The organism is Halobellus captivus, assembly GCF_003697845.1.
GTDB lineage: Archaea > Halobacteriota > Halobacteria > Halobacteriales > Haloferacaceae > Halorubrum > Halorubrum glutamatedens.
Map to the genome: position 1 here is coordinate 88509 of NZ_RDQE01000011.1, position 54863 is coordinate 143371.

The 54863-nt window shown below is 65.4% G+C and carries 58 protein-coding genes and 1 CRISPR repeat array (2 of these 59 cut by a window edge); of the genes, 21 read left to right on the forward strand and 37 right to left on the reverse strand.

The features are described from left to right. Nucleotides 1–3487: direct repeats of the CRISPR family, unit length 30 nt; unit sequence GCTTCAACCCCACGAAGGTTCGTCTGAAAC (it extends 40 nt beyond the left edge of the window). A 101-nt stretch (nt 3488–3588) separates the two neighbouring features. The 6 genes from EAO78_RS13420 to EAO78_RS13450 form a co-directional block, all read right to left on the reverse strand. After that, on the reverse strand, nt 3589–6204 hold the full coding sequence (locus EAO78_RS13420) for a CRISPR-associated endonuclease Cas3'' (protein WP_238987699.1): 2616 nt from the start codon (nt 6202–6204) through the stop codon (nt 3589–3591). Further along, nucleotides 6205–6969: a type I-B CRISPR-associated protein Cas5b gene (gene cas5b / locus EAO78_RS13425; RefSeq protein WP_122106347.1), complete on the reverse strand. Its 765-nt coding sequence runs from the start codon at nt 6967–6969 to the stop codon at nt 6205–6207. Further along, complete coding sequence (gene cas7b, locus EAO78_RS13430) at nt 6966–8012, reverse strand: type I-B CRISPR-associated protein Cas7/Csh2 (protein ID WP_122106348.1); 1047 nt, start codon at nt 8010–8012, stop codon at nt 6966–6968. The genes cas5b and cas7b overlap by 4 nt, the downstream gene beginning before the upstream one ends. A 1-nt stretch (nt 8013) precedes the next feature. Further along, nucleotides 8014–10239, reverse strand: a complete 2226-nt coding sequence (locus tag EAO78_RS13435; protein ID WP_122106349.1) for a TM1802 family CRISPR-associated protein — start codon at nt 10237–10239, stop codon at nt 8014–8016. Continuing rightward, a complete protein-coding gene (cas6, locus tag EAO78_RS13440; protein ID WP_122106350.1) occupies nt 10229–11002 on the reverse strand; it encodes a CRISPR-associated endoribonuclease Cas6 in 774 nt (257 codons plus the stop codon). Before cas6 ends, EAO78_RS13435 begins: the two co-directional genes overlap by 11 nt. Before the next feature lie 1159 nt (nt 11003–12161). Continuing rightward, nucleotides 12162–12767 (reverse strand): site-specific integrase, encoded by a 606-nt coding sequence (locus tag EAO78_RS13450; protein ID WP_122106352.1) that lies wholly within the window; start codon nt 12765–12767, stop codon nt 12162–12164. A 192-nt stretch (nt 12768–12959) separates the two neighbouring features. Here EAO78_RS13450 and EAO78_RS18210 point away from each other — a divergent pair, with 192 nt between their 5' ends. Both EAO78_RS18210 and EAO78_RS13455 read left to right on the forward strand, forming a co-directional pair. Beyond that, complete coding sequence (locus EAO78_RS18210; protein WP_172861719.1) at nt 12960–13112, forward strand: hypothetical protein; 153 nt, start codon at nt 12960–12962, stop codon at nt 13110–13112. Beyond that, complete coding sequence (locus tag EAO78_RS13455; RefSeq protein ID WP_122106353.1) at nt 13109–13531, forward strand: type II toxin-antitoxin system VapC family toxin; 423 nt, start codon at nt 13109–13111, stop codon at nt 13529–13531. Before EAO78_RS18210 ends, EAO78_RS13455 begins: the two co-directional genes overlap by 4 nt. Before the next feature lie 7 nt (nt 13532–13538). On the opposite strand, the gene EAO78_RS13460 is transcribed toward EAO78_RS13455, so the two are convergent. Then, nucleotides 13539–14216 (reverse strand): hypothetical protein, encoded by a 678-nt coding sequence (locus EAO78_RS13460; protein ID WP_122106354.1) that lies wholly within the window; start codon nt 14214–14216, stop codon nt 13539–13541. 410 nt (nt 14217–14626) lie between these two features. Here EAO78_RS13460 and EAO78_RS17925 point away from each other — a divergent pair, with 410 nt between their 5' ends. Next, nucleotides 14627–14803 (forward strand): hypothetical protein, encoded by a 177-nt coding sequence (locus EAO78_RS17925; RefSeq protein ID WP_162498076.1) that lies wholly within the window; start codon nt 14627–14629, stop codon nt 14801–14803. A 5-nt stretch (nt 14804–14808) separates the two neighbouring features. Here EAO78_RS17925 and EAO78_RS13465 read toward each other — a convergent pair whose 3' ends face one another. Further along, complete coding sequence (locus EAO78_RS13465) at nt 14809–16086, reverse strand: site-specific integrase (protein WP_122106355.1); 1278 nt, start codon at nt 16084–16086, stop codon at nt 14809–14811. Between the two features lie 655 nt (nt 16087–16741). Between EAO78_RS13465 and EAO78_RS13470 the strand changes: the two genes are divergently transcribed. From EAO78_RS13470 to EAO78_RS13485, 4 genes are read left to right on the forward strand one after another with little or no spacing between them, the layout of a single operon-like run. After that, nucleotides 16742–17869: a tRNA (guanine(26)-N(2))-dimethyltransferase gene (locus EAO78_RS13470; RefSeq protein WP_122106356.1), complete on the forward strand. Its 1128-nt coding sequence runs from the start codon at nt 16742–16744 to the stop codon at nt 17867–17869. A gap of 48 nt (nt 17870–17917) precedes the next feature. After that, nucleotides 17918–19288: a YihY/virulence factor BrkB family protein gene (locus EAO78_RS13475; RefSeq protein ID WP_238987700.1), complete on the forward strand. Its 1371-nt coding sequence runs from the start codon at nt 17918–17920 to the stop codon at nt 19286–19288. Nucleotides 19289–19295: 7 nt separating this feature from the next. Next, on the forward strand, nt 19296–20264 hold the full coding sequence (locus EAO78_RS13480; protein WP_122106358.1) for a phosphatase PAP2 family protein: 969 nt from the start codon (nt 19296–19298) through the stop codon (nt 20262–20264). A 26-nt stretch (nt 20265–20290) separates the two neighbouring features. After that, nucleotides 20291–21268 (forward strand): calcium/sodium antiporter, encoded by a 978-nt coding sequence (locus EAO78_RS13485; RefSeq protein ID WP_122106359.1) that lies wholly within the window; start codon nt 20291–20293, stop codon nt 21266–21268. A gap of 55 nt (nt 21269–21323) precedes the next feature. Here EAO78_RS13485 and glnA read toward each other — a convergent pair whose 3' ends face one another. After that, complete coding sequence (glnA, locus tag EAO78_RS13490) at nt 21324–22691, reverse strand: type I glutamate--ammonia ligase (RefSeq protein ID WP_122106360.1); 1368 nt, start codon at nt 22689–22691, stop codon at nt 21324–21326. Between the two features lie 126 nt (nt 22692–22817). On the opposite strand from glnA, the gene lrp reads away from it, so the two are divergent. Further along, nucleotides 22818–23279 (forward strand): HTH-type transcriptional regulator Lrp, encoded by a 462-nt coding sequence (gene lrp, locus EAO78_RS13495; protein WP_122106361.1) that lies wholly within the window; start codon nt 22818–22820, stop codon nt 23277–23279. Between the two features lie 63 nt (nt 23280–23342). Here lrp and EAO78_RS13500 read toward each other — a convergent pair whose 3' ends face one another. Further along, entirely contained in the window at nt 23343–24617 is a 1275-nt protein-coding gene (locus EAO78_RS13500) for an amidohydrolase (RefSeq protein WP_203227887.1), read from the reverse strand. 140 nt (nt 24618–24757) lie between these two features. On the opposite strand from EAO78_RS13500, the gene EAO78_RS13505 reads away from it, so the two are divergent. After that, on the forward strand, nt 24758–25177 hold the full coding sequence (locus EAO78_RS13505; RefSeq protein ID WP_238987701.1) for a hypothetical protein: 420 nt from the start codon (nt 24758–24760) through the stop codon (nt 25175–25177). Nucleotides 25178–25702: 525 nt separating this feature from the next. Here EAO78_RS13505 and EAO78_RS13510 read toward each other — a convergent pair. Together EAO78_RS13510 and gap are read right to left on the reverse strand one after the other, a co-directional pair. Continuing rightward, nucleotides 25703–26944, reverse strand: coding sequence for a phosphoglycerate kinase (locus EAO78_RS13510; protein ID WP_122106362.1), 1242 nt, complete (start codon nt 26942–26944; stop codon nt 25703–25705). 88 nt (nt 26945–27032) lie between these two features. Next, nucleotides 27033–28085: a type I glyceraldehyde-3-phosphate dehydrogenase gene (gap, locus tag EAO78_RS13515; protein WP_122106363.1), complete on the reverse strand. Its 1053-nt coding sequence runs from the start codon at nt 28083–28085 to the stop codon at nt 27033–27035. 138 nt (nt 28086–28223) lie between these two features. On the opposite strand from gap, the gene EAO78_RS13520 reads away from it, so the two are divergent. Next, on the forward strand, nt 28224–28601 hold the full coding sequence (locus tag EAO78_RS13520; RefSeq protein ID WP_122106364.1) for an Hsp20/alpha crystallin family protein: 378 nt from the start codon (nt 28224–28226) through the stop codon (nt 28599–28601). Nucleotides 28602–28633: 32 nt separating this feature from the next. Here the strand turns inward: EAO78_RS13520 and EAO78_RS13525 are convergent, their stop codons facing one another. Further along, on the reverse strand, nt 28634–29509 hold the full coding sequence (locus tag EAO78_RS13525; protein ID WP_122106414.1) for an ATP-grasp domain-containing protein: 876 nt from the start codon (nt 29507–29509) through the stop codon (nt 28634–28636). Between the two features lie 110 nt (nt 29510–29619). After that, a complete protein-coding gene (eif1A, locus tag EAO78_RS13530) occupies nt 29620–29910 on the reverse strand; it encodes a translation initiation factor eIF-1A (RefSeq protein ID WP_122106365.1) in 291 nt (96 codons plus the stop codon). Between the two features lie 120 nt (nt 29911–30030). Here eif1A and EAO78_RS13535 point away from each other — a divergent pair, with 120 nt between their 5' ends. From EAO78_RS13535 to EAO78_RS13555, 6 genes are all read left to right on the forward strand, one after another. Next, entirely contained in the window at nt 30031–30210 is a 180-nt protein-coding gene (locus EAO78_RS13535; protein ID WP_122106366.1) for a DUF7470 family protein, read from the forward strand. Nucleotides 30211–30283: 73 nt separating this feature from the next. Beyond that, nucleotides 30284–30529, forward strand: coding sequence for a hypothetical protein (locus EAO78_RS13540; RefSeq protein ID WP_122106367.1), 246 nt, complete (start codon nt 30284–30286; stop codon nt 30527–30529). A gap of 54 nt (nt 30530–30583) precedes the next feature. Then, nucleotides 30584–30781 carry a hypothetical protein gene (locus tag EAO78_RS13545; RefSeq protein ID WP_122106368.1) on the forward strand — a complete coding sequence of 66 codons (198 nt, stop codon included), beginning with the start codon at nt 30584–30586 and terminating at the stop codon, nt 30779–30781. 107 nt (nt 30782–30888) lie between these two features. Then, complete coding sequence (locus tag EAO78_RS13550; RefSeq protein ID WP_122106369.1) at nt 30889–31863, forward strand: aldo/keto reductase; 975 nt, start codon at nt 30889–30891, stop codon at nt 31861–31863. A 94-nt stretch (nt 31864–31957) separates the two neighbouring features. Next, nucleotides 31958–32113, forward strand: a complete 156-nt coding sequence (locus tag EAO78_RS18215) for a hypothetical protein (protein WP_203227888.1) — start codon at nt 31958–31960, stop codon at nt 32111–32113. A gap of 80 nt (nt 32114–32193) precedes the next feature. Beyond that, entirely contained in the window at nt 32194–32625 is a 432-nt protein-coding gene (locus tag EAO78_RS13555; protein WP_122106370.1) for a hypothetical protein, read from the forward strand. 83 nt (nt 32626–32708) lie between these two features. On the opposite strand, the gene EAO78_RS13560 is transcribed toward EAO78_RS13555, so the two are convergent. From EAO78_RS13560 to EAO78_RS13570, 3 genes are all read right to left on the reverse strand, one after another. Next, nucleotides 32709–33035 (reverse strand): NifU family protein, encoded by a 327-nt coding sequence (locus EAO78_RS13560; protein WP_066413205.1) that lies wholly within the window; start codon nt 33033–33035, stop codon nt 32709–32711. A 103-nt stretch (nt 33036–33138) separates the two neighbouring features. Further along, nucleotides 33139–33477, reverse strand: coding sequence for a hypothetical protein (locus tag EAO78_RS13565; RefSeq protein ID WP_122106371.1), 339 nt, complete (start codon nt 33475–33477; stop codon nt 33139–33141). Between the two features lie 61 nt (nt 33478–33538). Then, nucleotides 33539–34120: a 2Fe-2S iron-sulfur cluster-binding protein gene (locus EAO78_RS13570; protein WP_122106372.1), complete on the reverse strand. Its 582-nt coding sequence runs from the start codon at nt 34118–34120 to the stop codon at nt 33539–33541. Nucleotides 34121–34321: 201 nt separating this feature from the next. On the opposite strand from EAO78_RS13570, the gene EAO78_RS13580 reads away from it, so the two are divergent. Further along, entirely contained in the window at nt 34322–34804 is a 483-nt protein-coding gene (locus EAO78_RS13580; protein WP_122106374.1) for an RNA-binding protein, read from the forward strand. Here EAO78_RS13580 and EAO78_RS13585 read toward each other — a convergent pair. The 14 genes from EAO78_RS13585 to EAO78_RS13650 all read right to left on the reverse strand — a co-directional run bounded on the left by EAO78_RS13585 (nt 34801) and on the right by EAO78_RS13650 (nt 47157). Further along, a complete protein-coding gene (locus tag EAO78_RS13585) occupies nt 34801–35001 on the reverse strand; it encodes a dodecin (RefSeq protein ID WP_122106375.1) in 201 nt (66 codons plus the stop codon). The two genes, EAO78_RS13580 and EAO78_RS13585, sit on opposite strands and share 4 nt — an antisense overlap. A gap of 82 nt (nt 35002–35083) precedes the next feature. Beyond that, complete coding sequence (locus EAO78_RS13590) at nt 35084–35422, reverse strand: DUF7116 family protein (protein ID WP_122106376.1); 339 nt, start codon at nt 35420–35422, stop codon at nt 35084–35086. A gap of 89 nt (nt 35423–35511) precedes the next feature. Beyond that, nucleotides 35512–35757, reverse strand: coding sequence for a DUF5816 domain-containing protein (locus EAO78_RS13595; RefSeq protein WP_122106377.1), 246 nt, complete (start codon nt 35755–35757; stop codon nt 35512–35514). Between the two features lie 125 nt (nt 35758–35882). Beyond that, on the reverse strand, nt 35883–36251 hold the full coding sequence (locus tag EAO78_RS13600; RefSeq protein ID WP_122106378.1) for a HesB/IscA family protein: 369 nt from the start codon (nt 36249–36251) through the stop codon (nt 35883–35885). 84 nt (nt 36252–36335) lie between these two features. Next, on the reverse strand, nt 36336–37358 hold the full coding sequence (locus EAO78_RS13605) for a phosphate signaling complex PhoU family protein (protein ID WP_122106379.1): 1023 nt from the start codon (nt 37356–37358) through the stop codon (nt 36336–36338). Between the two features lie 223 nt (nt 37359–37581). Beyond that, nucleotides 37582–38289, reverse strand: coding sequence for an HAD family hydrolase (locus tag EAO78_RS13610; protein WP_122106380.1), 708 nt, complete (start codon nt 38287–38289; stop codon nt 37582–37584). Nucleotides 38290–38328: 39 nt separating this feature from the next. Next, nucleotides 38329–39123 carry a phosphonate ABC transporter, permease protein PhnE gene (phnE, locus tag EAO78_RS13615; protein WP_122106381.1) on the reverse strand — a complete coding sequence of 265 codons (795 nt, stop codon included), beginning with the start codon at nt 39121–39123 and terminating at the stop codon, nt 38329–38331. Further along, a complete protein-coding gene (phnE, locus tag EAO78_RS13620; RefSeq protein WP_122106382.1) occupies nt 39123–39941 on the reverse strand; it encodes a phosphonate ABC transporter, permease protein PhnE in 819 nt (272 codons plus the stop codon). Before phnE (EAO78_RS13620) ends, phnE (EAO78_RS13615) begins: the two co-directional genes overlap by 1 nt. Before the next feature lie 3 nt (nt 39942–39944). Then, nucleotides 39945–40781 carry a phosphonate ABC transporter ATP-binding protein gene (gene phnC, locus EAO78_RS13625; RefSeq protein ID WP_122106383.1) on the reverse strand — a complete coding sequence of 279 codons (837 nt, stop codon included), beginning with the start codon at nt 40779–40781 and terminating at the stop codon, nt 39945–39947. 3 nt (nt 40782–40784) lie between these two features. Further along, the gene (gene phnD, locus EAO78_RS13630; protein WP_122106384.1) at nt 40785–42029 is read right to left on the reverse strand and encodes a phosphate/phosphite/phosphonate ABC transporter substrate-binding protein; all 1245 of its coding nucleotides are present in this window, start codon (nt 42027–42029) and stop codon (nt 40785–40787) included. A 369-nt stretch (nt 42030–42398) separates the two neighbouring features. Continuing rightward, entirely contained in the window at nt 42399–43577 is a 1179-nt protein-coding gene (locus EAO78_RS13635; protein ID WP_122106385.1) for an ABC transporter ATP-binding protein, read from the reverse strand. Between the two features lie 4 nt (nt 43578–43581). After that, a complete protein-coding gene (locus EAO78_RS13640) occupies nt 43582–44556 on the reverse strand; it encodes a carbohydrate ABC transporter permease (protein ID WP_122106386.1) in 975 nt (324 codons plus the stop codon). A 1-nt stretch (nt 44557) separates the two neighbouring features. Beyond that, the gene (locus tag EAO78_RS13645; RefSeq protein ID WP_122106415.1) at nt 44558–45490 is read right to left on the reverse strand and encodes a carbohydrate ABC transporter permease; all 933 of its coding nucleotides are present in this window, start codon (nt 45488–45490) and stop codon (nt 44558–44560) included. A 224-nt stretch (nt 45491–45714) separates the two neighbouring features. Next, complete coding sequence (locus EAO78_RS13650; protein WP_122106387.1) at nt 45715–47157, reverse strand: extracellular solute-binding protein; 1443 nt, start codon at nt 47155–47157, stop codon at nt 45715–45717. Between the two features lie 60 nt (nt 47158–47217). Between EAO78_RS13650 and EAO78_RS17930 the strand changes: the two genes are divergently transcribed. Both EAO78_RS17930 and EAO78_RS13655 read left to right on the forward strand, forming a co-directional pair. Further along, entirely contained in the window at nt 47218–47394 is a 177-nt protein-coding gene (locus EAO78_RS17930; RefSeq protein ID WP_162498077.1) for a hypothetical protein, read from the forward strand. Then, nucleotides 47391–48221, forward strand: a complete 831-nt coding sequence (locus EAO78_RS13655) for a hypothetical protein (protein ID WP_122106388.1) — start codon at nt 47391–47393, stop codon at nt 48219–48221. Before EAO78_RS17930 ends, EAO78_RS13655 begins: the two co-directional genes overlap by 4 nt. Nucleotides 48222–48268: 47 nt before the next feature. On the opposite strand, the gene EAO78_RS13660 is transcribed toward EAO78_RS13655, so the two are convergent. Next, nucleotides 48269–49615, reverse strand: a complete 1347-nt coding sequence (locus tag EAO78_RS13660) for an RNA-guided endonuclease InsQ/TnpB family protein (protein ID WP_122106389.1) — start codon at nt 49613–49615, stop codon at nt 48269–48271. Nucleotides 49616–49657: 42 nt separating this feature from the next. On the opposite strand from EAO78_RS13660, the gene EAO78_RS18620 reads away from it, so the two are divergent. Beyond that, a complete protein-coding gene (locus EAO78_RS18620) occupies nt 49658–49789 on the forward strand; it encodes a hypothetical protein (protein ID WP_275263211.1) in 132 nt (43 codons plus the stop codon). Between the two features lie 77 nt (nt 49790–49866). Further along, nucleotides 49867–50163 (forward strand): hypothetical protein, encoded by a 297-nt coding sequence (locus EAO78_RS13665; protein WP_122106390.1) that lies wholly within the window; start codon nt 49867–49869, stop codon nt 50161–50163. Nucleotides 50164–50259: 96 nt separating this feature from the next. Here the strand turns inward: EAO78_RS13665 and EAO78_RS13670 are convergent, their stop codons facing one another. The 5 genes from EAO78_RS13670 to panB form a co-directional block, all read right to left on the reverse strand. Continuing rightward, a complete protein-coding gene (locus EAO78_RS13670; RefSeq protein ID WP_122106416.1) occupies nt 50260–51426 on the reverse strand; it encodes a mechanosensitive ion channel family protein in 1167 nt (388 codons plus the stop codon). Between the two features lie 60 nt (nt 51427–51486). Then, the gene (hisD, locus tag EAO78_RS13675; protein ID WP_122106391.1) at nt 51487–52764 is read right to left on the reverse strand and encodes a histidinol dehydrogenase; all 1278 of its coding nucleotides are present in this window, start codon (nt 52762–52764) and stop codon (nt 51487–51489) included. A gap of 47 nt (nt 52765–52811) precedes the next feature. Continuing rightward, a complete protein-coding gene (locus EAO78_RS13680; RefSeq protein ID WP_122106392.1) occupies nt 52812–53021 on the reverse strand; it encodes a hypothetical protein in 210 nt (69 codons plus the stop codon). A 24-nt stretch (nt 53022–53045) separates the two neighbouring features. Beyond that, the gene (locus tag EAO78_RS13685; RefSeq protein ID WP_122106393.1) at nt 53046–54011 is read right to left on the reverse strand and encodes a phytoene/squalene synthase family protein; all 966 of its coding nucleotides are present in this window, start codon (nt 54009–54011) and stop codon (nt 53046–53048) included. A 196-nt stretch (nt 54012–54207) separates the two neighbouring features. After that, on the reverse strand, nt 54208–54863 hold the 3' portion of the coding sequence (panB, locus tag EAO78_RS13690) for a 3-methyl-2-oxobutanoate hydroxymethyltransferase (protein ID WP_122106394.1). 163 nt of this gene lie beyond the right edge of the window; the window shows 656 of its 819 coding nt (coding positions 164–819); its start codon lies beyond the right edge, outside the window; it ends in the stop codon at nt 54208–54210.

Sequence of the window (54863 nt, forward strand, 5' to 3'; positions counted from 1 at the left end):
GCGCGGGAAGCCGTCGCCGAAGACCTCGGGAAGGTCGCTTCAACCCCACGAAGGTTCGTCTGAAACCCAGCAGCCCGCCCCCGTGTTCGCCGACGACGCGGTGCTTCAACCCCACGAAGGTTCGTCTGAAACACGACTGCGGCTGGGACGTGCGCCATCACATCGAGCTTCAACCCCACGAAGGTTCGTCTGAAACGAGGACGATCTCCGTGACGCCGTCCTCGACAATGTCGCTTCAACCCCACGAAGGTTCGTCTGAAACTACAACGTCGAGACGAAGGCCGACTCGATGCGCGAGCTTCAACCCCACGAAGGTTCGTCTGAAACGAGGGCGTCGAGTACCAACGCGCCGTCGAGTGGCTGGCTTCAACCCCACGAAGGTTCGTCTGAAACACGACTACACCAGCGGCGTCGGCGGTCAGGGCGGCTTCAACCCCACGAAGGTTCGTCTGAAACGAGATCCGTCTCGTCGACGATCGTCTCGAGCGTGTCGCTTCAACCCCACGAAGGTTCGTCTGAAACGTAGCGGGGATTCGTCCCGGAGACCGCATTGTTGTCGCTTCAACCCCACGAAGGTTCGTCTGAAACCAACGTCTCGATCAGCTGCTTCTTCGTCTTCGGCGAGCTTCAACCCCACGAAGGTTCGTCTGAAACGGCACTTCTACGACGTATCCGTGACGACGGACCTCGCTTCAACCCCACGAAGGTTCGTCTGAAACAATGTTGAGTTCCTGTGAGACGGGGACGCCCTCGGTGCTTCAACCCCACGAAGGTTCGTCTGAAACGCGCGCACACAGACAGTCGGCGGCGAGGATGTGCCGCTCGCGGCTTCAACCCCACGAAGGTTCGTCTGAAACCCGCCAGGGCGAGGACCCGCGGACGATCCGCGAGGCTTCAACCCCACGAAGGTTCGTCTGAAACGCTGGCGTGTGGCGCGTCTCCGGCCCCCTCCCGTCGCTTCAACCCCACGAAGGTTCGTCTGAAACGCGTCTGGTGGTGCGACAGCGTTGACGAGGCGTTTGCTTCAACCCCACGAAGGTTCGTCTGAAACGCGTCGTCGCTTGAGACGGTTGAAGAGCGCACCGGGCTTCAACCCCACGAAGGTTCGTCTGAAACCTCCAGTACACCCACGCCGCGAGTCCGATCGTGAGTGCTTCAACCCCACGAAGGTTCGTCTGAAACGCGTCGTCGCTTGAGACGGTTGAAGAGCGCACCGGGCTTCAACCCCACGAAGGTTCGTCTGAAACCTCCAGTACACCCACGCCGCGAGTCCGATCGTGAGTGCTTCAACCCCACGAAGGTTCGTCTGAAACCGTTTTTGACGTTCCCCGTCACGGTTTCCAGCTTCCCGCTTCAACCCCACGAAGGTTCGTCTGAAACAACTGTCGAACCTCATCGACGCCTACGACGACCTCGCTTCAACCCCACGAAGGTTCGTCTGAAACGAGTCGGATTCGACGCGGATCGTGTTCCACGCGTCGGCTTCAACCCCACGAAGGTTCGTCTGAAACCTGTTCCACGACCTCGGCGGGGACGCGCCCGGAGTTGCTTCAACCCCACGAAGGTTCGTCTGAAACTCGTAGCGGTGCTGTTCGGCTCCGAAATCCGCCTGCTTCAACCCCACGAAGGTTCGTCTGAAACGAGTCCGCGATCGAGGCACCCTGCCACCCGGTGTTGCTTCAACCCCACGAAGGTTCGTCTGAAACCGTGCTGCTGGGAGCGCTCGGCGTCGATGACGACGCTTCAACCCCACGAAGGTTCGTCTGAAACCCGGTGTCGACCAGGGCGTCACGGGTCGTCGTGCGCTTCAACCCCACGAAGGTTCGTCTGAAACCTCGATCTCGGCGAGTAGCCGCAGGATGTGCTCTTGGCTTCAACCCCACGAAGGTTCGTCTGAAACGCGGTTGATACAGGTCTGCGAGTTCATCCACCGGGGGCTTCAACCCCACGAAGGTTCGTCTGAAACGCGACACCCACCCCGACATCCCGGAGCAGTCATGGACGCTTCAACCCCACGAAGGTTCGTCTGAAACTTCGCGATGGCTTCCTCGCGGGTTCGGGCGGCCATGTGCTTCAACCCCACGAAGGTTCGTCTGAAACCGGACCGACAGCCTCGCGGTCACGTCCGGGATCCGCCAGCTTCAACCCCACGAAGGTTCGTCTGAAACCCGAGGGCGTTGAGGCCGACCTGCCGACGATCCACCGCTTCAACCCCACGAAGGTTCGTCTGAAACGGTGCTCGCCGGTGCGGTCGAGGCGGGCGTCGTCGATGCTTCAACCCCACGAAGGTTCGTCTGAAACCGGATCCCCCGGGCGATAATCCTATCAGGTTCGCCGTAGCTTCAACCCCACGAAGGTTCGTCTGAAACTCGCCGAGTCGTGCGCCGGTCTTGAGAAGCGTCAAGACGCTTCAACCCCACGAAGGTTCGTCTGAAACACTCACCACACCGGGGACGATCCAGCGGGTCGACGAGCTTCAACCCCACGAAGGTTCGTCTGAAACACTCGACAACGGTCCGGCTCGGACCACAAGACGCGGCTTCAACCCCACGAAGGTTCGTCTGAAACTCGTCCTCGCCGCGCTCCTCGTCGGGCCGGACCGGGCTTCAACCCCACGAAGGTTCGTCTGAAACCCCCACATAGTCGTCCTCGTTTGGCCACTTGTGATCGCTTCAACCCCACGAAGGTTCGTCTGAAACCGAATCGGCCGTGGCGGCCGTTCAAGACGCGCATTGGCTTCAACCCCACGAAGGTTCGTCTGAAACGCATCTTGTTGCCGGACCAATACACCCACGCCGCGAGCTTCAACCCCACGAAGGTTCGTCTGAAACGCATCTTGTTGCCGGACCAATACACCCACGCCGCGAGCTTCAACCCCACGAAGGTTCGTCTGAAACGCGACGAGGAGCGCGTTGATCGCACCGACGACGATGCTTCAACCCCACGAAGGTTCGTCTGAAACCGTGACGAGCCCGCCGACGAGCACCCATCGCGTCGCGCTTCAACCCCACGAAGGTTCGTCTGAAACGATCCATTACCCGGCATGGTCGGCCCCCTCGTCGCGCTTCAACCCCACGAAGGTTCGTCTGAAACCGATGCGCGAGGCCCGGCGTGTCGCCTGGACCTTCGCTTCAACCCCACGAAGGTTCGTCTGAAACCTAAAGCGTCGGGATCAGCTGTAGCTCAACTTCGGAGCTTCAACCCCACGAAGGTTCGTCTGAAACCCGTTGACGTGAGCGGCGAACTCACCCCCGACGCGTGGCTTCAACCCCACGAAGGTTCGTCTGAAACGATGTAGCGATTCAGGTCGTCATCCTCGTGTTCTTGCTTCAACCCCACGAAGGTTCGTCTGAAACGCATCAGTTCGACTTCCGATCGACAACCATCGACGGGCTTCAACCCCACGAAGGTTCGTCTGAAACCGGCGTATCGACCAGCTGGAGGACAGCTTGAACACGCTTCAACCCCACGAAGGTTCGTCTGAAACCATGCCCGATTCCGGGCACATACCCGCTCATCTACCCATTCTCGGATTAGTCTTTCCGTCGACCCTCAATACTCGAGATCTCCCCGGGGGTCGACGGAGGATCAGACTTCCGTATCGGTCTGAACTCCCGCGTCGATCACGCCTCGACCCGTTTCGAGGTCGTACCGCTCGCTCGCCGTCGAGATCTCGAGCGCCTCCGGCGTGTCGTCCGGCGGCGGATCCGAGACGGGGATCGACACCAGCGTCCGCTTGAGTGTCTGAAACGACGCTCTCGCCTGTCGCCACTCGCCCTGGTTTCGGTGACGGAGATACCGCTCGTGTGTCGTCGTCTCCTCGGCGTCGACCAACACCAAGTAGTCCCGCGTCGGATACTCCGAACTGACGAGCGAGGCCTCCCGGAGCGTCTCCCCGCGTGCCTCGTTGAACGCCGCCACCAGGTCGTCCGACCGGTCCTCGGTTCGGCGCTGATCGTGAAGCACGTCGTAGTACCGCTCGACGCCCCGACCGATCATCATCGACTCCGGAATCACGTCCCCACCGACGGACTCCCGAAGCTCGCCGAGTGCCGCCCTCGTCGGACGGAGTAGCGACCGATCCCCGTAGATCAGCCGACTCGGAACGTAGTTCGCCTCCTCCGGCCCGTCGAGTCTCCACACCGTCGCCGGTGCCGGATCCCCGCCGAATCGGCGGTTACACCGCCCGGCGGCCTGAACGATCGCGGGTAGCGGGGCATAGTCACGGTACAGGCGGTCGAAACTCAAGTCCACGCCCGCCTCGATCAACTGTGTCGAGACCGTGATCGTCGGCGTCGCGTCGAACGGCGTCTTCACCGTCGGATCGAGGACTGCGTTCATCGCCGCGATCAACGCCGCCCGGTCCCGCGGCCGGATCCGCGTTGTCAGCGTCGTCACGACCTTCTCTGGATCCGGCTCGCGTTCCGCCAGCCGTTCGAGGTAGCACACCGGGTCGAACTCCTCACCCTCGTTCTCTCGCCAGTACGCCAGCAACTCGCCGGCGAGCGGAACCGTCCTCTCGCCGAGGAGCGACGCCGAGATCTCCGCCGCGGAGTCGACGGTGTTCACCACCGCGAGCGTGTTCGTCCCCCCGGTCGTCGCCCCGGCAAGTTCGTCGGCCGCCTCGACGAGCGGAAGCGGCGGTCGTCCCCCGTCGAAGTGGCCCGTGAGGCTCTCGTGAAGGTTGAAATCCACCCGTGGCGAGTCAGCGATCAGTTCGACCGCGTCGTCTCCGAGGTCGGTCAGCGGTTCAGGCGTCGGCGCGTGTGGGAGTCGGCCGAGCAGTCGCGGCTGCGTCGCAGTCATGAGCACCACCGTCGCGTCGTACTCCCTCGTCAAGTGATCGACGAGCCGGCCGATCAACCCCCACCACTCCATCGAGATCGCCTGCGGTTCGTCGACGAGGATCACCGCGTCCTGAAGTGCCGGTAGCTTCGTCGATTGAACGTTCTGCGGACCGGCGACGCTCTCGAACAGCTGCGTGAACGTCGTCAGCACTAGTTGGGACCGCCACGATTCCGCGTGAAGCGTTTCTTTCCCCGATGACGGCCCGTCCCTCCCGTTTCGTCCGCCAGTCGATAGGGAACTCCGTGTGTCCGCGAGGTGGTGGTGTTTGGTGTAGGCGGGGTTCTGCGGCGAGAGGCCGAAGACGTCGCGAACCTGCTCGTCGACCTGGTCGATGATGGACGTGTACGGAAGCGCGTAGACCACCCGACTATCGCGCTCCTCGGCGAGGTTGAGGGCGGCCCGAAGGCCGGTGTAGGTCTTTCCGAAGCCCGTCGGGAGCGTCAACTCGAACGCTCTCTCTCCCCGGTCGTGACCGGCTCTGAGGGCTTCGGTCACTCGCGCATTCGCGGCGGTCCGGATCGCTCCGAGCCGCTGCTCCAGTGACGCCGTTTCGTCCGGCAGGGATCGATTCGGCTCGTCGAGGTAGACCTCAGACGGCGTCCCATCCGGAAGCGTCGTCGTCGAGAGAGTCCGGACACGCTCCGTGAGCTTACCGACCTCTAGACGAGACAGCGATCCTTCGTCGATGGCTCCGAGCCCGCTCGCGTCCATCTTGTCGGCGGCCACCAAGGTCGACCACGTCCGGAGCGCACACCCGTACCACTCCTCGTCGTCGATCTCATCGAAATACTTGATCACTCTCCGTGCTTGATCGATACCGTCACCGACGAGATCGTCCCAGCTGTACGCCCCGTCGGTCGCCTCCTGGAGGACGACATCGGCAGCTTCGGACGCCGTTTCGTCGATGCTCTCTAGTTGCCGATTGGCGACTTCATATTCACCGTCGACGCGGTCGGTCTGGATATGGAACTGCCCAACCTCGTCGTAGAAGTTGTCGAGTACCGAGTGATGCTTGGTGACCGCGTAGAACCCCGCTGCGGTCGCTTCGAGGCTGAGGCCGCGCTCCATGAGCGCTATCGACGCGACGAGCCCACCAAAGGTTCCGTGATACGTGAGTTCGATCTCCCCTGCGGCGGTTCGGTCACCCGTCTCCACGTATGATTGGAAGTACTCGGTTAGCTTTCCGATGTCGTGAACCCACGTGACCGCCTCGATCACCTCTACCCACTCGTCACCATACGGAGTCGTTTCGGCTCCTTGGATCAACGTCTCTCCGAGACCTGAAACGCCTTCCAAGTGACGCTCCATGCTCTGTCCCGGCCGGGCCGAGTAGTCCGAAAGCGGTGTCGTGTCCATCTACAGGAAGCAAACCGAGCGCCCTTCGACGGACCGGACCGGTGCGGACGGAGCAGTCAACGTCTGGTCACCAGGTGTGAACGCGTAGGAGACGAATCCGGTCGTCCTCCGGCCGCTCTCGTCGGCCTCCATGTATGCTGGCGTCCGCTCCATACGGAGCGGCTCGCCGGCGGTCGGCACGACGTGTTCTTCCGGTACCGTCGAATCGATCGCCTCGACGTCGCCCCCGTCTTCAACCGTCGTCCGGGTCACGTCGGTGATATCGGCGAGACACTCGGTCTTCCCGAGCGAAGGTGTGTACGTCGATCGACCGGATTCCAAGAAGTCGGTCAGTCTCTCAAAGGTCTCCGTGTCGTCGAGTACGAGATCGATCCGGTACGCCGCATCGACGACGTACTCGAATGTTCGCCGTTTCCGCTCTTCAGCGATCACCTCCGGGTCGATAACGCTCTTTCCGGACACCCCGTCAGCGGTCTTGATATTCCCGCTTTTCGTCGGGAGCGTGAGCTGTGGGATCGACTGCGTTTCGAGCGGACATTCCGGCGAGATAGCGATCGCCGAAGTATCCTTCGCGAACGTATCGTAGTACGAGTCCCGCGGCTCACCGAGCACCGCGGCGAGCAACCCCGCGACCGTCGTCCGGGGCATCACCCGGTAGGTCAGCTTCTCCGTCGTCGCGTCGATCCGTCGGAAGTGCGCCCACGGACCGCGTGCGGTGAACGAGAGGACATCCCGTCCGACCACGTCGAGGTCAGTGGTACTCATTCCCCGTACGGGTCGACCTCTGTCACCGAGTCGGCACCCACGGCGTCCTCTAGCGCCGAGATTAGCGCATCGGGTCCGCCGGTTTCGCCGTCGATCTCGACGGTGAGGTGTCGATCCGCGATAACTTGGATGGAGTCGATGTGGTCGGCATAGGTCTCGAGGTCGACGAGAAGGTCGTCAACACCGAGGACGACGTCGGTGATGTTCCGGAGTTCTGCGTCGGGTGTCTCCTGAACGAGTTCAAGACCGTCGTCGAGCGTTCCGATATGGAAGGCGTCCGTTCCGTATTCCACACGGAGGTAGAGCCGCGGTTGGTGGCCCATCTTCGACCGGGTCAGTGTCTGGTTCTTCAACGCTCGCCAGAGGAGCGTATCCAACCGCTTAACGTCGGTCTGGCTGAGGAGCGTGTCGTCAGCTCCGATCTCGTTTACCACTCCGTGGAAGGGAACGAACGCGTACTGGAGTCGATTGTCCGTCGCGAACGTCCCTTGCTCGGCGTCGCCACCACTTGACACGACCGTAGAGAGTTGCTTGGCTTCGCTCTTCTGAACGACCGTGTTCAGGCTCCGGGCATGACTGAATTGAACCGGGCCGATGAACTGTCCTGGGAATCCGTCGCCGAGTTCGTCCTGGAAGTCGCTACTAAACGAACACGTCGCTCCGAAGTATCGGACGTCGGTCGCGTTCGAGAGGAACGTGTCCGCCGCCTCGCTGCCGGTCATATCGCCCAGATTATCCTCGTCGATTCCGGTAACTGCCGTGAACAGGTCATCCCGGTCAAGAACCGAATCAGCGTCGCTCTTCGTCGGGTTTTGGATGTACACGCCGTAGCCGTCATCGTCGAGTTGGTCTCGAAGATATCGTTTCAGTCGGACGTCAGTCACGACTGCAGTCCCGGTCGTCTCGTCGATCCGGGGCTTGTCGTTTGCCGACAGCGGGTTCCCGTTCGGGTTGGTGTCCTCGGCGTCGTAAGTGAAGACGATCTCGGAGCGGTTGTTCAGACTGTCGGTTCCGTCGGTGTCGGCAGTAGTGTTTTCGGTCATGTTAGGCGCTGGATTCGGGTGCTTCCTCGGTCTCTTCTTCCTCCTCGTACAGGCTCGAATCGCTCAGTCCGTAGGCGATTCCGAGGCTGTAGAGCCACTGGAGTTCCGATTCGTTGAGCCGCCACGACTGCGGATCGGCTGCAAGCATGGTGTCGGCGAGTCGGTCGGTGTATCGGGCGTTCGTTCGGTACGAGCGGCTTTCTTCGGCCTCGGCGTAGGAGTTGTTCATCTGGAGGACTTCCTTCGTCACCTCCTTGATCGTCTGTTTGGTCAGGTAGTCAACCGGATACCGTCGGATAAGCGTCGACGAGACGTTCTCGTAGCTCTGGTACGCCGATATCCGGCCGATCAACCCGCCGAGCGTGAACACCGCCTGCTCGGGGTCACCCGAGAGCGCGTCGTGGCTACTGATGAATTCGTCCAATCGTGCGCTTCTGTCTTCGAATTCGTCTGGCATGTGTGTGTGAATGAACTGTATCGTTTCGTCCGTATCCAGCACCTCTGACGCCTGTAGGGCATGGATCTGTGCGTACTGTTCGACCACGCTCCGCTTCGGAAACGAGATATATCCGTTGTCGTTCCCGAACTGATCGTTCTGATCCTGAACGAGTTGGTGGATATACTCCTCGAGCAGGGCCTTCGCGTCGATCCGCGTCCCGGTGAGCAGGTTCCGGACGCGCTGCATCCGGCTGTCATCGATGTCCCCGGCACCGGGCGTCTCGCTCGCTTCACGGCTGCTCCGGGTCGGTTCCGTGGTTCGACGGAAGTATCCACCGTACAGGATATATCGAACGAGGTGAAGGTTCCGACCGAGGATCGGACTCGACTCGGGATTGGGGTTATCGTGGAAGATCCCGTCCGACGTGAACACCGGTGCTTTCGTCACTCGGTTGTGCGCGTTCTCAAGCGGTACCGCCGGCGAGACACCGTCTAAGGTGTCGAAAAACACGCGATCCGGATTCCCGGAGACTTGGTGGACGACCGCGAAGCGGACATCATTCCAAGCGGCGGTCGAGCGGTCGCTAAACCGTATGTCGGAGTCGTCTTCGGTGACTTCGGCAGGAGCACTCTCGTTATCGACGCGATAGGCCTCGGCAAACAACGTTTCGACCGTCTCGTCGAAGGATCCGTCGGAACCGCCTTCGGCATCCCGGAGACGTGTATACACCCGGTCGTAGAACCATTCGAAGGTCTCATCGTCGACATCATCGCGCCGAGCTGCGAGGTATGGGAGGATGTACAGCCGGCGACTGCTCCCGAGTCCTCGATAGAAGTCGCCGAACAGCGACCCGGCGGATGCGATCGCTGCAGCCGTGTCGAACTCCAAGGGTCGCGCTCGCCACGCGGAACTACCCTCGGTATCGAGATCGACGAAGTGTTCTCGCTGCTTCTTTCCATACATCCCGAAGAGACCGGACGATCCTCCGGTGACCCTACCGTCGTCGTTACTGACGTATCCGGTTCCCTCTCCACTGGCATCGTCGACGGAGATACTCTGGAGTCGGTCAGCCTTCTTCGCCCGCATTACCTCGTTCAGCACCGGCACCTCTCCGGGGAACTTCCACTCGTCGCTATCCGGGAGCTTTACCCGAACCGTGATCAGCGCTTCTACTTCCTCTTCCTCGTCGGAAACGAGCTCGAGGAATGCCTCGGAAAGATCCTCCATCGCATCTTCGTCGTCACCGAGGGTGGCCAGTGCTTCGAGAATTGCTCGGTCCGAGTCTTCTACTTCGTTGCGAACCTCTTGGGCAAACTCAGATTGTGCCCAGTCAGTGAATCGATCTCGAATGTTATTCGTCCAGTAAGCATCATCCCTGAGTCCGGCAATATGGTGAGCATCCGCGCTCTTGTGCGTCGTGATTGAGTAATCCGTCATGTTACTCGTCTTGTCCTCCGGGTAAGCGTGTCCAACCCTGAACCGGTCGTCTTCGGTGTAAGTCGTTAATTCGACGGGGCCGCCATCGGTGTCGGAGCGTAGCGCCGGCGACTCCGGGTCCGACAGATCCGCGTGAACGACCACGAGACTATCCGCCTCACCGAACAGACTGTTCTTCGCGCTAGGTGTTAGGTACGCCAAGTGGTCAGGAGCGAGTTGGAAATCCAGCGCCGGCGACTGCTTCGAGCTATACCAATCGAGGAGAGAGTACTGCCACGCGACCTCGTACAGGGATCCCGGGATCCGGTTTTGCATCCGGCTGATCGCCGTTTCGGCGTTGTTACTCGGCATGATCGGTGATATTGACGAAACCAAGCCCCAACGCGTTCCGTTCGCCGAGGCCGGTGTCCAGAGCGAGGTTCAGGTGTCGTCGGTGGTCGTCGTCTCGAACGGTATATCCGAAGCGCCACTTGCTGAGGACGTAGGTCAACTCGGTCCCTTGGGAGACGGTGATCGGGATCGAGAAGGTCTTAATCAGTTCGTAGTCGTCGAACAACGAATACGATTTATCCGACGGTCCCGGGAGGTGATCGGGACAGAACAGCCGATGCTTCTTATCGAGGTTGTTCTCGAGTTGTGTCCGGAGCGGTTCCATCGAGTGTTCCGGCCGCCAGTAGATCGCCTGATCGCCCTGTTTTTCGATCCCGTACTCGTCGGCCTTCCATGGTGGGATCCGAACGAGCAGACCAGTTCCGGTTTCGATCGTCCCCGTCGTCCCCGGCTCGCCGACGTCCGGCGCGAGGCTGGTGAGTTCGTCGACGTGGAACGGCATTTCGCCGATGTTCAGTTCCCGCTCAGCTATCAGGTCCTCAGCAACTTCGGCGAGGAGTTCTTCTTGGGGTGCAGCGATAAGGAGTGTTCTCTCGTCGCCTTCCTCCATGTTCCCCGGAGGAAACGGGTTGCTGTACGTCATCCCTACTGGACGATTTTCGTCGTGGTATTGTTCGTATTCCGTATCTTGGAGGGCCCTCCAGAGACGGCCTCGGAGTTTGTGGTGGTACGTATTGTCGTACACCGTATCGGCTCTGGCACTCAGCCTAGCTAACAGTCGCATGGTGAGGTATCACCTATTATCACAACTATACCAATGTTTTCAGGTTGGATTATAAATATGACTCACAACAATCAATAATCAAGAACTATGATCGAACACCGTCGCTGCTGGGTATCCATTCATTAACCTCTTAGATGAGTCCATCCAAACTCGGATCGACACCGAGAAAACTCTCCTTGCCGTCATCCAAGCGCTCGAACGCGCCGACGGTTCCGTTGAGACGGTCGAGGACCTCCGATGGATCGTCATCGGGATGAAGGACTCCGACGATATCCCGACTATTGAGGAGATCAGGTCTGCCCTCCGAACTCCTCGCACACCCGAGCATCAGGTCGTTACACAGGACGAAGACAGGTCTAGGGTCACTACCGACTACGAGAACGGTGTCCAACTGATGCGGTCCCTCGGGGACGTCGTACAATTCTCTTCCGCAGCCGACGACAACTAACAAGCGGATCGACTGATTTCGACGTTTCCGCTCGATCAAGGTCGTCGAATTCGAGTATTACGACTACTCCCCATCTCCGGGCTTGGAGGGTTCACGAGATCCCCACACCTCGCCGGGGTACTCCCCGGAATGGCCTCGGGAGTCCCGACCAATTCCCCGGGGACTTCCGGGGCCTCCCCTCCGAAAACCGGATGCCGCCGACACCGCCCACCAGAGACATCGTACTGCCCCTTAGATGGTCGGTCGTAACTACCTGGGATATCGGCGGATTTCGACATTTACGCTCGATCAAAACTGTAGAATTCGGATATTACGAGGGTACCCTATCCTCCGGTTCCGAAAACACAGGTCTGGTCCAGTTCTCATCAGGGTACTCCCCGGAGTAGCCCCGGGAGCCCCGACCAATTCTCCCGGGATAGTTGGAGGCCGTTTCAGCCGGGAGCCGGGTACTGCCGGTATTGCCTCCTCGGAGATCCCGTACTTTCCCCTGTTATGGCCGGTAGTCGCTGACCACAGTATCACTCGATTTCACCGTTTCGCTCCGACCAGAACTACCAAATTTAGATATTTAGAAGGCTTCCCGTTCGTCCCCTTGATGAGGAGAGGGATCTCCTCGGTATCCATCCGGGCTGTTCCCGGGGTAACAGGGGAGTGGTCCCGACCAATTCTTCCGAGAGGTATCCCGAGATATCGACCAATTCTCCCGGGGCGTTACCCGTGAAGCCCGGCAGACTCGAAGGCCTCGTCAACGACGGCGGGTGTGGGGGCGTTGAGATAGGGCTCGATGGCCTGGAAGGAGTCCCACCCGCCGACCTGCATCACTACCCGAGGATTCATGTTCTCCTCAACGAGCAACCGCTGGGCGAACCGCCGGCGGAGGTCGTGGGAACTCACGTGGCGGTAGTCCGAGTCACCCGTCTCCTCGGCGGCGGCCTCGGCCGTCCGCTTGATTGCCGCCCGGACACCACGGACGGAGAGGTCGACAAAGGGTTGGTCGGGGGCGATGTTCTCGGCATTTTGATACTGCCGGAGGGACCGCTCGACGTCCTTAGGGAGGTACGCATTCCGTGGCTTCCCGCCCGAGCTGGTGGTGTCCTTCCCCCGGGGCACCCGGAGACGGTAATGGTCGGCGTCGGTCTGCTGGACGTGGGTCGGCTTGACCTGAGGGATCTCGAAGGCCCGGAGCCCGACGAACCCGCCCAATTGGAGCATCACGTCATCTCGATATGAGACGGCGGCTCGACGGAGTTGGTCGAGGTCGTCGTCGGTCATCCACACTTTATACGTGTCTTCGCCCTCCGTCGCCTCAAGTCGCATGTTGGTTACTACGGTTTCCGTCGTGAAGTATCTTCCATCTGATTAGAAATCCCCGGAATTGGGCCGACATCCGCCGGGAAGACCCTGTCTCAAATCTATCCAGTTCCGGGTTATCATACAAACCGGTAACTTATTTACTCGACCAACAGATACTACCAGTAGCCTTTTGCGAGTTGGTGGGCAATATTGGGTATGAGTCTCACCTCGGACGACTTCGAGGAGTTCGTCTCTTCGGACCCCGACGATGACGAGACGGTCCCGCTCGGACAGGCGCTGTCAGAGTTGGGACTCGATGTCGAGGTCGACTCCGTCGAAGCCGTTCGTGACATCCGCGAACGGTTATGAGGATTCTCCTCGACACCAACGTCCTCGTCGCAGCGGTTACTCGGGACACCGATCGATCTGATGAAGCGATCGATCTTCTTGATCAAGCCGATGATCCACTGGTCTCGGTTCTCAGCCTCATGGAACTGCGGAGCGTTCTGAGCAAAAAGAAACGGTTCGAACGGGATCGAATCGATGACATCGAGAATCGAGTCACTTCCCGAATGACTGTGACTTTCCCCGATGCCTCAGATATGATGGCAGCGAACCGCCTCCAATCGAACACGCTGCTGTACCCGATGGACGCGATGATCCTCTCGGCAGCTGACGCTGCCGACGCAACGCTCGCCTCGTTTGATTCCGAATTGGTTGAGCACGGCGCAGATCTCCCTCAACAGTTGCTCGACAAGGATGAGGACAAGACACCCAATGAACCGTAAATATGTGTTACGAGCCGGTGCCTTCGCCTTGTTTTGACTCAACTGAGCCACCAGCGTAAACTCCCGGAAACTCGTCAGTTGTCTCTTCAAGCTCTTCGAGGTCCGCAGAATCGAGCTTTCCAGCTTTGACTAACGCACCGATCTCCCCGGGTGTCAGTTGGTTTCCCTCACCCTCCTGTACTCTCTCATAGAGCTGATCAACATTAGGTTCGTATTCGATGTCGATCTCCACGTCGACGGTGTTCGCTCTTCCCGACCACCGACCAGACGTGTCGTAGTTGGCACCGAGGTAGAGACCGCGCTCTAGGATCTGCCTCATTCGACCGGTGTCTTGGTCGATTCCGATGAACATGAACGCCAATATCGACGAGAAGGCAGTGTTGAGTTCCTCGGTATCGAACGCCTCCATGACCTTCTCCCACTCGGTCTGCTCTAGCAGGAGCCAGAGCAGATTGAAGTCGCGGATTCCCTCTATGGTCCGCTCTCGGATCGCTTGACGACGATTGAGCTCGGTCTGGTCGTGGCTGTAGTCTTTCATCCCGCAGAGGTACTCCCTGTCGGTTGGAGAGAGGATACCACGGGGACGGTCGACCGGATGTATCAGCGACTCGCTAGAGAGGTCACCCTCCGCGTCTTCAACACCCGTGAACAGTTCTCGGCTCTTGTCCTGATCCCCGTCACTCATACAAGTCAAAATCCTCCTAATTGGGGATTCTCTGTGTGCCGGAATAATTTTATCGGTGGCGGGCACTCCTCTAGACAAGCGTGGATAGCATCCGACTCAACTCACGGCCGGCGGTCACGAGTACGGTAGTCGGAGAGCAGCCACGCACGAGACTGGAAACAACCCGGTACTACGGTACGCAGCGCTCAGCGTTGAATCAGGCGATGTCGGCGAAACCCCGCCAAGGAACCCGCCGACATCTGAAGCAAACTTGCGACCGGACAGGCCAACCATGACGGCTAACCGTTGCCGGCTACCATCAAGTCGATTTTCGACTAACAAAGGTGTTTCGGGGCTATCGTTGAGAACCCCCCGATCGGTGGACCTGTCCGTTTGTACTGACCGGGATCGCCCGGCACCGAACGGACTCCATGACCGAATCCCACGATAATACGGAGACAGCAGCACAGCACGATGAAGAGACGTCAGTCGAAGAGCTGGTCCAGAGCCATCTCGATACGTTCTCGGAACTCGCCGACTCTGACCTACCGATAGCGGAAGACGCCGAGAAAGCTATCGCGCTGACCGACGGGGGAGAAGACCAGTGAGTTGCTCACACGTCGAGCAGCTCGCGCCGGAGCCGAGGCGACTCGTCAAGGAGTTGCCGGAACTCCAACACTGCGCCGGCGAGCTCGGTGTCGGCCCGTGCGGCCGACTCGATGATGCGGTCGTCCTGCTCGTCGATGGCGTCCTCGGTCGTCCGGTCAGCGGGAGCGCCGCACCGCGGGCAGAACTGGGCGGTCGGCTTGAGCGTCTCGCGACAGTTCCCACAGGTCTTCGGCTTCGACGGCCCGGTATCGTCGTCCGCTTCCTCGACGTATCCGGTCTCGACCCGGATCTTCTCGTTTCGTTGCCGGTCGGTAGTATGGTCGTAGGCTTGGAGCATCCGGTCGTCGTTCCAGCCGGCGATGTGTTGGATCTGCTGGGGCTGGAGTCCTTCTCGGGACAGACGGGTGATTCCGGTGTGCCGGAAGTTGTGCGGGTTCACCGGCTTCTCGATGCCGGCACGGTCAGCGCAGATCTTGAGCATACTGCGCAGCGCGTCGGTGCTGAGAGCACACTCCTCCGGGTTGTCGTAGTCGTAGTTTCGGAGGACCGGCCAGAGAGGGGATTCGTCCCGCGGGTCGGGATGGTTCTGGTTGAGCCAGGTACGGAGTTCGGCACTGCTCTGGAGGATCGGGTATCGCTTGTCCGGCGCGCCCTTGTGACTGGACCCGTTCGGGTTCGGAGTGAAGTAGGGACGTTTGGTGTTGAGGTCGTGGACGTCCTTGACTCGGAGTTGGAGAGCCAGGGACGCACGAGCGCAACTGTCGACCAGGAACTCGATGAGTGCCGGGTCCCGGTGGTTCTTGGTGTGCTGTTTCAGCGCTTCGACGTCCTCGGGTTCGAGGATCTCGTCTTCGTTGACGCGGCTGATGCTCTGGGAGGGCGTGTCGATCCCATCGTAGAAGCCGAAGTCCTCGTAGTCGGGTTCGTCGTCGAGCCACTCGAAGAAGACCTTGATAGCCGCCTTGTACCCTCTCATGCCGCTGCCGTTGGGTTCGAGTCCATATCCGTCCTGGTCCTTCGGCTTGGTGAGGGTCCGGATGAGGTCGCGGTAGTCGGATCGATCCATCTCGACGAGGGGGACCGCAGCTCTGTCGGAGGCATTTCGAAGACTACTGAGGTCCCGATACAACGTATTGAGCGCGACGTCCTGGTTACCCTGTCTTTCCATACGAACGAAGTCGTGGATCGCTTTTCGGTCGGATCCGTCGATATCGCTCTCCTCAAGCAGCTCCCACTGCCGATCAAGCTTATTTTGTGTGTTGCTGGCGTCGTCGACGTTCATCGTATATTACCTAACTCAAGCCATATATTAAGACGTTTTGGCTTAACAAGCGCCAGATGTTCGGCAACGAGTAAGAACGATCCCAGAACGCAAACGCGCGCGTTCTGAACGTTCTTACGCCGGTTTATTAAAATCGCCTAGCCTGCTCCTCGATCAGTTCGATTCTGGGCAGCGGCCATCGATCCTCTATCGCCTTCCTGACGCTTGACTGCACCCTACGCGTGTCTCGTGACGTCTTCGAGATCGAACAGCCGTACGTCATCGCGCTCGGCCACGGCTCCCCCGGACTATGTCACACCACTCCGAGAGAACGAGGCGTACTTAGTGAACCGCCTCGGGGTCAAGCCCCGAGGCACTCGCCTTGTTCTTCTGTATACGGGCCTCTTATACGCTCGCTTCAACACCTCCGCAACCGTGACCGGTTTCAGTCGACGTTCTCGCTCGCAACGCGCACACGTTAACGCGGAGGTTCCAGTCGTTCAGTGGGATCGTTCCGTACCCACCTCGCGGGACTTCCCGAGTCGCTCGGGGCTCCGGGACGTGCGTGATCGACGAGTCACGGTGGAGCCACCGTGTCGGTCCGGTCTCGTCGCTCACGTTTCTCCCGTCGCGTCCGGAGCGCGGCCCTTTTGTCCCGTATCGACGAACTCGAAGTATGAACATCGAGGAGGGCGGGCTCACGGTGGAGGTCCCCGAGGCTCGCGACGGCGCGAGCGAGGGGACCGGCGGCGGCGTCTTCTTCAATCCCACGCAGGAACTGAACCGCGACGTCACCGTCGCGACCCTCCGCGCCTACCGGGAGCGCGAGCCGCGCGCGGCGACGTATCTCGACGCGATGGCCGCCTCGGGGATCCGGGGCGTACGAGCCGCCGCCGAGGGGTACGACGTGACGTGTGCCGACGTCGACCCCGACGCGGTCGATCTCGCCGACCGGAACCTCGCCGACAACGACCTCGAGGGCGAGGCCGTCCACCGCGACGTCAACGCGCTGTTGTACGACGACGGCCCCTTCGACGTGGTCGACCTGGACCCCTACGGGACGCCCGTTCCCTTCGCCGACCCCGCGTTCGCGAACGCGCGGAACCTCGTCTGTGTCACCGCCACCGACACCGCGCCGCTCTGTGGCGCCCACCTGCAGAGCGGGATCCGCAAGTACGGTGCGGTGCCGAGGAACACCGACTACCACCCGGAGATGGGGCTGCGAACGCTGATCTCCGCGCTGGTCCGGACCGCTGCGCGGTACGACAAGGCCGCCCGACCGATCGTCTCGCACGTCTCGCGACACTACGCGAGGACGTACCTCGAGCTCGAGTCGGGCGCGCGCGCGGCCGACGACGCCATCGACGAGCTCGGGTACGTCGATAACTGCGAGGACTGTCTCTGGCGGGAGCCGACGCACGGCCTGATCGCGGATCCGGTCGGGGAGTGCCCCGTCTGCGGGAGCGACCGCGTGCTGACGGCCGGGCCGCTCTGGCTGGGTCCGGTCGCGGAGCCGTCGTTCGCCCGAGCCGTCCGCGAACACGTCACCGACGACATGGGCGAGGCGACGCGCGCGCGGAAGCTGTTCGGAACCGTCGCGCGCGAACTGGACACGCCGACCCACTACGACCAACACCGTCTGTACAAGGAGTGGGGCGAGCCGGCGATCGGCATGGACGACTTCGTCGACCGGCTTCGAGGAGCCGGCTACGAGGCGAGCCGCGCCCACTACCGCGGGACCGCCGTCAAGACCACGGCGTCTATCCCGGAGATGCGGGAGGTCGTGCTCGAGGACGGAACGTAGGTCCTCGTACCCCGCGCGTTTTTGTCTCCGTCGGCCGAACCGATCCGCGTGACTCGACACCCGACATCCGGGCTCGCCAGGGCTCGACTCGTCTTCGACGCCGCGCGGGACCAGCAGGTGACGTTCCTGGCGGCCGGCGTCGCGTACTACGCGTTCGTCTCGCTCGTCCCGGCGCTGTTGTTGCTCCTCGTCGTCGCCACCACCGTCTTCGGCGACGTCCTCGCGACGGAGCTGCTCGCGTCGGTCGGGGACTTCCTGACGCCCGCGGGCGAGGAGGCGATCGGAGGCGCCGTCGCGTCCGCACAGGGACGTGCGGGCGCGAGCCTCCTCGGGGTCGTCGTCCTGCTCTGGTCGACGCTGAAGGTGTTCCGCGGACTCGACACCGCCTTCATCGAGGTGTACGGGATCGAAGAGCGAGTGACGTTCCTCGAACAGCTGACCGACGCGGGATCGGTCGTGATCGGGATCGGGGTCGGGATCACGGCCATGCTCGTCGTGGGGGCGGTCGCCGCCGCCGTCGACGTCCCGCTTCTGGCGTCGGCGAGCGTCCTCGCGCTGCCGGTGATACTCACCGTGGTTTTCCTTCCGATGTACCTCCTGCTTCCGGATCCCGAGATAACGCTCCGCGAGGCGCTTCCCGGCGCGGTCTTCGCCGCCGCGGGATGGACCGTCCTCCAGGCCGGGTTCCAGGCGTACGCCGCGACCGCCGGACAGTATCAGGTGTACGGCGTCGTCGGCGGGGTGCTCCTCCTCGTCACGTGGCTGTACGTCGCCGCGATCATCGTGATCGTGGGAGCCGTCATCAACGCCACGCTGGCGGACGGACCGACGGGAGGTCCGGCGGACGGTCGGGCCGCCGGTTCGACGGACGGTTCGGTGACTCGTTCGACTCCCGACCGGAGCACGGACCGGCAGTTACAACACGGCCGCGGTCGACGCACGGATATGAACGGAGAGGCGGATCGCGGCGGGGGCGACGGCGGCGCGGAACCCCCCGGAGAAGGGTCCCGCGGCGACGGGGACGAGGAGGAGTCTCCCCGCGGGGCGCCTGACGTCGCCGCCCTCGAGGCGGAGGTCGGTCGGCTCCGGGCGCGCCTCGAGGAGTTCGAGACCGACGTGGAGGAGCGCACGGTCGACAAGCCGGCACTGGAGTCGGAGCTGAAACGCTACGTCCGCTCGCGGATGCGGCGCGGCCACGCCCGCGGCTGGGGGCCGTACCTCGTCCTGTTGTACGGGACGGTGCTGACGCTCGGCGCGTTCACGTTCCTGAACGGGATCTACGCGATCGCCGCGATGATCGTCCTCGGGCTGTCGACGCTCGGACTGTACACCCTCTTCATCCTCGTCGGCGTCGGACTCAACCTGATCGAGACGCCCGGAAAGGCGCTCGACTACGCTCGTAACCGGGGAGACGACTGACCCGACCGTGACCGGGATCGTTCCCGCGGAGCGCGGCATCGGCGGGACCGCCCTCGCCGACGCGCTTCCCGAGTTCGTCGTCGTCGTCTTCGCGGCCGTCACCCATCTCGCGGACCCGTGGTTCCTCTTCGCCGCCCTCGCGATCGCCTACTGGTTCGCGGGAGACCGGCTCGCGACCGCGCCGCGTCGGGCGGGCGCGGTCGCGATCGCGGCCGTCACCTGCGCGTACGCCGCCGTCGCGCTCGGGAAGGCGTGGTTCGCGGTCCCCCGCCCGCCGGGCGCGATGGGTCTCGCGGACGTGCCGGCGTGGCTCCCCGTGCTGTTGTCGGGGTGGTACGAGGCACAGGTGCTCTCCGACGGCTTCGGATTCCCGAGCGGACACGCGACGGGGGCGGCGGCGGCGTACGGCGCGCTCGCGCTGCTGTACGACCGGGTCTGGACCGCCCGCCGGCGGCTGCTCACGGGCGGCGGCGTCGCGGTCGCCGTGGCCGCCTCGCGGGTCGTCATCGAGGTTCACTACGTCGTCGACGTCGTCGCCGGCCTCCTCGTCGGCGGGGGCGTCGTCGTCGGGGTGCTGTGGCTCGCGGGCGACGCAAGGTTCCGGGGCTCCGGGGTCGACCGTGCGGTCGGCGGGCTCGAGCTCGACCCGACCCCGGCGTTCCTGCTGGCGGCGGCCGTCTCCGTCGCGGCGGCCGGGGTCGCGGCGGCGGGCGGCCACACCGGCGAGGTCGTCGAGGCCGGCATCGGGATCGCGACCGGCGTCGGCGGCGCGATCGGCTGGCTGCTCGTCGACGGCGACGAGCCCGCGGTTCCCGTCCGGATCGCGGTCCCGGCGCTCGCCGTCACCGGGAGCCTGTGGGTCGGCGCGTACGTGCTCGCCGACTCGCTCGCGGTCACGCTCGTCGCGACGACCGCCGCCGTCGTCGCCGTCGTCGCGCTGCCGGCGCTCCCGGAACGGCTCGCCGGAACGCTTTAACTCCCCGCCGTCCGTCACGTCGGACGATGCTCGACGCCCCCCTCGTCGACGTCACGATCATCGCCGCCACCGTGCTCGGCCTCTGGGTCGGCGCGCGGTCGCTCGTGGACGCGGTGGTCCGGATCGCACGCCGGTTCGGCGTCTCCGAGCTGACGATCGGGTTGACGATCGTCGCGATGGGGACGTCGACCCCGGAGCTGGTCGTCTCGATCGACGCCGCGTTCGCGGGGCTCGGCGACGTCGCCGTCTCGAACGTGATCGGCAGCAACGTCTACAACCTCGCGTTCATCCTCGGCGTCGTCTCGCTCATACGGGTCGTCCCCGTCGAGCGATCGCTCGTCCACCGCGACGGGATCGCGCTGGTGATCGCGACGCTCGCGGGCGTTTGGGCCGTCGCCGACGGCGTCGTCACGCGCCCGGAGGGACTGGCGCTCGCCGCCGGGTTCGCCGCGTACACCGGCTACCTCCTCCGTGACGAGCGCGGTGGTTCGTCGATCGACACGGTGTACCCGGACTCGCGCGTGACGGAGACGCTCGCCGGTCACGCCCGCTTTCGCGGCCGAGACGCCGTGCTCCTGTTCGGGGGGCTCGCACTCGTGCTCGTCTGTGGCCACTTCATGGTTGAGGCGGCCACGTCGCTGGCGCGCGACGCCGGGATATCGGAGTGGGTCATCGGCGGGACGATCGTCGCGGCGGGGACCTCGACGCCGGAGCTCGCGGTGTCGCTCGTCGCGATGCGGGAGGGACACGTCGGGATGTCGGTCGGCAACGTCGTCGGCTCGAACCTGTTCAACGTCCTCGGGATCCTGGGCATCGCCGCCACGCTCCGGCCGCTGATCACGAGCGGCGCGGCGGTCGAGACCGGGATCTGGCTCGTGGCCGTGACGGTCCTGATGGTCGCCGCGCTGTGGACCGGCCGCCGACTCTCGGGGATCGAGGGCGCGCTGTTCGCGCTCTCCGAGGGTCTCCGATGGGTCCTCGGGTTACTTCGGATCTTCGGATGACGTTGACGCGTCGCTGGCGCGTCGAAAAAACGGAGAGTTCGGGGGTTCGACGGCCTCAGAACGTCTCCAGGTAGCGGTCCTCCTCCCACTCGGAGACCTGGGTGAGGTACTCGCTGAACTCCTGGGATTTGGCCTCCGCGAACTTCTCGGAGACGTGCGGGCCGAGCGCGTCCTGGACGACGTCGTCGGCCTCCAGCGCGTCGACGGCCGCGCCGAGGTTCGGCGGGAGCGTCTCGATGCCGTACTCCTCGCGTTTGGCCTCGTCGAACTCGTAGATGTCCTCGCGGACCGGGTCGCCCGGATCGGCGTCGGTCTCGATCCCGTGGAGTCCGGCGGCAATGAGCGCCGCCATCCCGAGGTAGGGGTTACACGACGGGTCCGGACTGCGGACCTCGAACCGGGCGGAGACGCCCGCGGCGTCGGGGACGCGGACGAGCGCCGAGCGGTTCGTGTCGGACCACGCGACGTAGATCGGTGCCTCGTAGCCGGGTACCAGCCGCTTGTAGGAGTTCACGGTCGGGTTCGTGACGGCCGTGAACGCCTGCGCGTGGTTCAGGATGCCACCCATGAACTGGTAGGCGGTCTCGCTCAGGTTGAACTCGTCGTCGGAGTCGGCGAAGGCGTTGCCGTCCTCGTCGAACAGCGAGATGTGGCTGTGCATTCCCGAGCCGTTGATCTCGGCGATCGGCTTGGGCATGAACGTCGCGTGGAGGTCGTGTTGGGCGGCGACCGCGCGGACGACGGCGCGGAACGTCGCGATGTTGTCAGCGGTCGTGAGCGCGTCCGCGTACTTGAAGTTGATCTCGTGTTGGCCCTCGGCGACCTCGTGGTGGGACGCCTCGATCTCGAAGCCCATCTCCTCCAGCGTGAAGATGATCTCCTTGCGGACGTCGCTCGCGAGGTCCTTCGGCGCGAGGTCGAAGTAGCCGCCGTTGTCGTGGGGGATCGTCGTCGCGTTCCCTTCGTCGTCGGTCTTGAACAGGAAGAACTCCGGTTCGGGACCGATGGAGACGGAGTATCCCATGTCGTCGGCCTTCTCGAGGACGCTCTTGAGCACCTGGCGCGGACCGCCGACGAACGGCTCGCCGTCCGTACCGACGATGTCACAGATGAGACGGGCGGCGCCGGAGTCGCCGCCGTCGTCCCGCCACGGGAGCACCGCGAAGGTCTCCGGGTCGGGAACGAGTCGCATGTCAGATTCCTGAATGCGGACGAACCCCTCGATCGAGGAGCCGTCGAAGTAGATGCCCTCGGTGAACGCCTTCTCGGCCTGGTGAGCCGGCACGGAGACGTTCTTGACGACGCCGAGGATGTCGGTGAACTGTAGCCGCAGGAAGTCGACGTTCTCGTCGTCTATCTCGTCGAGTACCGCCTGTTCTTCGGCCGTGAGGCCGCCGTCCGGTTTCGTGTGGTCGCCGGTCATGTTTTGGACAGTTACCTCGTTATCTGCCAGTATAAAGGCCTTGTCGCTTGACGCATGAACCGCCGAGTCCCCGTAAAGAGTGGACGTTCGTAAAATTCTAAACCCCCCAAACCGTGATCGAACCCAATGACGTACGAAAACCTCGACGCCAAGCTCGTGAACTCGCTTCTCGGAAACGGCCGTGCCAGTCTCCGCAGCCTCGGTGACGAGCTCGACGTCTCCGTGACGACCGTCTCGAATCACCTCCGCGACCTCGAGGACGAGGGAGTCATCCGCGGATACAGCCCGATCGTCGACTACGACAAGCTCGGATTCGACGTGACCGCCATTCTCCAGCTGAAAGTGGAGGGAAGCGCGCTCCCGGACGTCACCGAGAAGCTGCGCAAGCAGAAACAGATGATAAGCGTCTACGAGGTCACGGGCGACTACGACGTGATCGCGATCGGGAAGTTCACCGACACCGACGGCATGAACGACCAGATCAAGGAGATCCTCACCGACGCCGACATCCGCGAGTCGAACACCAGCGTCGTGCTCAACGCGGTCACCGAGAACAAGCAGTTCGAACTCGACCTCAACGAGGAGTAGACGGACGATACGGACGGTAGACGCTCTTCGCGGGGCGCGATCGACGTGCCGAAGCGGTCCGACCTAGCTCTCCGCGAGACGCCGGACCGCGTCCGTGATCACGTCGAGGCCGAGGTCGATACACGCCTCGTCGACGTCGAAGTACGCCGTGTGGTGGCCGTCCGGATTGCTCCCGCCGACGCCGAGGTACGTCGCCGTCCCGCCGCGCTCCTGGACGCGCCGGATCAGGTAGGAGGCGTCCTCGCTGCCGCCGAACTCCTTCGTTATCACCGACTCGACCGAGTCGGTCGCGTTCGCGGCCGCCTCGACGACCCCGACGACCGCGTCGTCGTTCTCGAAGGTCGTCGTCTTCCCGTAGAGGCTCGTCTCGTACGTCACGTCGTGCATCGTCGCCGCGCCGTCGACGATCTCCCGGGCCCGTCCGAGCATGTACTCGTTGAGGTCGTGAGTCTCGCCGCGGACCTCGACGCGCATCGTCGCCTCCTCGCAGATGACGTTCTGGGCGTTGTCGGCGTTGACCCGCCCGACGTTGATCCGCGTCGCGCCGTCGCCGTGTCTGGCGATGCCGTAGAGGTTGCCGATCGCCGCCGTGGCGGCCTGCAGCGCGTTCCGCCCCGCGTGGGGCTGGCCGCCGGCGTGGGCCGGCGCGCCCGAGAACGCGACGTCGAGCTTGGCGTTCGAGAGCGGTCCGTCGTAACTCGAGACGACCGTGCCGACGGGTTCGTCCAGCCCGACGTGGACCGCGAGCAGGTGGTCGACGTCGTCGAGGTGGCCCGATTCGGCCATCGGCTTGCCGCCGCGGCCGCCCTCCTCGGCCGACTGGAAGAAGAGTTTGAGGGTGCCGTCGAAGCCGCCCTCGGCGAACGCGCGGGCCACGCCGAGCCCGATCGCGGCGTGGGCGTCGTGGCCGCAGGCGTGCATCTCGCCGGGATGGACGCTCGCGAACCCCTCGGTCGCCGGTCGGTGGTCGTCGTCCATCGCCTCCTGACGCTCCAGCGCGTCGATGTCGGTGCGGAGTCCGATCGTCGGCCCGTCGCCGAACGTCCGGGTGGCGATCACGCCGGTGACGTCGTCCATCCGCTCGAGGTACTCCTCGGGCGCGCCCTCCTCGCGTGCACGCTCGCGCGCCGCGGCGACCTCGTCGGACGGGGGAACGCCCATTCGCGAGTCGGGATCGACCGTCTCCTCGCCGAGGAACACCTCGTAGCCGAGCGATTCGAGTTCGGCCGCGAGAAGCGCCGAGGTTCGGAACTCCTTCCAGCCGGCCTCCGCGTGTCGGTGGAGGTCCCGGCGGATCTCGGAAAGCGAACTGTCGGCGAACGTCGTCAGTGGCTCCATACCCGTCCCCTCCGGGCCGAGCGGAAAAAGCGTTGAGTAAACGGAGAAACACGCCTCGGCGGGTAGCGATCGGCTCGCGGAAAGAGGTTCTCGTAGAGAAAACGTTATGAAACGCTCGGAGGATCGATGCTGACGAATCCATGACACGCGCGCTGAAGGGTTCCGGATTTCTCGGACTGGCGGTCATGATGGCCGTCGGGCTACACCAGTTCGTTATCGTCGCGGGCGGCAGCCCCGTCCCGCCGTGGATGATCGGCGGACACGCCCACCTCGGGGTGCTCTCCATCCTCGCGATCGTGATGGGATTCGCCGTCCCCGCGCTCGGCGTGACCGGGAACGTGCGAACCGCCGTGACCGTGCTCTTCATCGCCGGCCAGTGGGGGATCCCCGGGATCGTCTGGCTCGGCGAGGGGTTCGGCCTGACGTTCCTCATGCCGACCGGGTTCCTCTGGGGCGGCGCGCTGATCGTCTCGATGCTGATCATGTTCTACTACTCGGTGACGGGACCGGCCGACGCCGGAGGCGGCGGTTCCTCGAGCTTCGTGCCCGGCGACGACTGAGCGGGCGAAACGGGGGATCGGTCGACGGCGGAGGCTCCGTTGCAGTCCTATTTTCGGGTGTTTCTGGTTTAAGCAGCCGTTCGATCGCACTTGCGTGTAGTACGGGTGTTTCATGGGAGAATCGGATAGATAGAACGGGATCGTTGCTGGCGCGGTGACCACTGGCAAAGCCCCAGCCGCGAGGACGCCGGACGCTCGTTGTGCTCCTCGGTCGCTCGTTTCACTCGCTCTCTGTGGTGCTTACGTCGCCTCCGGCGTCCTCGCAACTGCCCCTTTGAGTCCTACCCGACCGCAACCGCACCTCACACCTCCCCAGCCTCGTCGGACGGCCTCCGCTTCGCTCCGGCCGCCGACTCCCTCGCGGGCGGTTCGCGCCCGCCGGGCGCTCACCGGCACGCCACCGCAATCCGGATCGTTCGTGGCTTCGTCTGCATTGACTGGATCAGCCGAAATCGGATCCGAATACGTCGATCATAGGTTATCTCAATAGAGGTATACCGGGGAGATCGACCGACGCCGAGCGCGCTACGCCCCGGCGTCGTCCGCCCGCCGGAGCAGTTCGATCGCGGGAAGCGGCTCGCCGGTGAGCGCGCGGATGTACGCGCCGCCGGCGATGGAGACGTGCGAGAAGTCGTCCTCGTCGAGTCCGTACATCCCGATCGCTCGGGAGGTGTCGCCGCCGCCGACGACCGAGAAACAGTCGGTCTCGGCGATGGCCTCGAGGACGCCGACGGTGCCGTCGGCGAAGCGCTCGTCCTCGAAGACGCCGAGGGCGCCCTTCACGAACACCGCGTCCGACTCGCGGATGAGCGGCTCGTAGTCGTCGACCGTGCCCGAGCCGACGTCGAGGTAGGCGTCGGTCTTCTCGTCGATCTCGGCGACCGCGACCTCGGCTCGCTCGCCGTCGTCGCCCTCGTACGCCAGGTCGCTCGCGAGGTGGATCGCCTCGCCGCGCGCCTCGAGGACCGACTCGACCGTGCCGTGGTTCGCCTCCCACTGGTCGTCGAAGAGATCCGTGCCCTCGAGGTCGTGGCCGACCGGGTGGCCGGCCGCGCGCAAGAAGAGCTCGCCGGCGACGCCGCCGAGCAGGAACCGGTCGACGCGGTCCCCCAGGGCGTCCATCACGCCGATCACGTCGGTTGCCTTCGTCCCGCCGACCACCATCGTGACCGGACCGTCGAACTCCTTGCGGGCGATGGCGGTGTTGGCCTCGTACTCCGTCTCCATCACGCGGCCGGCGTAGGCGGGCAGCGCCAGCGGGAAGCCGACCAGCGAGGCGTGCTTTCGGTGAGCCGCCGAGTAGGCGTCGTTGACGTAGGCGTCGAAGCGCGGCGCGAGCGTCCGGACGAACTCAGTTGCCGCCTTGTCCGCGGGCGGCTCCTCGGGGAGCTCCTCGTCGCACATTCGGGTGTTCTCCAAGAGGAGCACCCCGCCCGCCTCGAGCGCCTCGATGGCCGCGAGCGCCTCCTCGCCGTAGGTGTCGGCGACGAAGTCGACGTCGCGGCCGACGTGGTCGGCGAGGATCGACGCGTGGCCCGAAAGCGACGTGAAGTCGTCGCGACCGGGACGGCCCTGGTGGGCCATGAGCACGACGCGGTGGCCGGCGTCGGCGAGCTCTCGAACCGTGCGCGCGTGTCGCTCGAACCGGCGGTTGTCCTGCGGCTCGCCGTCCTCGACCGGCGAGTTCAGGTCGAGGCGGACGAGGACGCGCGAGTCGGCCGGCAGGTCGTCGATGGTCCGGAACGTCGGCGTGGATGGGGTTGACATGGGTGGGGCTGGGTGTGTCGGGACGTGCGTCGGCGGTGGTTGTCAATTCAGGGGTCGGAAACGTCGCATTACCGGGGTCGAGAACCGATCACGACTCGCCGTGGACGTACGCGGCCATGTCGAGCATTCGGCACGAGAAGCCGTACTCGTTGTCGTACCAGGTGAGGACCTTGAGCAGTCCGCCGTCGGCGATGACGTTCGTCGACTGGAGGTCGACGTAGCTGGAAAAGGGGAGGCCGGTGACGTCGCTGGAGACGACCTCGTCGTCCGTGTAGCCGAGCACGCCCGCGAGCGGCCCGTCGTCGGCGGCGGCGCGGAAGGCGTCGTTGACCTGTGACTCGGTCACGTCCGCCTCGAGGTCGACGACGAACTCCGTGATCGAGCCCGTCGGGACGGGAACGCGGATCGCCATCCCGTCGATCTTGCCGTCGAGCTGCGGGAGGACCTGCTGGGCCGCGCCGGCCGCGCCCGTGGAGGTCGGGACGATGTTCTCGGCGGCCGCGCGCCCGCGGCGGGTCTTCGCCTTCGGGCCGTCGATGAGCGCCTGCGAGCCGGTGTAGGCGTGGACGGTGGTGAGGGTGCCGGCCTCGATGCCGAACTCCGAATCGAGCACCTTCGCGACGGGCGTGATGGAGTTGGTCGTACAGGAGGCGTTCGAGACCACGTCCTCGCCGTCGTACTCGTCGTGGTTGACGCCGTAGACGAGCTGTTTGACCGGCTCCTCGCCCTTCGGCGGCGCGGAGATGACGACGGTGTCGGCCCCGCCGGCGAGGTGCGCGCTCGCGTCCTCCTTCGTCCGGAAGACTCCGGTACACTCCAGCGCGACGTCGACGTCGAGGTCGTCCCACGGAAGGTCGGCCGGATCCTGGACGTTGAACAGCGGAACCGACGTGCCGCCGATGGCCAGCTCGTCGTCGACGAGTTCGACGCCGTCGAGCCGCCCCATGACCGTGTCGTACTTCGCGAGGTACCGCATGTCCTCGAACTCCATCACGTCGTTGATCCCGACGAGCTCGACCCGGGGATCGTCCAGTACCGCACGGAAGACGTTGCGGCCGATCCGGCCGAACCCGTTGAGCCCGACGCGAACGACCTCCTCGTCGGGTACCTCGTCGCCAGCGGACAGATACGATTTACTCATATGCGAAAAAGCGGTGCGCAGACACTTAAATCCGCCCGAGTCACGCGAGCCCGCTGCGGAGCGGGTCTCTCACGGTTGATCCCCGAAAAATCCTCGGCCGACAGAAGGCTTATCGGAGAGACCGCCCTCACACGAAGCATGGACAGAGACGACCGAGACGATCCGTTCGGCGACTTCTTCGAGGAGATCGAACGGATGATGAACGAAATGGCAGGGAGCGGGCACGGGACCGACGACGCCGGCTTCGGATCGGAGACGCACGTCGACGCGTACGCGACCGAGGAGTCCGTCCGGCTCGTCGCCGACCTCCCCGCCGTCTCGAAGGAGCAGCTCTCCCTGCAGTGTGACGGCGAGGCGCTCACCATCTCGGCGGCCTCCGACCGGCGCGAGTACGACGAGACCGTCGAACTCCCCGCGACCGTCGACGAGCGGTCCGGCGAGGCGACGTTCAACAACGGCGTGCTCGAGGTCGAGTTCGACCGCGACGACGACTCCGCCTCCATCGACGTCGTCTAGCGGGCCCGACCCGTTTCACTCGCCGATCGCTTTCACTCGCTTTTCGCGACCCGTCGGATCAACCCCGCGAGCCGGTCGTAGAACCCCGGCTCGTACTTCGTCGCCGCGTCGACCGTCGGACGCGCGTTCGTCTCGTTGAGCACGAACCCGTCGTCGGTCTCGAGCAGGTCGACGCCGAGGTAGTCGATCCCGAGCGCCGCCGCCGTCCGTTCGGCCAACTCTCGTCCCTCCCTCCCGAGTTCGACGCCGCGCGCGTCCGCGCCGCGGTGGACGTTGTGTTTCCAGCGGCCGGCCGCGAGCGCGTCGGGCGGAAGCTCGCGCCGGACCGCGCCGGCGTACGCGCCGTCGACGACCATCGCTCGATAGTCGCGAGCGTCGGGGAGGAACTCCTGGATCAGGTACGACTTGTCGCCGGTCGCCCGGTAGTCGTGGACGAGGTCCAGGTAGTCGACGATCCCCAAAAGCGAGTCGAGGTCGGTCGCCTTCGCGACGCCGACGCCGCGGGTGGCCGAGTTCGGCTTGACGACCACCGGGAACTCGAAGTCCGCGGCCGCCTCGACGACGACCGACTCGTCGACCGGGTTCGAGACCAGCGTCGTCCGTGGAACGGGGAGGCCGGCGGCCGAAAGCGTCGCGATCACGCCGGCCTTGTTCCGGGAGGTCACGACCGCGTCGCGGCCGTTGACCCACGGGACCGACAGCCGACGGTCGAGGACCGCACCCTCCATGAGCCGCGACGGGTAGACGAAACCGACGTCGAACTCCTCGGCGTTCGTCGCCGCCTCCGGGTCGACGCCCGGCCCGTCGAGCCGAAACGACCGCTCCTTCGCGCGGACGTGGCCGACGTCGATCCCGCGGTCGGCGAGCGGCCCGCGAACGCGCTGGTACGTCTCCGAGGCGGTGGTCATCGCGAGCCGGATGCGATCGGTCACGGCTCCGAGTCAGCGACGATCGCCGGCGACGATGGCGGCTCCGGAGCGACGACGGGACCGGGATCGTCGCGACGACGCGGCCGCGCTCACTGGAGGTGGCCCTCCTCGCGGAGCTGCTCGGCCTCGTTCTTCTCGTATCGCCAGGCGATGTCGGCCTTCTCGTCCTGCCAGTCCCACGGTTCGACGAGGACGATGTCGTCCTCGCGGATCCAGACGCGCTTCTGCATCCGTCCCGGGATCCGGGCCGTCCGTTCCTTCCCGTCCGCACAGCGCACCTTCACGCGGTTGGCGCCGAGCATCTCGACGACCTCCGCGAACACCTCGTCGTCGTCGGGCATTCGGAGGTCGCGCCGGCCCTGGCCGTCTCCGTCGGTCATGCGTGCCCGGTGATACGTGGCCCACCCGATAAAAGCCCCACCCTCCGGCGCGACGTTGAAGATCCGGGGCGACGCTCCCGAATCGCCCCGCTTAACCGGCGGCGGACGGAGGAGTCGGACATGCGAGACACGCTCGGACTGGAGAGGATCGTGGGGGTCGTCGTCGTGGTCCTCGCGGTCGCGGTCGTCACGCTTCGGGACCCCGTCATCGGCGGCGGCTTGATGCTTTTCGTCGCCGGGCTCGCGCTGATCGCGAAGGGCGTCGCGGCGTCGACGATGCGCGCGTTCGGATTGAAGTGACGCGAACGCGGACGAGACGCGGGACGACGCCGCGGCCGAAAGCGATATACGCGACCGTCGCCGCCGCTCCGGTATGGCACGGATCCCCGAGTTCGCGGTCGAACTGTTCGAACTCCTCGCGCTCGTCGTCGGATCGGGCGTGGCATCGATGATCGGCGTCGAACTCGAACGCGTCGGCGTCGCCGGCCTCGCGGGCGGCGACCTCGCGGTCGGGCTCTGGGCGGTCGCGATGGGGCTCGTCGCGCTGTACGTCGGCGTCGTCGCGCTCGGCTACGAGCAGGTGCTCCCACGGGTCCGCGCGCTCGCCGGCGGGACGTAGACTCGGGCGGAGGAACACCCGCCCTTTTTGTTCGCCGTCGACGAGGTGCGGGACATGGACGAGATCCTGACCAACTGGCTCCTCGGGCTGATCGCCGCCCTCCTGGCCGTCCTCGTGCTCGACTCGACCGGCCAACCCTTCCTCGACCCGCTCGCGCCCGTCGCGAACGTGCTCGCGCTCGTGACGTTCCTCGCGTTCGTCATCCTCACCGGCGCGTTCCTCGTGTACACCGCGTCGTTCCGGAACGAGTAGCGCGGCCGCGGCCGACGACGACCCTTCACGAACGCCGGCCACTCTCCACGGACGCCGGCGACGATCCCCCACGAAGACTTTTGCTCGCGGCCGCCCACGGCCGTTCCATGGAGTACACGACCCTCGGGAACACGGGCATGACCGTCTCGAAGATCTGTCTCGGCTGTATGAGCTTCGGCGATCCCGACTGGCGCGAGTGGGTGCTCGGCGAGGAGGAGGGCAAGGAGCTCGTCGAGCGCGCGCTCGAGCTCGGGATCAACTTCTTCGACACCGCCAACATGTACTCGAACGGCGAGTCGGAGCGGGTCCTCGGGGAGGCGTTGGAGGGACACCGCGAGGAGGCAGTCGTCGCCACGAAGGGCTACTTCCGGATGGACGAGTCGAACCCGAACTCCGGCGGACTCTCGCGGAAGGCGGTCGAACAGGAGCTGGAACACAGCCTCGACCGGCTCGGGATGGAGACGGTAGACCTCTATCAGATCCACCGGCTCGACCCGGAGACGCCGATCGAGGGGACGCTCGCCGCCCTCGACGACGCGGTCCGTCGCGGGAAGACCCGCTACGTCGGGGCCTCCTCGATGTGGGCCCACGAGTTCGCCGAGGCGCTGTACGCGAGCGACCGGCTCGGGCTCGACCGGTTCGCCACGATGCAGAACCACTACAACCTCGTCTATCGCGAGGAGGAACGCGAGATGCTCCCGCTGTGTGAGAAGGAGGGGATCGGCGTGATGCCCTGGAGCCCGCTCGCGCGCGGCTACCTCACCCGACCCGACGAAGAGATCGACGCGACGCTTCGCGGCCGGACGGAGGAGCACATGTACGAACACCCCTACCGCGAGGGGAACGGCCCCGCGGTCAACGAACGCGTCGAGGAGCTCGCCGACGAGAAGGGCGTGAAGATGGCGCAGATCGCGCTCGCCTGGCAGTTCCACAAGGACACGGTCGACGTGCCGATCGTCGGCACGTCCAGCATCGAACACCTGGAGGACGCGGTGGAGGCGCTCGACGTCGACCTCTCCGACTCGGACGTCGAGTGGCTCGAGGAGCCGTACGAGCCGGTCCGCGTCTCCGGTCACGACTGAGAGGCCGGTCGGTTCCTCGTCGAATCCGACGTATTCGTTGTTTTAGGGGATGTATACTCAAGCTATATGTCGTGTGAGTGAATGACTGTCACGTATGAGCGACGACGGGGACGAGTCTCGAGTCCGGTCGAGCACCGAGTACGCGCGAACGCGGGTCCGGTGTCCGAACTGCGGCGACCACGTCCCGGCGGTCGGGCGGGACGCCGGGACGACCGAGTGTCCGAACTGCCGGATGCCGGTGCGAGCGTGAGCCGACCGCGGACCTTCTATAAACCCACGGTCGAGCCCGGAGCAACAACCCTTTTCGGACGGGCTACCGAATCCGGGCGTATGACCGACGACGAGACATCGGAGACGGACGACTCGGCGAAAGCCGACGAGGGCGAGAACGGGTCCGACGAGGAGAAGTCCTTCCGCGAGCGCGTCGAGGAGATCCGCGAGCGACGCGAGAAGGAGCGCGAGGAGGGCGAGCGGCCCGATCCCGAGGAGATGATGGGCGGCGGTCCGGGCGGCGCGGGCGGCCCGCCGGGCATGGGCGGCGGTGGCGGCGGTAACCCCTTCGCGCAGATGATGTCCGGCATGATGGGCGGTGGCGGCGGCCCGGGCGGCGCGGGCGGCCCGCCGGGCATGGGCGGCGGCCGACCGGGCGAGGGCGGCAGTGAGGACGCCGGCAACGAGGAACTCGTCCGCGAGGTCCGCCAGCTCCGCCGCGACGCGACCCGCCAGCTCCAGCGCATCGCACAGGCGCTCGAGGACGACTGACCGCTCTCAGGGCGTCTTCTCGATCGTCGTTCAAGTAACGGAGGTCGGAAGCGGCAGTCGATCGCGGCGCGAGCGGGCGGGATTCAGAAGTGGTTCGAGGCGTCCGTCTCGTGGCGGAGCTCCCCGCCGCGGCCGCCCTCGACGGTCGAGGCTCCCTGGTCGCCGGAGGACGGAACCCGCACCGTGACGTCGGTGACCGCCTCGAAGTCGGTGATGAGGTCCCGGCGGATGTTCTCGGCGGTGATGTTCGAGACGCCACAGCCCGCACAGCCGCCGCCGAGTTCGACGACGACCTCGCCGGTCTCCGGGTCGGCCTCGCGCACGACGCTCGTCCCGCCGTGCATCTGGATGATCGGCATCTGACCGACCATCCACGTCTCGATCCGTTCCGCGAGGCTCTCGTCGCTCATTACCTCCCCTTCGGGACCGAGCCTTTGGAAGGTTGCGGTTTGGGACTCGTTGTCAGCGCCGAAACGAACTACGTCATCGTCGATGAGAAGGATCCGGTCCGGCTCACTCGCCGTCGTCGGACGGTTCCGCGTCGTCGTCCACGTCGTCCGCCGCCGCGGCGCTCGGAAGCCGCGTCGGGTCCGGGTCGTCGTCGCCGTGAAGCGAGTCGTCGCGCTCGAGGAGGTACAGAAGCGGTCCCAAAGCGACCACCACGAGAACGCCCGGGATCGGGGCGTCGGGGACGAGAAGCGCCGTGATCGCCCCGACCCCGCCGGTGAGGAGCACGAGTCCGGCCCACAGCGCCGGCGATCCCGAATCGACGCCGACCCGCGCCGCGTCTCGATGGACGAGCCCGGCCGCGAGCGCGAGAAGAGTCCCGCCGGCGACGGCTGCCAGTGACATGGAATACGTACGGCGGAGGCGGGAAAAAGGGTGTCGCGAGCGGGTCGTTGCCGGAGCCGGATCAGGGGGCCTCCCCGGTCTCGATGGTGAACGAGTCCCGGGGGTACGCGACGCAGGTGAGGGTGTAGCCGTCATCGAGCTCGTTCTCGTCGAGCATCTGCTGGTTGTCGTGCTCGACGAAGTCCTCGGAGGGACCGTCGGCGATCCGCCCCGCACACGAGACGCACTGTCCCTGTCGGCAGGCGTACGGGAGGTCCCATCCCTGGTCTTCTCCCTGCTCGAGGATCGGCTCGTCGTTCGCGAGCTCGACGGTCTCGCCCTGTTTCGCGAACTCCACCTCGAAGTACTCGACTTCGTCCTCGGGGATGTCGCCGGGGCCGGAACCCCCCGATCCGCCCTCCTCGAGTTCGCCCTCGCCGCCCTCGCCGCCGGCCGGGATCGCGCCGCCGCCGCCGCCGCCAGCACCGATCGCGCGGTTACCGGGCTCGGGGAAACCGGTCTCCGGGAGCGAGTTGGCTCGCCGTTCGACGATCTCGTCTGAGATGTCCTCGGTGGGCTCCCACCCCGTCCCCTTCACCGTACTGACGAGAACGACCGTCAGCGTCGCGATCGCTGCGAGCGCGATCGGCAGTGGGTCAAGCATACCGACGACTATGGAGAGGTGGTTTAATACCGTTTTGATCGGGCCAACGCTCCGGGAATTCGGCCCACCGACGCCGTTCCGCGACCCGCGGCGTCCGCGGACCGGGCGGGTCGCCGCCGCGGACCGACCGAGTCGCCGCCGCTGAACGGGTAGCCGCCGAGGAACGGGTCCTTTATCGGCGCGCCGACCGATCGGGCGGTCATGCGAGTCAAATCCCGGCACCACCTCAGAAGCGACGAGATCACGGCGATCCGCGAGGCGGTCGCCGATCACCTCGGCGTCGACATCGACGGCGAGACGTTCGAGTTCGTCGAGTTCGTGGACGCGAACTACGAGTTAGTGCTCGTCGACGGCGATCCGGCGGTCTTCTACGTCGACGACGACGAACCGTTCCTCACCGTCCGGGGCGCGAACGACTACGAGCCCGAGACCGGCGTCGTCACCGTGGACGCGGGCGCGATCTCCTTCGTCTCCGACGGCGCGGACGTGATGCGGCCGGGGATCGTCGAGGCCGACCACGCGATCCGCGAGGGCGACCTCGTCGTGATCGCCGAGGAGACCCACGGCAAGGTGCTCGCGGTCGGCCGCGCGCTCGTCGACGGCGACGACATGCTCGGCGAGGGCGGCAAGGTCGTCTCCTCGATCCACCACGTCGGCGACGAGTTGTACGAGTTCTCGGCTTAGTTCTCCAGCTCGAAGGCGATCTCGACTTCGGCCTGGTACTCCCGTTCGGGCGCGTTCTTTATCTCCACGCCGAACTCCTTCACCTCCGCCCAGTAGACGTTCTCGAGGGTGTCCTCGGCCCGATCGATCGCCTCGTCGGCGGCGGCGTCGAAGCTCTCCTCGCTCGTTCCGATCAGCGTGATCTTCTTGAACACCATGGACGTGATGGTTGATCACACGTCGTTATAAAACCGCCCACGGGACCCGAGCCGGATCAGAGCGTTCGGACGCGCGGGGCACTCAGGGGCTTCCCGGCGCGCCCTCCATCACGGAGAAGTCGTCGCCGTCGCGGTCGACGCCGATCACCGCCCAGTCGTAGGGCGGTTTCAGCGACGTGAGGCGTTGCTGGAGGTCGTCGGCGTTCGTCCGCCACGTGACGAAACAACGGAGTCGCGGCGTCTCCCCACCGTCCGTGAGATACGGATCCAGATCGTCGTCCTCCATACACAGCGCCGTGACGAGGACGCGTCGCCACTTTCGCTCCGCGACGAACTCGCGTCCGCCCTCGGAGACGCTGTATCCGAGCTCACGAAAGACGTCTCTGGCCTCCGTCGTCGGTGGGATGCTCGCAGTGGCCATCGATCCGACCGTTGATCGGGATCCGTGATAAACTTTCTCACGGTTCTCGAGAACGGACGGCGCTCCCCCGGACCGAGTCCCGTCCGTGGTCACTCGTGGGCGGCGTCCCACTCGTCGGGCTTCCGGAGGTTGCCGCAGTCGGTACACTGGATCCGCCCCATCGTGTCCATCGCGGTGTCGAGCGAGCCGCAGTTCCCGCAGGCGAATCCCCACCGGTCGTCGGCGTCCGCGTCCGTGAACACGAGATAGAAGGGTCCCTCCGCCCCGCGTTCGGCGCGCTTTCGATCGATGTACACCCGCTCGCCGTCCGCGGTCGTCGACGCGTCGAGTTCCATACCGTCCGGTACTCGGCCGAGTGACTTAAGAAGCGAGACACGTCCCGCCGGTCCTCCGTCCGGAACGATTCCCCGGCCTTACACGAGATCGAGGAGAAAGCCCACGACTTCAGTCGTGGGAGAAGTCACGTCCGGAACGATTCGCCGCAGCCGCACTCGGAGACGACGTTCGGGTTCTCCACGTGGAAGCCGGCGGCCTGGAGGCCGCTCTCGTAGTCGAGTTTGCTCCCGCCGATGTAGTTCCGGCTCGCGGGGTCGACGAACACCCGTAGCCCGTGCCGTTCCACGACGAGGTCGTCCGGCTCCGGTTCGTCGTCGAAGCGCATCCCGTAGGAGAGCCCCGCACAGCCGCCCTGCTGGACGAACAGCCGGAGCCCCGCCTCGTCGGTGTCGAGCTCTTCGCCCTCCAGAAGCGAGAGCGCCTCCGCGGCGGCGTCCGGCGTCACCTCGATCGCCGGGTCGTCGCCGCCTCCCTGAACCGATTCGGTACTCATGCGACTCTCTACCCGTCGCAGGAGGAAAACCCTGACGGTGTGAACGGGTGACATGCGTTTCGCCGACCGGCCCGTTCGAGCGACTCACTCCGATCGCGTGACCGCTCCGTCCGAGTCGCCCCGCAGGGCCGCACGGAGCCCCACCTCGGCGACGTTCACTCCGTACTCGGCCGTGCGCGTGATGCTGTCGAGGACCGTCGCGAGCACGTATCCGTCCGCGAGGTCCCGCTCGTAGAGCGCCCGATCGACTCGGCGGATCTCCTCCACGAGGTCGTCGACCTCGGCGACGATCGCTCCCAGCGCCCGCGGATCACACTCCCCGATCGTCTCCGAGAACGCCCGCTCGACGGCCGCCCGCGCGTCGGCCGCGAGCCGGTCCAGGTCCGCAGCGACCGGATCCGACGGCGGCTCCCCGATCGCGTCGGCGCTCTCGGCGATCTTCTCGGCGTGATCGGCGACCCGCTCCAGCTGTCTGGCGACCGCGTAGTGGTCGAACGGCGTGAGGCCGTCGGCGACGGCGGGGACCTCGACGAGGGAACGCTGGAACTCCCGCGAGAGGAGGCCGAACAGCCGGTCGACGTCGTCGTCCTGTTCACGCACGCGGTCGCCGGCCTCGCCGTCGCCCGCGAGCGCGGCCGCGACGGCCTCCTCGTGCATCGTCAGGGTCCGGTCCGCCATCCGCTCGAGCGTCCGCGACGGCGGCAGGTCCCCGACGTCGAGCATCGTCCGGGCGACCACGGTCTCCGTCGTCTCCTCGGCGATCTCGATCCCGACGAGGCCGGCGACCGCGTTGCGGACGGCCGCCCGCTCGGCACGCGCCGGGGAACCGTCCACGCGAACGACGTCCGCGCCGGCGACGTACGCCGCGGCGACGAGCCGCTCGATCCCGGCCGGATCGTGTCGGGCCGCGGATATCGACACCGTTTGGCGGCGCTCCTCCGTCTCCGGTCGAGCGAGAAGCAGGCGGCCGCCCCTCGGATACAGGTTGAGGGTGTCGCCGGTGTCGAGCGACCGATCGTTCGCCCAGCCCTTCGGGAGCGAGATCGTGTACGTCGTCCCCCCGGTGAGCTGGACCTTCCGTTCGTACGGGTCCGTTCCGTTATTCATCTCGAATCGGTCCGCTCGGGTAGATCGGTCCGCTCGAGTCGGTCGGTCCGTCCTCGCCTCCGCTCCGATCGGGTACGGGTACCATGTCGTCGAGTACCGAACCGACGATCATGTACCCTGCTATGTGGGTTACGTGCCGGTCCGTTCCCCGATGGAACGCTCCCGTGACCTCATACTCGACCGGGCTCCTCAATAGTGATATATATTTGCGGCCGACTCCGCGTCATCGGTCGACGACGACCGGGAGCAGTTCGTGGAGGCTCCCGATCTCGGCGGCCGGTTCCACGTCGAGTTCCAGCGACGCGTTATGATCGCGCCTGAGGAAGACGCCCTCGAGGCCCGCCCGCTCGGCGGCGATCACGTCGGTTGCGCGGTCGCCGACGTAGATCCCGCCGGACGCGTCGAGCTCCTCGAGCGCCTCGTTCAGGTAGTACGGGTCCGGTTTCCGGCGCTCGAAGCCGTCCGGGCCGAGGTCGCGACCGCGGACGTATCCGAACTCGGTCAGCCGGAAGTGGTCGACGACGAACTCCACGGTCGGGTCGTAGTTGTTGCTCACCAGTCCCAGGGTCGCCTGCTCCGCGATCGCTTCGAGCGCGTCCACGTCCGGACACAGCGTCCGGACCCCCGCGGCCAGCCGTGAGACGGTTCGTTTCGCGCTGTGCTCCTCGCGTGCCCGGAAGAACTCCGCGGGGTCGAGGTCGAGCCGCTCGCAGGCGGCTCTGAACTCGTCGTCGTACTCGTACGTCTCCAACGGTCGTCGGAGGCCGTCGTCGACCGCCATGTCGCGGTCGTCGAGCACGTCGTCGAGGGCTCGAGCGTGGACCACCGATTCGGTTCCCCATCCCTCGAGAACCACCCCGTCCATGTCGAACAGGACGACCTCGTCGCTCGTTCGGTCGGTTCGTCGTTCCGGGTCGTGTGCCGTCGTCATGTGTAATGTGTCTCCTCTCGGATCGTTCGGTTCGAACCCTCAGCGGACCTTCTTTCTCGCGTACGCGGAGACCGCCTCGCTCACGAGCACGACCCCGAGGATGGCGATCAGTATCCCGGATACCGTTCGCCAGGCGAACGAGTCGATCGCCTCGAACAGTTGGACGCCGATACCGCCCGCTCCGACGAACCCGAGGATCGTGGCCGCGCGCACGTTGATGTCCCATCGATACACCGAGATGCCGACCAGCGCGGGCTTGATCTGCGGTACGATCCCGTATACCAACAGCTGGAAGGGGCTCGCGCCGCTGGCTCTGACCCCCTCGAGTTGCCCGAAGTCGATCTCCTCGATCTCCTCGCCGAGCAGCTTCCCGATGAATCCGATCGACCGGACGGCCGTCGCGACCGTTCCGGCGACCGCGCCGGGACCGAACATCACGACGAAGAGCAACGCCCAGACGATGGTGTGGACCGACCTCGAGACGGTGACGATCACTTTCCCGAGCGCGTACGTCACCCGGTTCGGGGTCGTGTTCTCGGCGCTGATGTAGGCGACGGGTGCCGCCATCAGCACCGCGGCGATCGTTCCGACGACGGCGATCTGTATCGTCTCCGCGAGCGGCCCGACGACGTTCGGCAGGTACGCCAAGTCGGGTGGATACATCCGTCCGAGCAGGTCGCCGGCCTGGGTCGGTGCGCTGGTCACGTACCGGAGACTGATGTCGAGCCACTCCCACGAGAGGACGACGACGACGGCCGCGACGATCACGCTTCCGACGCGGAAGAGCCGTTCGCGGGCGTCGAACCGTCGCCATTCGGGTGAAGCGCCCGCCATCACTGAACCCTCCGTCGGACGACAGCGCTCACGAACTCGGCGACCAACACGACGAGGATGATGGCGATCAGGATCGCCGCCACGTAGTCGTACTCGTATCGGGAGTAGGCACGTTGAAGGAGCACGCCGAGCCCGCCGGCACCCACGATCCCGACGATCGTCGACGACCGGATGTTGATGTCCCAGCGGTACACCGCGAGGCCGGTGAACCGCGGAACGACCTGCGGAACGACCCCGTAGACCACGCTCTGGAAGCGGGTCGCGCCGGTAGCCCGGACCGCCTCGACGCCGCCCATGTCGATGTCCTCCAGGTCCTCGGCGAACAGCTTCGAGAAGAACCCGATCGTCTTGAAGCTGATCGCGACGATCCCCGCGAGCGGGCCGAACCCGAGCGCGATGACGGCGATGATCGCAACGATCAGCCCGTCGATGGCGCGCGTGACGCTGATGATCCCGCGGCTCAGGTAGTACGTCGGCCGCGGCGAGAGGTTCCCCGCCGCTCCGAACGCGACCGGCAGGCTGATCGCGATCCCGCTGACGGTCGCGACCATCGCCATCGCGATCGTCTCGATCATGCGGTCAAGCAGTCTGAGCGTGTTTTCGTTGCCGGTCTCGGGCGGCAGCATCGACTCGATCAACTCGTAGCCGTAGCCGAGTCCCGAGAGGAACCGCCCGGGAGTGATCCGTAGGCTCGCTATCGACCAGACGACGAGCGCGAGGACGGCACCGTACACCCCCCACTTCGTGTACCGGTTCCGGAACGCGGTCGGCCGTCGCCACGTCCGCCGGTCGGTCGACGTGCTCGACCCGGTCGCCATCGGTCAGTCCTCCGCCGACAGCGGCTCCGGCTCGGCGCGTCGACCCGTCGTCTCGGCGTCGGTCGGATCGGTCGTGCCGACCGCGGTCGCCGACTCGGGCGGTTCCTCGCCCCGGTAGATGACGCCCTTCGATTCCTCGGTGAGTTCGACCGTCGGCCCGTCGAAGACGAGTTCCCCGTCGTGGAGTCCCAGGATCCGGTCGGCGTACCGTTCGGCAAGGTCCACCTCGTGGATGTTGATCAACACCGGCACGTCGCGCTCGACGGCGATGTCGGTCAGCAGCTCCATCACGTCCCGCGACGTCTCGGGGTCGAGACTCGACGTCGGCTCGTCGGCGAGGACGATCTTCGGCTCCTGGACGACCGCCCGGGCGATCCCGACCCGCTGACGCTGGCCGCCGGAGAGCTCGTCGACCCGCTTGTTCTCCATGTCGTCGAGGCCGACCAGCTCCAGCAGTTCGTAGGCGCGCTCCACGTCTTCAGGCGGGAAGTTCCGTCGGAGCGCGGCCCAGTTCGAGACGTAGCCGAGCCGGCCCGAGAGCACGTTCTCCATCACGGTGAGCCGCTCGACGAGGTTGTACTCCTGAAACACCATCCCGATCTCCCGGCGCGCGTTCCGCAGCTCGTCGTCGTCGAGCCCGGTCAGTTCGCGGTCGTCGAGGAGGACGCGCCCCGTCGTCGGCTCGACCAGCCGGTTGATACAGCGGACGAACGTGCTCTTTCCCGCTCCGCTCGGTCCGATCATCGCGACGACCTCGCGGCCGTCGATCGTCACCGAGACGTCGCGCAGCGCCTCGTCCCCGGTCGGATACGTCTTCCCGAGGTTCTCCGTTTCGAGCATGGACTACAGGTTCCCGCTCTCGTACTCGACGCCGTTGTACCGCTGGATGACCAGGATGTCGTGGAACACCTTTTCGAAGTCGATCGGGATGTATTCGGCTTCACCGGTGTTCTCCGCGTAGTCGGTCCCCGTCCAGTCGGTCCCGATGGTCGCCTCCTTGATCCCCTCCACGATGTCCGGGTGGAGGTCGTAGCGGTGGACGAGCGGACCCGGCGGGAACGGATTGCTTCCCCAGACCACCTTGAAATCGTCGTAGCTCATGTCGTCGGTTGCCTCGATGAGGTCCTCCAGACACGTGCTACAGATCGGGCCGGCGTCGTAGTCGCCGACGGCGATTCCGCGGCCGGTCTGATCGTGGCCGCCCGAGAAGTTGACCTCGTAGTCCTCACCGGGCGTCACGTCGAAGTACTGGTCGAAGAGCGCCGACGGCGCCTGGTGCCCGGAGTTCGACGCCGGCTCGGAGTGCGCGACGCTGACGTCGTCGCGCGCGAAGTCCTCGACCGATCGGATATCGTCCTCGTCGGCGCGGGTGATCGCCAGCAACCGGTAGCCGAACTGACCCGAGGGACTGATCGGGTCCGCGAACGGCACCACGCCGCCGAGGTTGACTCCGAACGCCGACGTCCCGGTCGAGATGTCGCCCAGGTGTCCGCGCCCTGCCCGGAACGCCTCGACCGTCGCCGCGTTCGAGTCGACCGGCTGCCACTCGACCGACCGGCCGGTCGTCTCCTCGAGCCGGTCTAAAAGCGGCTGGATGTTCTCCTGGAACTGCGCCTGGCCGGACTCGCCGGGCTTGTCGACGTAAATGAGCGGATCGGGGTCGACCCACTCGCTCTCGTCGTCGGGGAGCTCCTGCGGCGGCTCACCGTGGGCGATCTCGTCGATGTCCCGGTTCTGCATGTTCTCCAGGTCCGTCTTGCTCCCCTGGAAGTAGTCGTTCTCCGCGACGGCCGTCAGCAGGTAGTTGTTCTCCTCCCAGTTCGGATCCGCAAACTCGAACTCCGAGTCGTCCGCGAGCATGGGATCGCCCGGCTCGCCGTCGTTTCCGTCCCCGTTTCCGCTGCCGTCGTCGCCGCTTCCGTCGTCGCTGCTCCCGTCGAGACCTGCACCGGCCTCCTCGCTCCCGTCACCGCTCTCGCCGCTCCCGCCGGAGCAGCCGGCCAGTCCGGCCATCCCGATCGCCCCGCCGGTCAGGATGAATTTGCGTCTCGAACGCGTCTCCTTCGGTCCACCGGTGTCGTCCACCATTACGGCCGAAACTGTCGCTCTTCGGCGTAAGAAGGCTGCTATGAGCCGTACGTCGAGGAAAGGAACGCTCGTGAGCACTCCGGACGACGCCGGAGTCGACGGGAGGGGGACGACCGGTTCGGACCGCTATATAGTCGGACGGCGCGGTCCGGAAGGCGGTCGCGTCGCGAGGGAACGGGCCGGGAAGGCGGGCGGCCGGTGGTGGCCGTGGCTCGGAAGGGATCCACCGAGACCCTGAAGGCGCCGGGCTCTCGCCGTGCTAGGCGGACGCGTACGTGACTTCCGCGAGCTCGTCGACGACGGAAACGAGAACGACGCGGACGAACGCCGGACGGGAACGAACGGAGACCGGCGGCGATGGAGTTCCGATCAGTCGGCTTGGACGCCGTCGCTGTCGGCCTCGACGTCCGCGTCGGCCACGACGCCATGCGAGATCGCGTCGCCCGTGTCGGCGTCGAACAGGTGGAGCTGCGCGCGGTCGAAGACGATCTCGACGTCCTCCTCCTCGCTGATGTCGCTCGACGGGTCGACGCTCATCAGGAGTCCCTCCCGTTCCTCGAAGTCGGCCTCTCCGGCCCCCGTCCCGAGGATCGGCTTCAGGTAGACGAATATCTCGTCGCCCATCGGTTCGAGCACGTCGGTCGTGACGGAGAACGACCTGCTCGGGTCCGCGGCCTCGGCGCTGTTCTCCGTGAGGTAGATGTCCTCCGGCCGGATGCCGAACTCCACCGCGTCGCCGGTCCCGACGCCGTCGATCGCCACGGTGTCGAAGGAGATCGAGTAGCCGTTCGCGTCGAGGGTACTGTCGCCGACGGTGGCGTCGGCGAAGTTCATCGAGGGTGACCCGATGAAGCCCGCAACGAACCGGTTCGCCGGCTGGTTGTAACACACGAGCGGCGGCGCGATCTGCTGGAGCTCCCCCTTATTGAGAACGGCGATCCGATCCGACATGGTCATCGCCTCCGCCTGGTTGTGCGTGACGTAGATGATCGTCGTCTCCAGCTGCTTGTGGAGCCGCTGGAGCTCGGTCCGCATGTTGACGCGGAGCTTGGCGTCCAAGTTCGCCAGCGGCTCGTCCATCAGGAACACGTCCGGGTCGCGAACGATCGCTCGCGCGATCGCGACGCGCTGGCGCTGGCCGCCGGACATCTCGCTCGGCATCCGGTCGAGCATCCCCTGCATGCGGACGACCCGCGCGGCCTCCTCGACGCGCTCGTCCATCTCCTCCTGCGGGAAGTTCCGTAGCCGCAGGCCGAAGGAGATGTTGTCGTACACGTCCATGTGCGGGAACAGCGCGATGTTCTGGAACACCATCGCGATGCCGCGGTCCTTCGGCGGGAGGTTCGTCACCTCGCGGTCGCCGATCAGGATCTCCCCCGACGTGGGCTTGGTGAGGCCGGCGATCGTCTCGAGCGTCGTGGACTTCCCGCACCCCGACGGACCGACGAGGCAGATGAACTCGCCGTCCTTCAGATCGAGGTTCATGTTGTCGACCGCCGTTACGTCGTCGTACTGTTTCGTGACGTCCGTGAGTTTGACTCGTGACATGTGTTTACTCCTTGAGTGCCCCCTGGGTGAGGCCGCTGATGATCTTGTCCTGTGCGACGACGACGAGGATCGCGACCGGGACGATCGCGATCAGGCTCGCCGCCGCCTGGAGGTCGTACCGGACGGTGTACTGCGTCTGGAACGCGATGACCCCGTCGACCACCGGTGCCCACTCCGCGGCGCTGTTTCCGGTCATCAAAAAGGAGAAGAAGAACTCGGTGTACACCGTGATGAAGGTGAGAATGCCGGCCGTCGCGACTCCCGGTGCCGAAAGCGGCATGATAACCCGGAACAACGCGCCGATCCGGGTCGTCCCCTCGACCCTGGCGGCGTCCTCGAGACCGTCCGGGATCTGCCCGTAGAACGTCGTCAGGATGAAGATCGCCAGCGGCATCGTGAACGCGCTGAGCGGCGTGATGACCGCTCCGGGCGTCCCGTACAGCTCGACCGGGAGGGTGAACAGCCCGAGCATCGGGACCTGCTGGTTGAACGCCCGGAACAGCGGGATGAAGAGCGTCGCCGGCGGGAAGAAGCTGAGCACTAAGAGTGAGAACAGGAGCGGCGTCTTCCCGCGGAACTCCAGACGACCGAACGCGTACCCGGCGAGGCTCCCGATGAGGAGCACGAACAGCGTCACCGTGAACGCGTAGAACAGGCTGTTGAACATGAACCGCGCGAACGGGACCTGGACGAACACCTGGACGAACGCCGACAGGTCGATCGTGGCCGGGACGATCGGGATGTCGGTCTGTCCCGGCGGCGCCATCGCGACGTTGAACAGCCAGTACAGCGGGAACAGCGACGTCGTCAACAGGACGCCGCCGAGGAACACCAGCATCACGGCGTACGCCTTCTCCGGGTTCCGGATCCAGTCGTCGGCCCACCGCTGGACGGGCGACTTGTTCTCGTCGTCGTCCGACCCGTCGTCGGAGCCGTCGAACGTTTCGGCGTCTTCGTGGTTGCGTGCGTCGATGCTCATGTTATGCTAACCCCAGGCTCTGGTTGCTTCGGCGGATGAATCCGAGGTATACCATGATGAACAGCCCCACGACGATGGCGATCAGGACGCTCACGGCGGCCGCGGAGCCGTACTGCGTCGCGGAGCCGAACATGAACTGCGTCACGAGACACGTCATCGACGGGACGGTCGAACACCCGACGGTGGTCGACTCGATGATCCCGTACACCCGGAGCGCGCCCATCGTCCGGAACAGCATCGCGACCATCAACACCGGGAACACCAGCGGGAACGTGATGTACCGGAACCGCTGCCACCGCGACGCGCCCATCACGTCCGCCACCTCGTACAGGTCCTGGTTGACGCTCTCTAGGCCCGCCAGGATCAGCAGGGCCATGAACGCGGAGGTCTTCCAGATGTCCGCCACCGTCACGATGACGAAGCTGTCGAAGGTCGTGTTGAGCGGCAGGCTCGAGAAGAGGCCGATCTGTTGGAGCGGCTCGGTCAACAGCCCGTACCCGGGGCGGAACAGCAGGAAGAAGATCATCCCCTGGATGACGATCGGGATCGCCCACGGCAGGATGATGAGCAGCCGAACGAGCCGCCGACCCTTGTACTCGGCTTTCATCAGCATGGCGTAGAGGAACCCGAGCAGCGTCTCGCCCGTGACGCTCAACACGGCGAACAGGATGGTCATGGCCAGCGCCTGTTCGAGGATCGGCGTCTGGAACGAGGGGTCGATGAACGCCGCCGGCGCCAGCGCGTTGGTGTTCGTGAGCAGCCGGACGTAGTTCTGGAGCCCGACGAACGCTCCCAGCTCACCGCTGGTGATCACGTCGGCGAAGAACGACATTCTGATCGCCGAGGCCAGCGGCCAGAACGCGAACATGAGCAGTACGAGGAACCCCGGCACCAACAGCAGATACGCGTAAGCCTGTTCGCTCAGGTTCTCCATCCACGTCGCGATCCCCGTCAGGACGCCGCCGGAGCCGTCCGCCTGCTCCGTCCTGCCCTGTTCAACTGCCACGGCGATCAACACCCCGCCTGACTGCCCGTCGTTGTGGTACGAGCATCACCCGTCTGTATTTCGTGCGAATATTTATCATTATTGTTTGTTTTACATATGGTTCGACGCCCGCCCCCGAACGGCACCGGACGGAGGTGGTGAGTCGAACGCCCTCAGGCCTGCTCTTCGATCGCCGAGATCCGCTCTTGCATCGCCGTCGCGGCCTCCTGTGGCGTCTGCTCCTGTCGCAGCGCCGCGTTGACCTCGTTGGCGACGACGGTCCGCTGGTTCGGCCACACCGACGTCGTCGGCCGCGGGATCAGGTTCTCCGCCGAGTACTGGAGCGCCTCGAAGTACGGCCCGTACGTGTCGCTCTCCTCGACGTAGCTGAACAGCGAGGGCTTCGGCGGCATGTAGTTCGCCGAGTCGAACTGGTGTTGGAGGGCCGAGTCCTCCCACCACGCCTTGATCACTTCCTTCGCGGACTCCATGTTGTCGGTGTACGGGTTCATCGACATGATCCACCCACCCTGTGCGTGCCAGGACCCGTTCGGCCCCTGCGGCAGCGGCATCACGCCGAGTTCCATGTCCGTGTCCTCGAAGGCGGTCACGGCTCCGCCGACGGTGTAGGTCCAGTTTCGCTGCGTGACCGCGTCCCCGGCCTCGAAGGTGCTCTTCGTGTCGGGCTCGATCCACCCGGCCACCTCCGTGGGGGAGACGCCCTGGATGTCCATCGGTGAGAGCCCCTCGCCGTGGATGATGTCCACCGCGGCCTCGATCCCGTCGATCGACTCCTCCGTGTCGAGGGTGACGGGACGGTCGCCGATCGGTCCGAAGAGGTTGTCCTCGCCGCCGAAGAAGGCGCCGCCCATGCTCGTGAGGAACTCGTTGAACGTACAACACGCCAGTCCGATGTAGTCGTTCCCCTGCCAGAGGTGGCCGTACTCCACGTCGGACCCGCTCTGCGCCTCGGCGACGATCCCCGAGAACTCCGTCCACGTCGGCGGGTCGGTCTGCCACGTCTCGAAGTCCGAGTCGCCGTACCCGGCGTCCCGAAGCAGGTCCTTCCGGTAGGTGATGACCGGGTAGTCCGGGAAGACCGGGACCGAGTACAGGTCGCCGGTCTCGGGGTGCGTCCCCGTGTTGATCATCGACTGGACGCCCTCATCTTTGACGCGGGCGATGAACTCCTCGTCCATCTCCTCCTCGAGGTTGACCAGGTCGTCGCGGACGATGAACGGGATCGTCCACCCGTTGTCCGTCAACACCAGGTCCGGATCCGACTCCTCGGCGTTGATCGCGGTCCGGAGTTGCTGTTGCTTGCTGCCGGAGTCCGCCGGCGGCACGACCATCTCGATCGTGATCGAATCGGGCACGCCCGCCTCGTGTAAGGCCTCCACCATCCCGGAGTCGACGTACTCCGTTCCCGAGAAGACCGTGACCGTCCCGCCGATCTCATCGCCCGAGGAGCCGGTGGTCGTTCCGTCGCTCCCGTCGCTCCCGTCGCCGCCCCCACCACCGCCGGCACAGCCCGCCAGGCCGGCCGCTCCTACCGCGCCCGTTGCCGCGAGGTACTGTCGCCGCGAGACGCCGTTCTGAGTGCTGTCTTTTGGCATCACCTGCCTGTAAGGAACAATGATTAAAATAGTTGGGGGTATTTACAACAGGTGATGTTAATGAAATTCATTCCACGGATATCGGGCGTTCGACGGCTGAATCGGTCGATCGACGGTTCGATCCCGTCGACTGTCGATTCGCCCGGCGTATGGTCGCTCGCGGTCGACGCCGTCGCGCCGGGCTCGATCGGCGACCACAGGCTTGATGACGCGATGGCCGAAGAGTCGGACCGATGAGCCTCTCGACCACGATCGATCTGCGGCGGCCGGAGCACACCGGAGAGAACCGGTGTTGGCCGTGTACGGCGGTCAACGTGGCGCTCATCTCCGTCGCCGCGGCGGCGGTGTCAGTCGCGAGCGTCCCGGCCGCCGCCGGCGTCGGCGTCGCCGGCCTCGTGCTCGTCTGGCTGCGGGGGTACGTGGTGCCCGGGACGCCGCGCTTCGCCCCGCGGCTGGTGGCCCCGATTCCCGGCAGCGACGCGCTGTTCCACGGGACCGGCGGTGACCGCGTGCCGGACGCGGGGAGCGGTTCGTTGAACCCGGACGACGTCGACGGTGAGGAGCTCCTCGGCCGCCTCCTCGACGAGGGCGTCCTCGAAGCCGACGGCGACACCGTGGCGCCGACCCCCGAGTTCGACGAGCGCTGGCAGGCGGAGATGACGCGGCTGCGGACCCGCGAGACGGAGTCGCTCGCCGAGATCGCGCGGGACGTTTCGCCGGCGACCGAATCACGGACGATCCGGAACGACGGCGACGAGTGGATCGCGCTCTCGTCGGGCGACGCGAACACCGTCGATGAGACATGGCTCCGGCGGCCGGTCGCGATCGCCGAGATCGCGGGGTACCGCGCGGCCGAGCCGTTCCTCTCGGACGACTCGATCCGCCTCGCGGCCGCCCGGACGAACCGGATGTTCCTCAACGCCTGCCCGGACTGCGGGACCGAACTGGAGCGCGGGACCGACATGTCCTGTTGTGGCGGCCACACCGGTCCCGGCGAGGAGCCGGCCGAGACCCTGGTCTGTCCGACCTGCGAGGTCCGTCTCTACACCTACCCGCAGGCTTGACATCCTCCCACGGCTGAAGCCGTGGGATTCCTCTAGTGGGATATTGGCTATGCCGTCTCCCCGGAGGCAAGTTTCCCATCGCTGGTACTCCGGTTTGTGCGCTGTTCTTTGGGACTATCCCTCACGGGAGAGTATGCTGTCTCCGACCACTCGTGGTCGTCCCACTCGAATCGCACGGGCCGTGCCATCGGCCTGACTGCTTCGTCTGTCTGCCGCTCGAGGAACGTTCTCGACGCTGTGAGGTCGGCGTGACCTTCGAACCCACACGGACATGTGAGCGTGTCTTGATGTCGCGTTGTTCGCTCAGTTGACCCACAGTCTGGACACTCTTGACTCGTCCACGCTTCTGATCGAATCTCAACCGAAATGCCGTACTCTTCGGCGGTACACGCCAGTCGATCGGTGAACTTCTTGAACGCCCAGAAGTTGTGCGTCTTCGCGTTGGTGTCAGCTGACCAGTGAGTCTCAAGCACGTCGGTTACGTCCCCGAGATACACGGTGTCCACGCCTTCCTCATACAGCTGATCCAACAGATCGCGACACAACGCCTCTTGAGCGTGATCGCGGCGGCGAGTTCGCTTGCGATACAGCCGGCGAATGCGTTCGCTACTATACTGGCCATCCTCAAGTTTGGATTGTAATCGGGCGATCTCCTGACCTGTCTTCCGGAACCGCTGGAACAGCGTGCGGCCCCCATAGAGGTAGTGTTCGCCGGTCGTCGTGGTACAGGCGACGAGATTGTTCGCACCAATATCCAGAGCGGCCGTTTCGTCGGCCAGTGGAGTTGCCCGTGTCTCATCAGAAACAGTCACAGGCTGCGAAGCTCTGAAGCTGTCATCAGTCTCGTCGTACCACAGGTCTAAGCGACCCTGACTCTCATACTCGGGCCAGTTCGGATCGCCAACAACCTCCAGCCGAAGACGGCTTCCCGGACTATTGTGTCTGTCCCGGAGTTCATCTCCGATGATGATCTCAAGCCGTGACCGCTCGCCCCATTCGATAGAGTATGAGGTGTTTCGGATGACGGTTTTGAGCTGCCGCCCGTCATCCTTGTTGCCGCGAAAGCCCGGTGGGGAGGGGTGGTCCGTGATCGACGTGTTTGGCTCGTCGTGATACTGGTCTTTAAGTTCGAAGAATCCAGTCCACGCTTCGCTGTTTTTTCTGATCACCTGTTGAGCGGTAGATGCTCCGAGAACATCCTTGTACTTGCCTTCAAGCGCCCCGGTATCAGCGTCCCAGACATCGCCCTCGAAGCCGTCTTCGTCGTTGTACCGCATGAGCCGCTGGTAATTAATCTCGTTCCAGAGAGCGGCAGAAGCGTCCAACACGTTCCGTAGCACCTGCTCTCCATCGTCAGAGAGTGGTCGCACGGCGAACGTGTTGGTGCGCTTCACGACAACAGATGTTTATACTTTCAGTCTTAAAGTCTTTTGGTCATGCGTCCAAACATCGATATTTCGCACACGCTCGGCGGGAAAATCAAGGATTACGCAGAAGAGAACGATTTGGATCTTTCGGATGCCTATAGAGAGGTGTTAGAGGCAGGATTAGACGAGCTAACAGGGTGAATATCCGGGAGGATCTTCGTGTGGGTTGCTTTCCACTTGTCGGATTCATCCCACGGCTGAAGCCGTGGGCTCTCTCCTTGATTCTCTGTAGCGACCCCTACGGCGACTACGAGCCGCTGTTCCCGGACGACGACGAGGTATGGGCGTACACCAGAACACTCGCCACGGACGACGGGACGGAACGGCTCGTCGTCGCACCGAATTTCACCGGGGACGAGGTCGCCGTGACGCTCCCGGACCGAGTCGTGAGCGATCACAGCGCGTACCTCGTCGGGAACTACGGCATCGACGAGGCGACCGCGACGCGAGCGCTCGCGGCCGGCGACCTCCGGCTACGTCCGTGGGAGGCCCGCGTCTACCGCGTCGTCGAGTGAGCGCGGACGCTCCGTCTTCGGTCGACATCGATCTCGACGAGCGGGACCGAACCGCGAGGCCGTCCCCGGAGCGACACGTGTCGCACGGAGGAGAGCTCACCGACCCTCGTCGGCGTCGACTCCATCGCGGCGAACTCCGCTGACGGCCGTACGGTCGGTCGCGGCGACGGCGACCGACTCGCCCCCGGGTCCTCGCGTGGCGTCGGCTGGGAGTTCTCCCGTGATCCGCACGTCGCGTTTCGGGTACGGGATCTCGATGTCGGCCTCGCCGAGCGCCTTGTACAGCGCACGGTTGAGCTCGTGTTGTGCGCGGCGGCGGCGCGTCGGCCCGTTCACCCAACAGAGGATCTCGTACTGGAGCGCCGAGTCGCCGAACGATCGGAGCCGGGCTCGAGGCTTGGGCGAGTCGAGGACCAGCGACTCGGCGAGCGCGACCTCGATCGCGAGCGCCTCGAAGGCGTCGACGTCGGTGCCGTACGCGACGCCGATCGGGATCCGGACTCGGCGGCGACGCCCCGGGGCGGACTCGTTCGTCACCTTCGACGCGTTGAGCACGGCGTTCGGAACGGTGACCATCACCTCGTCGCGGGTGAGAAGCGTCGTCGAGCGCACGCCGACCTTGATCACGGACCCCGCCGTGCCGTCGTCGAGGACGACGTAGTCGCCGATCTTGTAGGTGTCGTCGAAGTAGAGCGCGATCCCGCCGAAGAAGTTCGCGACCGTGTCCTTCGCGGCGAAGCCGACCGCGATGCCGGCGACGCCCGCCGCACCGAGCAGGGGCGTGATCTCGATGCCCCAGAGCCACAGGAGCGTCCCGGCGCTGCCGACCAGGACCGCGAGCGTCCAGACGTTCGAGAAGACGGGCGCGAAGTCGAACCGGTTCCCCTCGGCGTTGACGGCGGCGACGAGTCGGTTCACGACCGTGTTGGCGGCGTACGCCCAGACGAGGACGATGACCGACAGCGCCGGCCGCCCGAAGGCGTCATCGAGCAGCTGCGGGTCGGCGAGGACCGACGACCGCACTACGGGGACCTGCGTGAGCACGTACACGCCGACGAGCGCGGCGGTGACGACGAGCGGGGCCCGCAGCGAGGAGATGACGATGTCGTCGTAGGCGGTGTCCGTGTTCGAGACGTACCGGCGGGCGAGCCGGAGGACGACGAACTCCATTCCCACCGCGGCGACGACGGAGATCACCAGGACCGCGACCGTCGCCTCGGCGGCGGTGAGGCCCTCGAACAGCGCGGCGAGTGACGGTATTATCATGGGGTCCTCACGCCGGTGAGCGGCATAACCGTTGCTCCCGGCGTCCGCGTCGGACGCTCACTCGAACCGCTTCCGGACGCTCTCCGCGTGCGCCTCCAGCCCCTCCGCCTCGGCGAGCGTCGTGACCGTCTCCGAGATCTCGGAGAGGGCGTCGCGGTCGAGCCGCTGGACCGTCGACGATCGGAGGAACGTGTCGACCGAGAGCCCGCCGTACCGCTTCGCGCCGCCGTTCGTCGGCAGCACGTGGTTCGGGCCGGCCGCGTAGTCGCCCGCGGCGACCGGCGAGTACGGCCCGAGGAAGACGGAGCCCGCGTTCGAGATGCGGTCGAGCAGCGCCTCGTCGTCGTCGGCCATGATCGAGAGGTGTTCGGCGGCGTACTCCTCGGCGAAGAGCACGGCCTCCGACATCGAGCGGGCGTGAAGGACGCCCGAGGCGTCGTTCTCGAGGGCCGCTCGAACCGTCTCCGCGCGCTCGCGGTCCTCGACGCCCGCCTCGACCGCGTCCGCGACCGCGGCCGCGAGGTCGGCGTCGTCCGTCACGGCGACGACGGAGGCGTTCGGGTCGTGTTCGGCCTGCGCGAGCAGCTCGACGGCGACGTACTCGGGATCGGCGGTCCCGTCCGCGAGCACCAGCACCTCGCTCGGCCCCGCGAGGAAGTCGATCTCGACGTCGCCCTGGACGATCGCCTTCGCCGCGGTCACCCACTTGTTTCCGGGCCCGACGACCTTCTCCACGGTCGTCACCGTCTCCGTTCCGTACGCGAGCGCCGCGATCGCCTGTGCGCCGCCGACCTGGTACACCGCGTCCGCGCCCGCCTCGTGGATCGCCGCGAGCGTGACGGGGTTCGGGTCGTCCGCCGGCGGGGTCGCGACGGAGACGTGGTCGACGCCCGCCACGACCGCCGGGATCACGCCCATCAGCGCGCTGGAGGGGTACGCCGCCGCGCCGCCGGGGACGTACACGCCCGCCCGGTCGATCGGCCGGAAGCGGCGGCCCAGCTCGCGTCCCTCGAACGACTCGCGCCAGTCCGCCGGTCGCTGGCGCTCGTGGAACGCCCGGACGTTGTCGGCGGCCTCGCGGACCGCCTCGAGTACCGGGTCGTCGGCGTCCTCGAGCTCGGCGTGCGCGCGTGCAGCCTCGTCGGTGATGTCGAGGTTGCCGACCGTCACCCCGTCGAACTCCTCGGCGAACTCGCGGACGGCCACGTCGCCCTCCTCGCGCACCCGGTCGACGATCCCCTCGACGTCCCCGCGGACCGCCTCGATCCCCGCGTCGCGCTCGAAGAGGGCGCGCCGCTCCGCGGGCGAGAGGTCGGCGACGGCTCGTACGTTCATACCCTCGCTCCGGGACGACGGGAAAAGGGCGTTCCGGCTCGCGGCGGTCACTCCACCGGACGGATTCCGGCCACGTCGAGCGTCGCGACGACCACGAGGAAAACGAGGAGTCCGGCGGCGGCGAAAAGCAGCGGCGCGGAGAGCATGACAGCGACCTCATAGGGCGCGAGCAGTCGCGTCGTCCCGCGGACGACGAACGCGACGATCCCGAGCCCGAACGCGAGCAGCGCGAGCCGTACGAACCGTGCCCGGTTCATCGGTTCGACGGTCGATCCATCGACTCAGTCGGTCCGGAGGACCGTGTGATCGTGTCGGCCGTGACCGTGGCGACCGCGGTCGCGGTCGAAGCCGTGGGTCATCTCGTAGAAGACGGCCTCCGGGTCGGGGTTCCACTGCCACTTCCAGCGCGTCCGGACGAGGAGCGAGAGCTTCCGGACGAACGAGAGCTCCGGCGTCGTCGAGACGGTGTCGTACCCGAGCTTCCTGATGAGCCGGTGGTGGTCGGCGTACAACACCGCCGCCAGCAACACCGCGAGCTGGCAGTCCTCCGGGAGGTACTTGATCCCGGCGACGCCCTCCTCGTAGAGCCGCTCGGTCCGGACGAGCTCCTCGCGGATCGCCGCGCCCACGTCGTCGTCGAACTCCAGCGCCAGGATCTGCTCCTCGCTCACCCCGTGTCGCCGGAGCGTTTCGAGCGGGAGGTAGATCCGGTCGCGCTCGACGACGTCCTCGCGGACGTCCCGCAGGAAGTTCGTCATCTGGAACGCCTCGCCGAGCCTGGTGGCGTGCGGTAGCGCCGTCGCCTCCGCCTCCGGATCGAGACCCATGATCGCGGTCATCATCCGCCCGACCGCCGACGCGGAGCCGTCCATGTACGTCTCCAGGTCGGCGTACGTCTCGTACCGGTCGGTGTCGATGTCGCTCTCCATCGCGTCGATGAAGGCGTTCACGTCGGCGTCCGCGATGTCGCGTTCGGCCCGGACCGCCGAGAACGCCTCGAGCACCGGGTCGTCGGTCGACTCCTCGCCGAGGGCGGCCCGACGAAGCCGTTCGAGCTCCGCGCGCTGCTCGGCGGGCGGGGCGGTGTCCTCGGCGTCGACGATCTCGTCGGCGACCCGAAAGAACCCGTACAACACGTAGGTCGGGTGACGGATGTCCTCGGGAAGCAGGCGGGTGGCGACGTGGAACGTCTTCCCGGTGCGACGCTGGATCCGTTTGCCCCGGGCGACCTGGCGTTTCTCTACCATGTCGCCCCCGGTGACTCGCCACGGAGGGTCGAGAGCGGGTCGCCCATCATGTACACCTATCGATCGGTCCGCAGAAGTATAACAGTTCCCACGGATGTCGATCGCCCGATTCCCCGGCTCCCCGAACGGATGGAGTCCGCCACGGACACGTCACCTCCACCGGGATCGAACCTCTGACGTCGGGACCGCCACGCCCCTACTCCTCCGTGCGGTACACGTCCTCGAGGTCCTCCTCGACGTGTGCGTGTTCCGCGGCCGGGAACTCGCCGGTCTCGACGGCGTCCCTGTACTCCTCGACCGCCCGCGTCATCTCGCCGCGGACGTCGCCGAACTGCCGGGAGAAGGGCGGGGACCACTCGCCGAGCCCGATCACGTCGTCGATCACGAGAACCTGTCCGTCGCAGTCGGGGCCGGCACCGATCCCGATCGTCGGGATCTCGAGGGCGTCGGTGACGGCGGCCGCGAGGTTGGACGGGACGTGTTCCAGCACCAACGCGAACGCGCCCGCCTCCTCGTGGGCGCGGGCGAGGTCGAGGATCTCCGCCGCGGCCTCCTCGTCGGTTCCCTGGCGGGTGTACCCGCCGAGCCGGTTGACGTGTTGGGGCGTGAGCCCGAGGTGGGCCATCACCGGAATGCCCACCTCCGTCATCCGGCGCGTGGTCTCGACGGTGTGTGGACCGCTCTCGATCTTCACCGCGTCCGCGTCGGCCTCCTTGAGGAGTTCCCCGGCGTTTCGGACCGACTCGGCCTCCTCGACGCCGAACGAGAGGAACGGCATGTCGGCGACGACGAGCGCGTCCGCGACCGTGCGCGCGACGGCGGCGGTCCGGGAGCGCACGTCCGCCATCGTCA

Excerpts from the sequence above, each read along its gene's own strand:
- EAO78_RS13605 (WP_122106379.1), bottom strand. The coding sequence starts at position 37,358 with ATGAATAACGGAACGGACCCGTACGAACGGAAGGTCCAGCTCACCGGG.
- EAO78_RS13520 (WP_122106364.1), top strand. The coding sequence starts at position 28,224 with ATGGACAGAGACGACCGAGACGATCCGTTCGGCGACTTCTTCGAGGAG.
- EAO78_RS17930 (WP_162498077.1), top strand. The coding sequence starts at position 47,218 with ATGAAATTCATTCCACGGATATCGGGCGTTCGACGGCTGAATCGGTCG.
- phnD (WP_122106384.1), bottom strand. The coding sequence starts at position 42,029 with ATGGTGGACGACACCGGTGGACCGAAGGAGACGCGTTCGAGACGCAAA.
- EAO78_RS13550 (WP_122106369.1), top strand. The coding sequence starts at position 30,889 with ATGGAGTACACGACCCTCGGGAACACGGGCATGACCGTCTCGAAGATC.
- EAO78_RS13540 (WP_122106367.1), top strand. The coding sequence starts at position 30,284 with ATGGCACGGATCCCCGAGTTCGCGGTCGAACTGTTCGAACTCCTCGCG.
- EAO78_RS13680 (WP_122106392.1), bottom strand. The coding sequence starts at position 53,021 with ATGAACCGGGCACGGTTCGTACGGCTCGCGCTGCTCGCGTTCGGGCTC.
- lrp (WP_122106361.1), top strand. The coding sequence starts at position 22,818 with ATGACGTACGAAAACCTCGACGCCAAGCTCGTGAACTCGCTTCTCGGA.
- cas5b (WP_122106347.1), bottom strand. The coding sequence starts at position 6,969 with ATGAGTACCACTGACCTCGACGTGGTCGGACGGGATGTCCTCTCGTTC.
- EAO78_RS13565 (WP_122106371.1), bottom strand. The coding sequence starts at position 33,477 with ATGTCACTGGCAGCCGTCGCCGGCGGGACTCTTCTCGCGCTCGCGGCC.
- EAO78_RS13465 (WP_122106355.1), bottom strand. The coding sequence starts at position 16,086 with ATGAACGTCGACGACGCCAGCAACACACAAAATAAGCTTGATCGGCAG.
- EAO78_RS13420 (WP_238987699.1), bottom strand. The coding sequence starts at position 6,204 with ATGGACACGACACCGCTTTCGGACTACTCGGCCCGGCCGGGACAGAGC.
- glnA (WP_122106360.1), bottom strand. The coding sequence starts at position 22,691 with ATGACCGGCGACCACACGAAACCGGACGGCGGCCTCACGGCCGAAGAA.
- EAO78_RS13570 (WP_122106372.1), bottom strand. The coding sequence starts at position 34,120 with ATGCTTGACCCACTGCCGATCGCGCTCGCAGCGATCGCGACGCTGACG.
- EAO78_RS13640 (WP_122106386.1), bottom strand. The coding sequence starts at position 44,556 with ATGAGCATCGACGCACGCAACCACGAAGACGCCGAAACGTTCGACGGC.
- phnC (WP_122106383.1), bottom strand. The coding sequence starts at position 40,781 with ATGCTCGAAACGGAGAACCTCGGGAAGACGTATCCGACCGGGGACGAG.
- EAO78_RS13635 (WP_122106385.1), bottom strand. The coding sequence starts at position 43,577 with ATGTCACGAGTCAAACTCACGGACGTCACGAAACAGTACGACGACGTA.
- EAO78_RS17925 (WP_162498076.1), top strand. The coding sequence starts at position 14,627 with ATGACCGAATCCCACGATAATACGGAGACAGCAGCACAGCACGATGAA.
- phnE (WP_122106382.1), bottom strand. The coding sequence starts at position 39,941 with ATGGCGACCGGGTCGAGCACGTCGACCGACCGGCGGACGTGGCGACGG.
- hisD (WP_122106391.1), bottom strand. The coding sequence starts at position 52,764 with ATGAACGTACGAGCCGTCGCCGACCTCTCGCCCGCGGAGCGGCGCGCC.
- EAO78_RS13580 (WP_122106374.1), top strand. The coding sequence starts at position 34,322 with ATGCGAGTCAAATCCCGGCACCACCTCAGAAGCGACGAGATCACGGCG.
- EAO78_RS13545 (WP_122106368.1), top strand. The coding sequence starts at position 30,584 with ATGGACGAGATCCTGACCAACTGGCTCCTCGGGCTGATCGCCGCCCTC.
- eif1A (WP_122106365.1), bottom strand. The coding sequence starts at position 29,910 with ATGACCGACGGAGACGGCCAGGGCCGGCGCGACCTCCGAATGCCCGAC.
- EAO78_RS13510 (WP_122106362.1), bottom strand. The coding sequence starts at position 26,944 with ATGTCAACCCCATCCACGCCGACGTTCCGGACCATCGACGACCTGCCG.
- EAO78_RS13560 (WP_066413205.1), bottom strand. The coding sequence starts at position 33,035 with ATGAGCGACGAGAGCCTCGCGGAACGGATCGAGACGTGGATGGTCGGT.
- EAO78_RS13470 (WP_122106356.1), top strand. The coding sequence starts at position 16,742 with ATGAACATCGAGGAGGGCGGGCTCACGGTGGAGGTCCCCGAGGCTCGC.
- cas7b (WP_122106348.1), bottom strand. The coding sequence starts at position 8,012 with ATGACCGAAAACACTACTGCCGACACCGACGGAACCGACAGTCTGAAC.
- EAO78_RS13685 (WP_122106393.1), bottom strand. The coding sequence starts at position 54,011 with ATGGTAGAGAAACGCCAGGTCGCCCGGGGCAAACGGATCCAGCGTCGC.
- EAO78_RS13435 (WP_122106349.1), bottom strand. The coding sequence starts at position 10,239 with ATGCCGAGTAACAACGCCGAAACGGCGATCAGCCGGATGCAAAACCGG.
- EAO78_RS13595 (WP_122106377.1), bottom strand. The coding sequence starts at position 35,757 with ATGGAACTCGACGCGTCGACGACCGCGGACGGCGAGCGGGTGTACATC.
- EAO78_RS18620 (WP_275263211.1), top strand. The coding sequence starts at position 49,658 with ATGCGTCCAAACATCGATATTTCGCACACGCTCGGCGGGAAAATCAAG.
- EAO78_RS18210 (WP_172861719.1), top strand. The coding sequence starts at position 12,960 with ATGAGTCTCACCTCGGACGACTTCGAGGAGTTCGTCTCTTCGGACCCC.
- EAO78_RS13645 (WP_122106415.1), bottom strand. The coding sequence starts at position 45,490 with ATGGAGAACCTGAGCGAACAGGCTTACGCGTATCTGCTGTTGGTGCCG.
- cas6 (WP_122106350.1), bottom strand. The coding sequence starts at position 11,002 with ATGCGACTGTTAGCTAGGCTGAGTGCCAGAGCCGATACGGTGTACGAC.
- phnE (WP_122106381.1), bottom strand. The coding sequence starts at position 39,123 with ATGGCGGGCGCTTCACCCGAATGGCGACGGTTCGACGCCCGCGAACGG.
- EAO78_RS13450 (WP_122106352.1), bottom strand. The coding sequence starts at position 12,767 with ATGCGACTTGAGGCGACGGAGGGCGAAGACACGTATAAAGTGTGGATG.
- EAO78_RS13590 (WP_122106376.1), bottom strand. The coding sequence starts at position 35,422 with ATGGCCACTGCGAGCATCCCACCGACGACGGAGGCCAGAGACGTCTTT.
- EAO78_RS13505 (WP_238987701.1), top strand. The coding sequence starts at position 24,758 with ATGACACGCGCGCTGAAGGGTTCCGGATTTCTCGGACTGGCGGTCATG.
- EAO78_RS13500 (WP_203227887.1), bottom strand. The coding sequence starts at position 24,617 with ATGGAGCCACTGACGACGTTCGCCGACAGTTCGCTTTCCGAGATCCGC.
- EAO78_RS13585 (WP_122106375.1), bottom strand. The coding sequence starts at position 35,001 with ATGGTGTTCAAGAAGATCACGCTGATCGGAACGAGCGAGGAGAGCTTC.
- EAO78_RS13650 (WP_122106387.1), bottom strand. The coding sequence starts at position 47,157 with ATGCCAAAAGACAGCACTCAGAACGGCGTCTCGCGGCGACAGTACCTC.
- EAO78_RS18215 (WP_203227888.1), top strand. The coding sequence starts at position 31,958 with ATGAGCGACGACGGGGACGAGTCTCGAGTCCGGTCGAGCACCGAGTAC.
- EAO78_RS13525 (WP_122106414.1), bottom strand. The coding sequence starts at position 29,509 with ATGACCACCGCCTCGGAGACGTACCAGCGCGTTCGCGGGCCGCTCGCC.
- EAO78_RS13485 (WP_122106359.1), top strand. The coding sequence starts at position 20,291 with ATGCTCGACGCCCCCCTCGTCGACGTCACGATCATCGCCGCCACCGTG.
- EAO78_RS13600 (WP_122106378.1), bottom strand. The coding sequence starts at position 36,251 with ATGAGTACCGAATCGGTTCAGGGAGGCGGCGACGACCCGGCGATCGAG.
- EAO78_RS13460 (WP_122106354.1), bottom strand. The coding sequence starts at position 14,216 with ATGAGTGACGGGGATCAGGACAAGAGCCGAGAACTGTTCACGGGTGTT.
- EAO78_RS13655 (WP_122106388.1), top strand. The coding sequence starts at position 47,391 with ATGAGCCTCTCGACCACGATCGATCTGCGGCGGCCGGAGCACACCGGA.
- EAO78_RS13455 (WP_122106353.1), top strand. The coding sequence starts at position 13,109 with ATGAGGATTCTCCTCGACACCAACGTCCTCGTCGCAGCGGTTACTCGG.
- EAO78_RS13610 (WP_122106380.1), bottom strand. The coding sequence starts at position 38,289 with ATGACGACGGCACACGACCCGGAACGACGAACCGACCGAACGAGCGAC.
- EAO78_RS13535 (WP_122106366.1), top strand. The coding sequence starts at position 30,031 with ATGCGAGACACGCTCGGACTGGAGAGGATCGTGGGGGTCGTCGTCGTG.
- gap (WP_122106363.1), bottom strand. The coding sequence starts at position 28,085 with ATGAGTAAATCGTATCTGTCCGCTGGCGACGAGGTACCCGACGAGGAG.
- EAO78_RS13555 (WP_122106370.1), top strand. The coding sequence starts at position 32,194 with ATGACCGACGACGAGACATCGGAGACGGACGACTCGGCGAAAGCCGAC.